Raw genomic sequence first — 57,671 nt, forward strand, 5'->3', positions numbered from 1 at the left:
GCTGGCCGAGTTCGCGGTCAACCTCAACCTGCTGGCGCGTGAGGGCAAGATCGATCCGCTGGTCGGTCGCGCGGACGAGGTCGAGCGCACGATCCAGGTGCTGTGCCGCCGTCGCAAGAACAACCCGCTGTATGTCGGCGAAGCCGGCGTCGGCAAGACCGCGATCGCCGAAGGCCTGGCCAAGCGCATCGTCGATGGCGACGTGCCGGAGGTGCTGCTCGACGCGACCATCTTCGCGCTCGACCTCGGCGCCCTGGTGGCCGGCACCAAGTACCGCGGCGACTTCGAAAAGCGGCTCAAGGCAGTTTTGGCGCAGTTGAAGAAGCTGCCGGAAGCCATTCTTTTCATTGACGAAATCCACACCATCATCGGCGCCGGCTCGGCCAGCGGTGGGACCATGGACGCGTCCAACCTGGTCAAGCCCGCGCTGTCGTCCGGCGAGCTGCGCTGCATCGGCTCGACCACGTTCCAGGAGTACCGCGGCATCTTCGAGAAGGACCGGGCGCTGGCCCGGCGCTTCCAGAAGATCGACATCGTCGAGCCCACCGTCGGCGAGAGCGTCGAGATCCTGCACGGGCTCAAGCCCAAGTACGAGGCGCACCACGGCGTCACCTACGCCGACGAGGCGCTGCAGGCCGCGGTCGACCTGTCGGTCAAGCACATCGGCGACCGGCTGCTGCCGGACAAGGCCATCGACGTGATCGACGAGGCCGGCGCGCGCCAGCGGCTGCTGCCGGAAGGCGAACGCAAGCTGCTGATCGACGTCGAGGAGATCGAGACGATCGTCGCCAAGATGGCGCGCATCCCGGCCAAGCAGGTCAGCGCCTCGGACAAGGACGTGCTGCGCAACCTCGAGCGCAACCTGAAGATGGTGATCTTCGGCCAGGACCCGGCGATCGACACGCTGACGTCCGCGATCAAGCTCGCCCGCTCCGGGCTGGGCAACCCGGACAAGCCGATCGGCAACTTCCTGTTCGCCGGCCCGACCGGCGTCGGCAAGACCGAGGTCACCCGCCAGCTCGCGCTGCAGCTGGGCATCGAACTGGTCCGCTTCGACATGTCCGAGTACATGGAGCCGCACTCGGTCTCGCGCCTGATCGGCGCGCCTCCGGGCTACGTCGGCTTCGACCAGGGCGGCCTGCTGACCGAGAAGATCGTCAAAACGCCGCACTGCGTGCTGCTGCTGGACGAGGTCGAGAAGGCGCACCCGGACATCTTCAACATCCTGCTGCAGGTCATGGATCGGGGCGTGCTGACCGACACCAACGGGCGCGAGGCGAACTTCCGCAACGTGATCCTGGTGATGACCACGAATGCCGGCGCGGCGCAGGCAGCCCGGCGCACGATCGGCTTCACCAAGCAGGACCACAGCACCGACGCGATGGAGGTCATTCGCCGGAGCTTCACGCCGGAGTTCCGCAACCGCCTCGATGCGGTCGTGCAGTTCCAGCCGCTGGGCTTCGAGCACATCCTGCGCGTGGTCGACAAGTTCCTGATCGAGCTCGAGGCGCAGCTGCACGAGAAGCACGTGACCCTGTCGGCGACGCCGGCGGCGCGCGATTGGCTCGCCCAGCACGGTTTCGACCCGCTGATGGGTGCCCGCCCGATGGCGCGGGTGATCCAGGACAAGATCAAGCGCCCGCTGGCCGACGAACTGCTGTTCGGCAAGCTGCTCAACGGCGGCCGGGTCAGCATCGACGTGCGCGACGACGAGCTGGTGGTCGACGCGCAGGCCGAGCCGGAGAAGCTGCTACCGGCCACGGTGTGACCGGTCCTCCAAGCGGACACAGAAAAAGGCGGTCCAGGCCGCCTTTTTCTTTCAATTACTTACCGATACTTCGTGAAGCAGTGCGCGAAAGCGCCGATTACTTCATCCGGTAGGTGATACGGCCCTTCGTCAGGTCGTATGGGGTCATTTCGACCTTGACCTTGTCGCCGGTGAGGATGCGGATGTAGTTCTTGCGCATGCGGCCGGAGATGTGGGCAATGATCTCGTGCCCGTTTTCGAGGCGTACCCGGAACATGGTGTTCGGAAGGGTTTCCGCCACCGTGCCCTCGAATTCGATCACGTCGTCTTTTGCCATGTGGTCCTTGGTAATGCTTGTCGCGGTATGCGGACCGTTCGGGCCCGCGAAGCCGCGCATTCTGCCACGCGCGGGGCACCGAGGGCAAAGGCGATCCCGCCGGGGGTTCAGCCCGACGGGTGGACCGCGGCGGACGCCAGCGCCCGCGCCGCGCGTTCGCCGAAGCGATCGGTCCACGGACCCGGTGGCCCGTCCGCGCAAACCAGGGGGGCGATCGCCTGCTGGAAGCGGCTTCTCGGCCAGAGCTCGACCCCGAGTCGCTGGAGGTGGTCGTTGTCGACCTGGGCGTCGAGCAGCGGCCAGCCCCAGTCGTGGAGCGCCCGAGCCAGGCTGGCCAGCGCGACCTTAGACGCCCCGGATTCGGCACTGAACATGCTTTCGCCGAAGAACATGCGGCCGACGGCCATCCCGTACAGCCCGCCCACCAGCCGCTCACCGTCGTAGACCTCCACCGAATGCGCGTGGCCGAGGCGGTGCATGTCGGCGTACGCCTCGCGCATGTCGCCGGTGATCCAGGTGCCGCGCTGGCCGCGACGAGGGATTGCGGCGCACGCCGCCAGCACCGCGTCGAACGCGGTGTCGGCTCGCACGGTCCAGCCGCAGTCGCGCAGGCTGCGACGGAAGCGCCGCGTCAGGTGGACGCGGTCGGTGCGGAACACGGCACGCGGGTCGGGGCTCCACCACAGGATCGGCTGGCCGCTCGAGTACCACGGGAAAATGCCGCGGCGGTAGGCGTTGAGCAGGCGGGCGGGGGACAGGTCGCCCCCGAAGGCGAGCAGTCCGTCCGGCTCGCGCAGCGCGCCCGCCGGATCGGGAAAGGGCGCGTCAGGATCCGACGGGAGGACGGGCAGGCGAAGCGGCATCGGCCGGATGATCGCCCGCGAGCGCGTCGGCCGTCGACTTGAAGGGTGAGTGCGTTGCCAGCCGATCCCGGTGCCGCCGGACCGCCGCGCGCTCTTCGGCGCACCAGTGGCGCAGGGCGTCACGGAACGCCGGCTCCCCGATCCAGTGCCGGCTGCGCACCGTCGTCGGCAGGAAGCCACGCGCCAGCTTGTGCTCGCCCTGCGCCCCGGGCTCGAAATGCGTGAGGCCCTCGCGCAGGCAGTAGTCGATGCCCTGGTAGTAGCAGGTCTCGAAATGCAGGCCGGGCAGCGTGACGTCGCTGCCCCAGTAGCGCCCGTACAGCGTGTCCCGCCCCCGCAGGCAGAGCGCGCCGGCGATCGGCTCCCCGTCGACCTCGGCCAGCAGGATCACCAGCGCGCGCGGCATCGCCTGCGCCAGGTGCTGCAGGAACGCGAAGGTGATGGCCGGGTGGTTGCCGTACTCGGCGAAGGTCTGCAGGTAGAAGCGGTGCATCGCCGCGAGGTCCGACTCGCTTGCGTCAGTCCCATGGACGGCGCGAAACCGGACGCCGGCGCGCGCGACCCGGGCACGTTCCTGCCGGATGTTCTTGCGGTGCTTGTGGTCCATCGCCGCGAGGAACGCATCGAAGTCGCGCCAGCCGGCCGCGTTGTGCCAGTGGTACTGGATGTCCTCGCGCGCAAGCCATTCGGGCCCGAACGCCGCGTCCTCGTCCGCGCGGTGGAAGTTGACGTGCGCCGAAGACCAGCCGTCGCGGGCGGTCTGCAGCGCCATCGCATCGAGCAGGGCGCGTCGGCCGGCCTCGTCGCGCGCGAGCAGGCGCGGGCCGGTGACCGGGGAATACGGCACCGCGCACAGCCACTTCGGAAAGTAGTCGAGGCCGTGCCGGGCGAAGGCATGCGCCCACGCGTGGTCGAACACGAACTCGCCGTGCGAGTTTTCCTTGGCGTAGCCGGGCGCCGCGGCGACCAGTTCGTCGCCGTTCCACAGCGTCAGGTGACGCGGCGTCCAGCCCCACTGCGCGCGCAGGCACCCGTGCTGCTCCATGCCGGCGAGAAACGCGTGGGCAACGAACGGGTTGGCACCATCGTGCAGCGCATCCCACTGCGCGGGGGTCACTTCGGCGAGGTCCGAAAGCAATCGGACCTCGGGCACGCCCGGTCTCATCCCGACGTCGCGCCCGCGGCCGGCATCAGCCTTCCTTGTCGAGGAACTTCTCGGCGTCGAGCGCGGCCATGCAGCCGAAGCCCGCCGAGGTGATGGCCTGGCGGTAGACCTGGTCGGCCACGTCGCCGGCGGCGAACACGCCCGGCACCGAGGTCTGCGTCGCGTTGCCGTCGAGGCCGGTGTTGATCGTCAGGTAGCCGTTCTTCATCGCCAGCTGGCCTTCGAACAGGCTGGTGTTCGGGGTGTGGCCGATGGCGACGAACAGGCCGTGGATGGCGATGTCGCGGGTCGAGTCGTCCTGCACCGAGCGCACGCGCACGCCGGTCACACCGGCGTCGTTGCCGAGCACCTCGTCGACCTGGTGGTGCCAGACCGGCTCGATCTTGCCGGACTGGATCTTCGCGAACAGCTTGTCCTGCATGATCTTCTCGGCGCGCAGCGTGTCGCGGCGATGCACGAGGTAGACCTTGCGCGCGATGTTAGACAGGTACAGCGCCTCTTCGACCGCGGTGTTGCCGCCGCCGATCACCGCCACGTCCTGGTCCTTGTAGAAGAAGCCGTCGCACGTCGCACACGCCGAGACGCCGCGCCCCTTGAACTGCTCTTCGGACGGCAGGCCGAGGTACTTCGCCGTCGCACCGGTCGAAATCACCAGCGCGTCGCAGGTGTACTCGCCGCTGTCGCCGATCAGCTTGAACGGGCGCTTGGACAGGTCGGCGGTGTGGATGTGGTCGAACACGACCTCGGTGTCGAAGCGCTCGGCATGCGCCTGCATCCGGGCCATCAGGTCCGGACCCATCAGTCCGTGCGCGTCGCCGGGCCAGTTGTCGACCTCGGTCGTCGTCATCAGCTGGCCGCCCATCTGCAGGCCGGTGATGACCGTCGGCTTCAGGTTCGCGCGCGCTGCGTAGACCGCGGCGGTCCAACCGGCCGGACCGGAACCGAGGATGACGAGGCGGGAATGCTTGGACGGGGTCATGGGTATAATCGTGGCCTGAGGGATGCGCCGTCGCGGCGCCAGAACAGACCGCGATGCCTGCGCCACCAGGCGCGTCGCACCGGGGTCCGGCGAGCGTCATAGCTTGGCGGCGGCGTCCCGGCAAAACAAGGCGCGTCGCGGTCGACACTGTTCCGTGCGGCCGCATGCGTCGTGGCCCCCACGCCCACGGCAGTCGAACCAGCTTCATCGAACCAGACCCGCTGCGCCGCTGACGCGGCTTTTTTTTCGGGTCGCTACGGAGAACGGCAATGCGTATCGGTGTACCGAAGGAAACCAAGACCCTCGAGGGGCGCGTCGCGCTCGTTCCCGCCGCCGCTGGCGACCTGGTCAAGCGCGGCCACGAGGTCTGGATCGAGCAGGGCGCCGGACTGAAGTCCGGTTTCAAGGACGAGCAGTACACCCAGCTCGGCGTCAAGATCGCGCCCGACGCCGCCGCGCTGTACGAGAAGGGCGAGCTGATCGTCAAGGTCAAGGAGCCGATCGCCGGCGACCTCCAGCACCTGCGCCGCGACCACCTGCTGTTCTGCTACCTGCACCTGGCCGCCGAGCCGGTGCTGACGAAGCAGCTGCTCGACATCGGCCTGACCGGCGTCGCGTTCGAGACGGTCGAGCTGCCCAACGGCGACCTGCCGCTGCTGGCGCCGATGTCGATCATCGCCGGCAAGATTGGCGTGCAGGTCGGCACCCACCTGCTGCACCAGCCCATGGGCGGCAAGGGCAAGCTGCTTGGCGGCCTGCCGTCGACCGAGCGCGGCAAGGTCGTGGTGTTCGGCGCCGGCCAGGCCGGTGGCGCGTCGGCGGCGCTCGCGGCGTCCGGCGGCTCGAACGTCACCGTGTTCGAGATGCGCCAGGACCGCATGGACCAGATGATGCGGCTCGGCAACAACGTCACCACCTTGTACCCGTACGTCGACGTGGTCGCGCGCGAAGTCGCCTCGGCCGACCTCGTCATCGGCGCGGTGCTCGTGACCGGCGCCCGCGCACCGCACGTGCTGACCCGCGAGATGCTCAAGGGCATGGAGGACGGCAGCGTCGTCGTCGACATCTCGATCGACCAGGGCGGCTGCTTCGAGACCTCGCGTCCGACCACCTGGAAGGAGCCGACCTACGTCGAAGAGGGCGTGACCCACTTCTGCGTGACCAACATGCCCGGCGCCGTGCCGCAGACCTCGTCGCAGGCGATCTGCGCGGCGATCCTGCCGTGGGTGAACAAGCTCGCGTCGGGCGACCAGTGGCGCCAGAACCAAGCGCTGCTGCGCGGCATCAACGTCGAGGGCGGCCAGCTGGTCCACCCGGCGCTGCAGGGCATGGCGCTCTGACGAGCCGGGCCGCGGAAACCCTGTCAGAGGGCAGGGTTTCTGCGTATATTCAACGACTAACAGAAGGTAGCTGAGGCAGAACGTCACAGTGGCGCAAGCGTCGACCGCCCGCAAGAAGGCACCCGCTGCGCCCAAGGCGCCGCCGTCGCCGCGCCGCCAGCGCCTGATGCGCGACATCGCGATGATCGTGATCGCGCCGCTGCTGCTGTACCTGTTCGTCTGCCTCGTCACCTATTCGCCGTCCGACCCGGGCTGGTCGCACTCCGGCAGCGTCACCGCGCCGCTGCGCAACGCCGGCGGCCACGTCGGGGCCTGGCTCGCCGACGTGCTGCTGTACCTGTGCGGCTACGTCGCCTTCGTGCTGCCGCTGATCCTCGGCCTGATCGCTTGGATCGCGCTGTTCGGGCTGGACGCCGATGGCGATGGCGACGCCGACCTCGGGCCGGCACTGCGGCTGGTCGGCATCGTAGGCTTCCTGGTCGCCGCCACGGGGCTCCTGCAGCTGCGTTGGGGCATGGTCGCGGACCTCTCGGCCGGGGCCGGCGGGATCCTCGGCCGGCTGGTCGGCAACTCGCTGCTCACCGGGTTCGGCGCCGTTGGCGGCAACCTGTTCCTGATCGCGCTGCTGCTGATTTCGGTCACGCTGGCCACTGGCCTGTCGTGGCTGACGGTGATGGACCGGATCGGCCAGTGGACTCTGGCGCTCGCGCCGGCCGTCGGCGCGCTGTTCCGCCGCGGCAGCCAGCAGGCCAACGACTGGCAGCAGACCCGGGCCTTCCGCGAGGAGCGCGAGGAAGCACGCAAGGTCGACACCGAACTGCGCGCCAAGCGCGCGCCGGTCAAGATCGAACCGCCGGCCGCGCCGGTCGTCGAGAAGAGCGACCGGGCCAAGCGCGAAACCCAGATCCCGCTGTTCCACACCGGCGACGGCAGCGGCATCCCGCCGCTGGCGCTGCTCGACGACCCCAAGCCGCAGGCCAAGGGCTACAGCGAGGAGACGCTCGAGACGCTGTCGCGGCAGATCGAGTTCAAGCTCAAGGACTTCCGTATCGACGCGCAGGTCGTCGGCGCCTACCCAGGCCCGGTGATCACGCGCTTCGAGATGGAACCGGCGCCCGGCGTAAAGGTCAGCCAGATCAGCACGCTCGACAAGGACATCGCGCGCGGCCTGTCGGTCAAGTCCGTGCGCGTGGTCGACGTAATCCCGGGCAAGTCGGTGATCGGCCTGGAAATCCCGAATACCTCGCGCGAGATGATCTTCCTGTCCGAGCTGCTGCGCTCGAAGGAATACGACAAGTCGACCAGCCCGCTGACGCTGGCGCTGGGCAAGGACATCGCCGGCCGCCCGACCGTGGCGGACCTGGCGCGTATGCCGCACCTGCTGGTCGCCGGCACCACTGGCTCGGGCAAGTCCGTCGCGGTCAACGCGATGGTGCTGAGCCTGCTGTACAAGGCCTCCGCGAAGGACCTGCGGATGCTGATGATCGACCCGAAGATGCTGGAGCTCTCGGTCTACCAGGGCATCCCGCACCTGCTCGCGCCGGTCGTGACCGACATGAAGGAAGCCGCCAACGGCCTGCGCTGGTGCGTGGCGGAGATGGAGCGCCGCTACAAGCTGATGAGCGCGGTCGGGGTGCGCAACCTCGCTGGCTTCAACAAGAAGGTCAAGGACGCGCGCGACGCGGGCCAGCCGCTGATGGACCCGCTGTTCAAGCCGAACGCCGAGCTGGGCGAGGCGCCGCGACCGCTCGAGGAGATGCCGTTCATCGTCATCTTCATCGACGAGTTCGCCGACATGATGATGATCGTCGGCAAGAAGGTCGAAGAGCTCATCGCCCGCCTCGCGCAGAAGGCGCGCGCGGCCGGCATCCACCTGATCCTCGCCACACAGCGGCCGTCGGTCGACGTGATCACCGGCCTGATCAAGGCCAACATCCCGACCCGCGTCGCTTTCCAGGTCAGCTCGAAAATCGATTCGCGCACCATCCTCGACCAGTCCGGCGCCGAGACGCTGCTGGGTCACGGCGACATGCTGTACCTGCCGCCGGGCACCGCGATGCCCGAGCGCATCCACGGCGCGTTCGTGTCCGATGACGAAGTGCACCGCGTGGTCGAGCACCTCAAGCAGGTCGGCGGCACGCCGGACTACATCGAGGGCGTGCTCGACGAGGTGCAGTCGCTCGGCGACGGCGTGGTCATCGGTGCCACCGGGCTTCCGGAGAGCGGCGGCGGGGCAGGGGACGAGTCAGACCCGCTGTACGACGAGGCGGTGCGGATCGTGACCGAGACCCGGCGCGCGTCGATCTCCGGCGTGCAGCGCCGATTGAAGATCGGCTACAACCGCGCGGCGCGCCTGATCGAGGCGATGGAGGCCGCAGGCATCGTGACCCCGCCGGAGCACAACGGCGACCGCAGCGTGCTGGCCCCGCCGCCGCCGAAGTAGCTGAACGCACGAGGCGCGCCGCGGCGATGTCGTCGCCGCATTCAGGCTTGGCCTCGCACACTCTGACCCGTCTTCCGAAGGAGCCTGCGATGCGCGCCCTGATCACTACCGTCGGCCTCGCGGCCGCCCTGTTCGCAAGCTCGGCCACGGCCGGCGCGCGCGACGACCTCAACGCGTTCACCAAGGGGCTGAAGGGGCTCGACGGCCGCTTCAGCCAGCAGGTGTTCGATCCCAAGGGCAAGGTCAAGGAGCGCAGCAGCGGCACCGTGGCGCTTTCGGCCCCGCGCCTGTTCCGCTGGGAGTACGCCAAGCCGTACCCGCAGGTGATCGTGGCCGACGGCAAGCACGTCTGGGTGCACGAACCCGACCTCGGGCAGGTGACCAAGCGTCCGCAGGGCGCGGCCGAGCAGGACAGCCCGCTGTCGGCGCTGATCGACCCCGCCAAGCTCGACAGCCGCTACGTAGTGAAGGAAGAGGCGAGCGCGCAGGGGCTGAACTGGCTCTCGCTCGCGCCCAAGGGCAACGGCGATGCGAGCTTCCGCACCGCGCGTCTGGGCTTCGGCAAGGGCGTGCTGGCGCGGATGGAAGTGGTCGACGCGCTGGGCCAGCGGACCGTGATCGAGTTCAACGGCTGGAAGCGCAACCCGCGGTTCTCGACCGGCACGTTCCGCTTCGTCCCGGCCAAGGGCGTGGACGTCATCGGCGGATAGTCCTCGACGAAACGCGCGATGAACGACGGCGGCCGATCGGCCGCCGTCTTCGTATTCAGCTCTGGAACCGTTCAGTTGCAGGGCCTGCGCGTCACCGGATATCGACGCCTGCCTGTCCATCGTTTGCCCAACGCAGCCAGCCGGCAGCGCGAACGCGGAACCACGACGATGCAACGACTAGCGCTCCTCCTCGGACTCGGGCTCGCCAGCTTCATCGCGACGTCCAACGGCATCGAAGAAGGCTCCGCTCCGCTGATGGTGCAGGCGCGCGCATCCGATCCGACCCCGCAGTCGCGCATCGAAGGCGAGGAGGCGCTGGACGGCGCCGTTGCCGGCGCGGTCATCGGCGCGATCGCGAGCAAGTTCGACGAGCGCGACGTCGAGATCAAGCTCGACCGAGTCGCCATCGAGCCGGCCAGCCCGCGCGACCGGGCCCTGGACGGCGAAGGGCTGGTCCGCTTCGGCGGCGAGCAGGAGTGGATCGCGTTCGAGTTCGACGCGATGTACGACACTGAGCGTGCGGTCGTCAGCTCGCCGCAGCTGCGATTCGGCGGCGGTGACGACAACGGCGTCGAAGTGGCCGACGGCAGCGCCCTGGCCCGCGATCTAAACACCGCGATCTCGTCTGCGCTGCACGAGGAATTCCCGCAGCAGCCGGTGCACTGGCAGGCCGACCGGATCGAATCCGGCGCCGGCAAGGGACGCTTCGTCCGCGTCGAAGCGACCGGTCTGGTCGATTTCGCGCGCGAGGGCAACGCGCTGGCGACCGTCGAGGCGATCTACGACCGCAGCAAGGGCCGCTGGGTCCAGCTGGACTACGAACTGGGCGAGAGCGTGCCGCGCGAGGACGCCGGCTTCGCGGCGCGCTGACCCGGGCCCACGCCCGCGCGGATCGCGCCGGGTGGCTGCGGGAAGATTGGTATCGTGGCGACTCGCTTTGGTAACGATTCCGGCCCGTGGCCCGACGCAGCACTTCCCCTCCGATCGATAGCCCCGTCGACCTGCTGACCGTCGACCGCGACGCCATGCGGCCGCTGGCCGAGCGCATGCGGCCGCGGACGCTCGACGAAATGGTCGGCCAGCGCCGACTGCTGGCGCCGGGGACCGCTTTGCGTCGTGCAGTCGAGTCCGGCCGCGTGCACTCGATGATCCTGTGGGGCCCACCCGGCTGCGGCAAGACCACGCTGGCGCTGCTGCTCGCGCGTTACGCCGACGCAGACTTCCGCGCGATCTCGGCCGTACTCTCGGGCCTGCCCGAAGTGCGCCAGGTGCTCGCCGAGGCGGCGCACCGGTTCGCCGAGGGGCGCCGGACGGTGCTGTTCGTCGACGAGGTGCACCGCTTCAACAAGGGCCAGCAGGATGCGTTCCTGCCGCACATCGAGCGCGGCACCATCCTGTTCGTCGGCGCGACCACCGAGAACCCCTCGTTCGAGTTGAATTCGGCACTGCTGTCGCGGTGCCGCGTGCACGTGATGGAGGCGGTGTCGGTCGATGACATCGCGCAGTCGCTGCGCCGCGCGGTCGACGACGGCGAGCGCGGACTCGGTGCCCTCGGCCTTCGGGTGTCGGACGAGGCGCTGCGCGAGATCGCGACCGCGGCCGACGGCGACGTGCGCCGCGGGCTCACGTTGCTGGAGATCGCCGCCGAGCTTGCCGCCGACGAGGACGGCGAGGTGACCGCCGCCACCCTCGTGCAGGTGCTGGCCGACCGCACGCGCCGCTTCGACAAGGGCGGGGAGCAGTTCTACGACCAGATCTCGGCGTTGCACAAATGCGTGCGCAGCTCGAATCCCGACGCGGCCCTGTACTGGTTCGCGCGGATGATGGACGGCGGCATCGACCCGAAGTACCTCGCGCGGCGCCTGACCCGGATGGCGGTCGAGGACATCGGCCTGGCCGACCCGCGCGCGCTGGCGATGGCGATCGAGGCCTGGGATGCGTTCGAGCGGCTGGGCAGCCCCGAGGGCGACCTCGCGCTGGCGCAGCTGGTGATCTACCTGGCCAGCACCGCCAAGTCGAATGCGGCCTACGCGGCGTACAACGCCGCCCGCGGGGACGTGGGGCAGGGGGGAACCCAGGACGTGCCGCTGCACCTGCGCAACGCACCGACCAAGCTGATGAAGTCGCTCGGCTACGGCCGCGACTACCAGTACGACCACGACGCCGACGGTGGGGTGGCGCTGGACCAGACCGGCTTCCCGGACGCGATGGGCGAACGCGTGTACTACCGGCCGGTTGAGCGGGGCATGGAGATCAAGCTCAAGGAGAAGCTGGACCGGCTCCGCGCGGGGCGGCAGCAGGCGCGCGGCGACGCGCCCGCAGCCGACGACTGACGGCGCTGCTCCCGGGCGGGCAGCTTCGTGGCGCCGGTCGCGCGCCAGGTCCCGCGCGGCAGCTGCCACGGCGAGTTCATTCCCGTCGATGCGCCGCGTCGGGTGATACCGCCCCGGGGGATGTTGCGCGATCGAAACATCGGCCTGCCCCTGGCGGCGCTGCGGTCGGCCCGCCAATTGCGGGGCTTTCAGCGGGCATGCGACGGCGGATCCGTGCCGGCCGCGCGCCGGGCGTTTCGATCGTGCATCGTTCTGGCCCGCCCATCCCCCGATCGGGCGAGGATCGCCCCCCGCGTTGCCGGTTTCCGGGCGATGTTTCCATTCCGAATCAAAGACTTGAGTCTCGGCTCCCGGTGCTTGGCAAGGCTTGTGCGTTCTTCCGTGGTGCGACGTCGTGCGTTGTCCCCCGCAGCGCCCGTCGCACAGGAGAAAAACGTATGCGCATTCGACCCTCAACCATCGCGGCAGCGGTGATCCTCGGACTCGGATTTGCCGGGCAAACGTGGGCGCAGGCTACCAACAACAATTCGGGACTCGGGCTGCAGTTCGCGTTGGACAACGACGCGACCGACAACAGCGTCAACACCGACAACAGTGACAACAGCGACAACAGCGACAATTCGGACAACAGCGACAACAGCGACAACCGCGACTACAGCGGCAGCAACCGCAACAACGACGGACGCGCCCGCGCTAGCGGCTACGGCACCACCGCGGCGAACAACGGATCGGTCGCGACGGCGAACTTCTCCAACTCGTTCAACAGCAACAAGGCGATCGCCTCGACCAACCTCGACGGCTACGTCACCAACATCCAGATCCACGACATCGGCAACGTCGCCAAGAACTGGGGCGACGCCAACGGTGGCGACGGCGGCAAGGGCGGAGCGGGCTACGGCGGCAAGGGCTACGGCGGCGCCGGCTACGGTGGCGACGGTGGCGATGGCGGAGACGGCGGGGACGGCGGCAACGGCGGCTCGGCCAACAACGGCAGCGCGTCCGCGGGCGATGCGAGCAACGGCAGTGCCGAGATCGGCGACGCCTACGCCGGCAACGGCGGCCGCGGTGGCCGGTCGGACAACAACCGCAGCGGTAGTGCGGGCGACGGCGATGCCGACGGTGGCGATGCCGGCGCGGCCAGCCTGGCCGGCGGCGGCGACGCGGGCAACCTGAGCGGCGACGCCGGAGCGGCCACACTGGCCGGCGGCGGCAACGGCTCGGGCAGCAGCGGTCGCGTGCGCGAACGTGGCATCGGCGACGCGACCAGCGGCGACGCCGGCGGAGACGGCGGCGACGGTTCGTCGGGCGACGCGATGGCGCAGGCCGGTGGCAACACCGCGTCCGGCGGCGACGGCACGGCGGGTTCGTCGACGGCGGTCGGCGGAACCGGCATGGCTGTCGGCGGCAACAGCGGCGACCTGGCCAGCGCTGCGGGCGACGGCGGCGACGGCGGCGACGCCAGCAATGGCGACGCGACCAACGGCAGCGCCGATTCCTACGCCTCCAACGGCAGTGCGGACGCCGGTGATGGCGCCGAGGGCGCTGTCGGTGCCGAGGGCGGCTCCGGTGGCGACGGCTACGGCGGCGTCGGCAACGGCGGCGTCGGCAACGGCGCGACCGGCGGAACCGGCGGCAATGGCGGCGCAGTGGCCGTCGATGCCGGCTCGTTCGACATGTCCAACACGATGAGCAACGTCGGACAGGCCGCGGCCGGGATCATGGTGGTTGCGCAGAACAGCGGCTTTGCCTCGCTGATCCAGCAGGGCGTCACCGTGCAGGCCAACCTCAACGTCGGCAACTGAGCGGGCATGCGATGCGCCGCGGCAGGCCCGTGCCCGCCGCGGCGCGTCGTGCACCGGTGCGTTCGACGACATGGAGGTCGTCGCTCGCCTGGTCCGCCGCAGCGCCTGGAGGAACCCCCATGCAATCCGCTCTCTTGCACTGTCGCTACTTGTGCGTTGCGCTCGCGCTGATCGCCGGGCCATCGTGGGCCTCCGACGGCGCCATGCCGTCCGCGGCACCGGCACTGCTGTTCGACCAGTCGCCCGCACTCGCGGCCTCGATCGCCCCGGCGCGTCCCAAGCCCGACGCACCGGCCCGGGTCGACCGCTTCGGCGCGCGCGTACCCGCCGACTCGCTCGCCACGCTGCGCGGCGGCGACGGCTCGATCGACAACCGCAACAACGTCAACGGCCGGGTCACCGACAACGTCGCCGACGGGGTGGTCAGCGGCAACAACACGCTCGGCGACAACGCGTTCTCCGGCGCGAGCGGGATTTCCACGGTGATCCAGAACACCGGATCGAACGTGCTGATCCAGAACGCGATGATCGTGACCGTCAAGTTCGCGGACCCGTCGCCTTGATCGCCCCTGGCACCACGGGCAGCACCCGCAACGCGCGTCCACCGGCGCGCGGATCGTGGCGGCGCGCGGCGCTCGTGCTGCTGCTCGCCGCCGGCCAGGCCGCCGCATCGGACGTGCCGCTGCGCGTGCCCGGCGCCAGCTACGGCATGCGGCTGACCAGCCTGAAAGAGGCGCGCTTCCGCACGACGGTCCCGCAGCGATACGACTTCAGCTGCGGCTCGGCCGCGACCGCGACCCTGCTCACGTACCAGTACGGGCACCCGGTCAGCGAGGCCGACGTGTTCGAGCGCATGTACGCCAGTGGCAACCGCGCCAAGATCCGCGCCGAAGGATTCTCGCTGCTCGACATGCGCCGCTACCTGCGGTCGGTCGGCTACGAGGCCGACGGGTTCGAGCTGCCGCTCGACAAGCTGCTCGAAGAGGGCGTCCCGGCGATCGTGCTGCTGAACGATCGCGGCTACCGCCACTTCGTCGTGGTCAAGGGGCTGCGCGGCCACCGCGTGCTGATCGGCGATCCGGCACGCGGCAACCGCGCGATGTCGCGTCGCCGCTTCGACACGCTGTGGGACAACCGGGTGCTGTTCGTGATCCACAACCGCCGCGAGCGCGCGCGGTTCAACCAGCGCGAGGACTGGGCGACGGTGCCGCCGGCGCCACTCGAGGCCGGCATCCAGCGCGACAGCCTGCGCAACGCGACCGTGCTCAAGCGCGGCCACGGCGACATCTGAGGACTCGACGATGAACGCGAGCGCCACCCGTTCCCTGACCTTCGCAGTCGCCGCCGTGCTGCTCGCTTCAGCCTGCGCGGACGTACACGCCGCCGAGCCGCGCCGCGCGCTGCGCACGATGGGCCCGGGCTGGGTGCCCGTGCCGACGCAGCAGCTCGCCGGCATGCGCGGAGGCTACCAGCTGCCCGGCGGGCTGCAGTTGTCCTTCGGCGTCGCACGCGTGGTGTACGTCAACAACCAGATGGTCGCGAGCACGCGCGTGGTGATACCGGACGTCGCGCGGATGACCGCGTCGCAGGCCACGGCGCTGCGCGAGTTCCAGGACGGCACGGTCGTGCAGGTGGGCGAAGGCAATCGCGTCTCCCCCGGGACCGCCGGCGGACTGGTGGTGCAGAACGCGCTCGACGGGCAGGACATCCGTGCGGTCACCACGCTCGACATCGGCGTCGACACGCTCGGCGTGTTCCAGGCGCTGAACGCCCAGCACGCGCTGCACGACGCGCTGCTGCTGGCACCCGGAACTCCCTGATCCCCCACGCGCAGGCACGGTGCCGCGCAACGCAGGATGGTCGCGATGAACGCAACGGCAAGGACACCGCGCTCGACGGCCAGCCGGCTGATGCTGGCCCAGTGCATCTCGCTGGTGATCGCGGGGCACGCGCACGCACAGTCGGGCGTCGACGACGCGGCCGACGATGCGCGCCTGGACCGGCTCGAGCAGCTGCTGCGCGAGCAGAGCGAGAGCATGGAGCAGCTGCGCGACACGCTCCGCCGCCAGGAGGACGAGATCACCGCGCTGCGGCAGGAACTGGCCGACGAGCAGCTCGACGACCTGCGCGCGCAGGGCGGCGATTCGGACGCGTGGCCTGGCGTGCCGATGCCGACCCAGCAGGGCGGGGGCGTGTCGCTGCCGCCGCTGGCCGGCGCAGCGGCGGCCGCCGTCGCGGCCGCGCAGGCCCAGGCGGGCCAGTCCGAGGCGCCGCGCGTCGAACCGGTCGGGCAGGCGCCGGAAGAGCTGAGCCGTCCGCCGGAAGTCGCGCAGATCTTCCAGCAGCCCGGCGTGCTGACGCCGAAAGGCGGCTTCGTACTGGAGCCGTCGGTGCAGTACGGCTACTCGGCGACCGATCGCGTCGCGCTGGTCGGCTACACGATCATCCCGGCGATCCTGATCGGACTGATCGACGTGCGCCAGGTCAAGACGACCACCGTGGTGACGTCGCTAACCGCGCGCTACGGCCTGACCAACCGGTTCGAGCTGGAGGCCCGCGTGCCGTACGTGAACGTCACCAGCGACACGATCAGCCGCGAGATCTTCACCGGCACCGCAGTCGACAGCGTGTTCAACTCGCGCGGCAGCGGCATCGGCGACGTCGAAGTGACGGCGCGCTACCAGATCAACACGCCCGATCCCGACCGTCCGTTCTACGTCGGCTGGCTGCGCTACAAGAGCCGCACCGGCAAGGACCTGTTCGAGGTCACCACCGACTGCGTGACGCGCTGCGTGGCCAACGCCACCGGCACCGGCCTGCCGTTGGAGCTGCCGACCGGCAGCGGCTTCGAGGCGGTGCAGACCGGCCTGACCTGGCTGCTGCCGTCCGATCCGGTCGTCTTCTTCGGCAGCGTCAGCTACCTGCACAACATGCCGCGCAAGAACGTCTCGCGCACCGTGCTCGGCGGCGAGCGCGAGTTCATCGGCGAGGTCAAGGCCGGCGACATCATCGGCCTCAACGTCGGCATGGGGCTGGCGCTCAACGAGAAGGCGTCGATCAGCATCGGCTACGACCAGAACATCGTCGGCGAGACCAAGCAGAACGGGGTCGATTCGCCCGGCTCGGTGCGCACGACGCTCGGGACGCTGCTGCTCGGCGGCACCTACCGGCTCGGCCCGAAGAGCTACCTGAACCTCGCGCTCGGCGTCGGCGCCACGCGCGACGCGCAGGACTCGAGCCTGACGCTGCGCTACTCGCGGGCGTTCTGACGCGCGCCCGGCACACGCGGCCGGGCGCGACTTGCAGCGCAGCGTGGCATCGGGGATCGTCCACGCACCGGCGCCTGCGCGCTGCCTACGGAACGCGTCGATGTCGCTGTGGTGGCAGCAGTTGCTGTTGGTGATGGCCGGCGGCGCGCTCGGCGCGGCTGGGCGCTTCTGGCTCGGCGGCGCGCTGCTGCGGCAGCTCGGCACCGGCATCCCGTGGGGCACGCTGGCGGCGAACCTGATCGGTTCGTTCGCGGTCGGCCTGCTGGCGGTGCTGCTCGAAGGGCGCGGTCCGGCGGCGCTCTACTGGCGGGCGTTCCTGATCGTCGGCGTGCTGGGTGCGCTGACGACGTACTCGGCGCTGATGCTCGAATGCCTGCTCTATGCGCGCTCGAACCGCACCGGGCTGATGCTCGGCTACCTCGGCGGCACGCTGCTGGCGGGAATGTTGCTGGTGTGGGCCGGCGCGCGGCTCGGCGCGCTGCTGCGCGCGGGCGCCTAGCCCGCGTCAGCGCCTGCGGCCGCGGTCGACCGCCAGCACGACCGCCATCGACGCGAGACTGCCGAGCGTCGCCAGCGCCATGTCGCGCTGCGCGTCCCACGGATCGCCCTGCGTACCGAGGTAGGCGACGCCGAGGTCGCCGCCGAACACCAGCGCCGCGGCCCATTCGACCAGCTCGTACAGCACCGAGTGCGACATCACGAAGGCCACGGGCAGCACGACGCGCCAGGCGCCGCGCGGCTGCGCGCGCTGCACGATGACGTCGCGGGCGGCCGGCGTCACCAGCGCCCCGTAGAGGAAATGCAGCAGGCGGTCGTAGTGGTTGCGCTCGAACCCCAGTGCCGCGTCGACCGAAACGCCCAGCCAGCGCTGCGTCCACGCGTCGTACGGCACCTCGGAGTAGGTGTAATGGGCGCCGATCTCGTGCAGCAACAGGAACACGAACAGCGCCGCGTAGCTGCCCGTCCGCAGCGGCAGCCGCGTCCGCGACGCGACCAGCCAGGCGACCGCGAACACGACCAGCACGTTCTCCAGCAGCCAGTCCTGACGGTAGTGCGGTGCGATGCCCGATGCGATCCACGCGATGGCGAACACAGCCAGCAGCACGGGCGGCAGCCGGTCGCCGGTGCGCGCCGGCACGCTCATCGCACCGCTCCGTCGACCCGCGATCCGCGCCGCAGGGGCCGAAGCGGCGCGATCAGCGCGACGCCCAGCAGCGGCAGGGCCACCGCGATGGCACTGGCGCCCGCCGGCGGCGGTGCGAAGTCGAACCACGCGGCCGGCACGCGCAGCTGGGTGACGGCGAGCGCCAGCGTCGTCGCCACCCCCGAAACGATCCAGAACGCCCGGTTCGGCGCGCGCAGCGCCTGCCACAGCGATTCGCCACTGCGGTTGAGCGCGATCAGGCCGAGGTTGCCGACCACCAGCGACAGGAACGCCATCGCGCCGAGCTGCGGGCGGGGCAGGGCCAGCGCCACGCCGGCAGCGTAGACGGCCACGACCGCGGCGAGCATGACCACCCCCTGCGCCAGCCCGCGCGCCAGCGTCGCGGGCGACAGCAGGCGCTGCGTGCGCGGGCGCGGCGGGCGGCGCATGACGTCGCCACCGGCGCGCTCGCGCTCGAACACGATCGAGCACGACGGGTCGATGATCAGCTCGATGAACACCACGTGCAGCGGCTGCAGCAGCATCGGCGCGCCGAGCAGCAGCGGCAGCAGCGCCAGCCCGGTGATCGGCACGTGCACGGCCAGGATGTAGGTCACCGCGCGGCGGATGTTGTCGTAGATCGCGCGGCCCAGCCCGATCGCGCCGACGACGGTGACGAAGTTGTCGTCGAGCAGCACGATCGACGCGGCCTCGCGCGCGACGTCGGTGCCGCGCCCGCCCATCGCGATGCCGACGTCGGCCGCCATCAGCGCCGGCGCGTCATTGACGCCGTCGCCGGTCATCGCGACTGTCGCGCCGCCGGCCCGCAGCGCCTGCACCAGCCGCAACTTGTGGTCGGGCTTGACCCGCGCGAACACCGACGTGGCGCGCAGTCGGGCCGCGAGCGCGCCGGCATCGAGCGCCTCGATGTCGGCGCCGGTGGTCACCCCGTCGTCGGCGTCGAGCCCGGCCTGCGAGGCGATCGCGGTCGCCGTCGCGGCGTGGTCGCCGGTCAGCATCAGCACGCGCACCCCGGCCGCCTGCGCCTGCGCGACCGCGGCCGGCACGCCGGCGCGCAGCGGGTCGGCCAGCCCGACAAGCCCGAGCCACTGCAGGCCGAACGCGGACGGATCGTCCGGCAGGGTCTCCGGCGCGCCGGGCCACTCGGCGGCGGCGACGCCGAGCACGCGCAGCCCGCGTGCGGCCAGCTCGGCCACCGTGGCCATCACCGCCGCCTGCTGCTCGGCATCGAGCCTGCACAGTGCGGCGACGGCCTCCGGCGCGCCCTTGCAGTGAGCCTGCAATGCCGCGCGGTCGGTCGTGCGCCACACGTGCACCATCGCCAGGCGCGCCGGGGACAGCGGGTACTCGCGAATGCAGGTGCCGTCGCGATGGTCGCCTACGCGGCAGGCCGCGGCGCGGGCGCGGCCGATCGCCTGCTCCATCGGGTCGTGCGGCTGCGCGGCGCTCGCGCGCCATGCCGCTTCGAGCAGCCGAAGCGACGCAGCCGCCGGGTCGGGCGCCGGGCGTGCCGGGCGCAGTTCGGCCACCGCCATGCGGTTCTCGGTGAGGGTGCCGGTCTTGTCGACGCACAGCACGTCGATCGCCCCGAGCGCCTCGATCGCCGGCGGCCGCCGCACCAGCGCGTGGTGCCGCGCCATTCGCCAGCCGCCCAGCGCCAGGAACACCGTGAGCACGACCGGAAACTCCTCCGGGATGTTCGAGATCGCCAGCGTGATGCCGGCCAGCAGCGCGTCGAGCCAGCCGCCGCCGGCGCTGACATACGCGGCGACCACGGCCACGCACGACAGCAGGCCGATCACCGCGAACACCGCGACGGCGCGCCCGATCTCCCGCTGCATCGCGCTCGGCTGCGGCCGCAGCCCGTGCAGGGCCAGCCCGATGCGCCCGACTTCGGTCGCGGCGCCGGTGGCGGTGACCTCGGCCAGCCCGTGGCCGCGCACGACCAGCGTGCTCGCGTGCAGCCGCATGTCTCTGTCGGGGCCCGCGGACGAGCGCGCGACCGGGACCGACTCGCCGGTCAGCATCGACTCGTCGACGTGCAGGTCGGTCGCCGACAGCAGCCGCGCGTCGGCGGGAACACGGTCGCCTTCGGCCACGGCGACGAGGTCGCCGACGACCAGCTCGCGCGCGGCCACGACCGTCAGCGCGCCGTCGCGCAGCACGCGGGCGCGCGGGCTGCTGAGGTCGCGCAGCGCCTGCAGCGCGTGCTCGGACTTGCGCTGCTGGTAGACAGTGAGGCCGATCACGGCCAGCACCGAGGCGCCCAGCGCTGCGGCCTCCTGCGGGTCGCCGAGCAGCACGTAGACGCCCGCCGCACCGAGCAGCAGCAGCACCATCGGCTCGCGCACCACGCTCCAGACCATCGCGGCGAAACGCCGCTGCTCGCCCTGCGGCAGCAGGTTGGGCCCGTCACGCAGCAGCCGCGCCGCCGCCTCGGCCGCGGTTAGGCCGTGCGGGGCAGGGGACGTCGCGTCGAGCAGGTCGGGCATCGAACGGGCATCCCGGCGGGTTGGCGAGGTCGAGTATCCGGCGCGCGACGGCCGCGCGTTTGACCCGCATCAAGCCGGCGCGCGCCTCAGTCGAAATGCACGACGAGCGCGAACGCCAGCACCATCGCGACGATCCCCGGCAGCACGCGCCACGCGTACGCGCGGCCGCCGCGGAGCGCCGCCATCACGCACTTCATCAGCGAGTTGGTCGCCAGCGCGGCGGTAATCGCCAGCAGCGCGAGTTCCTGCTCGACCCGGCCCGCGGCGACCAGCTGCGCCGCCGACGCGGTGGCGGCGTGGACATCGGCCAGGCCCGTCGCGGCGAGCACCCACGGCAGGCTGCGGTCGCCGAGCAGCTGCTGGGCCACGGCGGCCAGCAGCATCGCGCCGGCGACGATCGCGACGAAGGCCAGCGCGTGCCGCGGTTCGAACGGCCGTCGACCGGCCAGGCGATGGCCGTCGAGGCCGCCGCGGAACGCCTGCACGCTCGCCAGCACCGCCGCAGCGACCGCCACCGTGCCGGCGGCGGCCAGTGGGACGGCGGCGTGCCGCAGCAGCGGCGGCGACAGCGCGGCCAGCACCACGGCCAGCTGCACCACCGTGCCGACGTTCGACACCAGCCCGGCGCTCGCGAACGCCGCGGCCAATGGGGGCTCCGCGCGCGCCTTGTCGCCCATCGCGGCGATGGTGGCGGTGCTCGATACGAAGCCCCCGGCCAGCCCCGCGATCGCCAGGCCCCAGCGCGCCCCGAACAGCCGCAGCGCGAGGTAGCCCGCGGTGCTCACGCCCATCACCGCGACCAGCAGCGTCCACAGCCGCCGCGGGTTGATCGCGCCCCACGGGTCGATGGGCCGGTCCGGCAGCAGCGGGAGCACCACGAACGCGGCGGCGACGAGCAGCAGCGCGTCGTGCAGCTCCTGCGGCGTGAGGTGCTCGCGCGAGAAGTGGTGCAGGCGCGACTTGCTGGCCAAGGTGATCGCCACGACCACGCCCAGCGCCGCGGCCAGCCCGGCGCTGCGCATCGCCAGCACGCCGAGCAGGAACGTCGCCAGCATCGCCACTTCGGTGGTCAGGCCCGGGTCGTGGCGGCGCGTGTGCCGGTAGCTGGCCAGGACCGCCGCAACGACGAAGACGCCGGCGATCGCGACGCCGACCGGCCCGACCAGCTCGGCGATCGCGCCGCCGAGCGACAGCAGCAGAAAGGTGCGGACGCCCGCCGCCGCGCGCGACGGGCCGGCCCCTTTCGCCCGCTCGCGCTCGATGCCGACCAGCAGGCCGATGCCGAGCGCGGCCGCCAGCCCGGTCAGCACGTGGGGGGACAGGGCGGTCTCGGTCAGCATGGCCGAAGCTTGCGCGGGCGCGGCCACGGGTGACAACCTCCGCGCGACACGGGAGCTTGATCCGGATCAAGACGCGGGCGCCGGCGCTCGCGTCTGCTGTAGCCATCGCCGCGGCGCATCCACGTGCCGAAGGCCGTCACGCACCCGCCAGGAGGCCACCATGGATCGCTTGAAAGGCAAGACCTGCGTCATCACCGGCGGCGCGCTCGGCATCGGGCGCGCGTGCGCGCTGCGGATGGCGGAGGAGGGCGCGGCGATCGCCGTGTTCGACGTGCTCGATGCGCAGGGGCGTGAGCTGGTCGACGAGCTGCAGGCCGGCGGCGCGCGGGCGCGCTACTGGCACGTGGACGTCGCCAGCGAGGCCTCCGTGCAGGCGGCGATGGACGAGGCCGCCGCGCACTTCGGCGCGCTGCACGTGCTGGTCAACAACGCCGGCATCGCCGGCGCGAACAAGCCCACGCACGAGATCACCGAGGCCGAGTGGGACCGCGTGCAGTCGGTCAACGTCAAGGGCGTGTTCTTCTGCACCAAGCACGCGATCGCACACCTCAAGCGGGCCGGCAGCGGCAGCATCATCAACCTGTCGTCGATCTACGGCCTGGTCGGCGGCCCCGACGTGCCGCCGTACCACGCATCCAAGGGCGCGGTGCGGCTGATGGCCAAGACCGACGCGATGCTGTACGCCGCAGACGCCATCCGGGTCAATTCGATCCACCCGGGCTACATCTGGACGCCGATGGTCGAGAATCACCTGCACGACAGCGGCGCCACCGACCTGGCCGCCGCGCGCGAGCAGGTCGGCCGGATGCATCCGCTCGGCCACGTTGGCGAGCCCGACGACATCGCGTGGGGCGCGGTGTACCTGGCCTCGGACGAGTCGCGCTTCATGACCGGCGCCGAGCTGGTCATCGACGGCGGCTACACGGCGCGCTGAGGCGGGAGGACCGTCATGACCTGGTCGCACCGGTTCGACGCGATCGCCAAGACATCGTCGCGGTTCACCGGGCGCCCGATGGCGTTCGCGCTGGCGGTGGCCCTGATCGTCGGCTGGCTGCTGCTGGGCCCGCTGTTCGGCTTCAGCGACACGTGGCAGCTGGTGATCAACACCGCGACGACGATCGTGACGTTCCTGATGGTCTTCGTGATCCAGAACACGCAGAACCGCGACACCGAGGCGATGCAGATCAAGCTCGACGAGCTGATCCGCGCGACCGAGGCGGCCAACAACGCGATGCTCGACCTCGAAGAACTCGACGAGCGCACGCTCGATGCGATCCGGGCGCGCTACGAGGCCATGGCGCGGCTGTCGCGGGAGCGCAAGCCGGCGGTGAGCGAGGATCCGGGCGGGGATTGAGTCAGGCGGCGTGCTGCCTGAGGGCGCAACGGCCCCGATGACGCGGCGGGTCGCTAGTTGCTTGAGTGCGCATAATGCCTATTATGTAATTACGGGCTGGGCGTTCCCACGGTGGACCGGCCCAGCCGGGACCGCTCGAACCACCACAGCGCACCGCTCGCCAGCAGCCAGGCCAGCCACCACGGCCACCGTGCGCCTGGGCTGCGCGGCGCGGCCGCCGTCGAAGCGGCTATCGGCACGGCGCGTTGCACTACGAGCCGCAGCGTCGCCTCGCGAACGGCGTTGCGGTGCAGCCCCGGTGCCGAGTCCGCAGCGCGCACGTGGAACCACGCCGACTGCGGGCCCGACGCCAGGCGATGCCATCCGGACTCGCGCGGCCAGAACGCGGCACAACGCGCCGAGCCGGTGGCCGGATCCACCAGAACGGGTCGGATCGCGCCGCCCGGCGTCAGGACCCGCGTGCCACCGGCCACGCCGCACAGCGACAGGCGCTGGCCCTGTCGATGCTCGCCGTCGACGGACAGAACCCCGCCGGATCGCGGGCGTGACACGGTGGCGACCGCCTGGCTCCACAGCTCGGCGTGCAGATCGCCGCGACCGCCGAGCACCAGCCGGTAGCTGTCGGTCAGCGCGGTCACCGCGATCCGCCCTCGCCCCTCGGACCGCCACAGCGACAGCGGCTCGCCGGCGCGCCCGCGCAGCATCACGACCGCGTCCGGCGCGGTGGCCCGCACGGTGCGACGCGTCAGCATCGGTGGCTCCGGCAGTGCCGCGTCACGGTCGCGTGGCGCGTCGGGCGTGCCCGGCCCCACGCGCGCGCGCAGGGCGTCGGCGTCCTGGACCGGCAAGTCCAGCCGCACCTCGGCCGCGTCGCCACCGCCTTCCACGCTGAATCCGAGCGCCCGCAACCGCGCGCGCTCGACCGCACCCAGCGGTGCGGTGACGCGCAGCACCACGCCGAGACCGTCGCGCAGCGCGGCGGTCAACGCCTCGCGCTGGGCCGCGCCGAGCGCGGACCACGCGCGCTCATCGAGCACGACGGCGTCGAACCGCCGCAGGCTCACCGCATCCAGTGGGATCGGCGCGTCGCCGAGCTGCAGCCCGCCGCCGGCGTCGATCCGCGTGTGCATCGGCAGACCCGCGTCCCGGGCCCAGCGGCGCAGGAACTTCACCTCGGGGCCCGGCGCGCCGGCGAGAACCAGGATCCGCGGTGGCGGTTCGGCAACGACCTGCAGCGGCACGTCGATGTCCTCGACAGTCTGCTGGCGCGAATCGCGCAGGCGCAGGAGGAAGCCGGCCGCGCCGGCGACGCGCGCGGTGCCGGACAGCCGGAACCGGCCGTCCTGCGCCAGCGCCACGCGGTCGACGCGCTGGCGTCCGGGATCGAGCAGCTCGGCCACGCCGCCGCGCAGTCCGTTCGCGCGGCCGTCGACGTGGAAGACCGCGCCGACCTGCGCCTGCGCCGGCGCATCGAGCTCGACCAGCCCGCGCGGCAGCGGGTCTGGATCGAAGGCGATGTCCAGACCGCGCGCCGCATCGCGGTCGCGCGCCTCGAGGCCGTCGCCGACGATGCGCAGGCGCGCCGTGCCGGGATGGCGCCGAAGCGCGGTCGCCAGGTCCGGGACGCGTTCGATTCCGGGCAGCGCGGGGGCCTCAGGCAGTGCAATCCGTGCATCGCCCCCCTGCCCCGCGCCGATACGCGCGGGCAGCGCGCCCGCCGTCGCGACGACCAGCGTCCGCGCCTCGCCGCGCGTCGTCGGCGGCAGCAGCGCGAAGTACAGCAGCGCCGCGCACAGCGGTTGCGCCAGCAGCAGCGCCGCGATGCGCCACGCGCGCGACCGCTGGTCCGGATCGGCACGCCAGTGGCGGTACAGCACGCGTGCGCTCGCGAGCACCACCGCGGCGCCGAGCAGCACCGCGATCGGCACGCCGACGGAATCGGGTGTCCCGGCGAAGGCCAGCAGCGGCGTCACGGCGCACCGTCCCGACGCAGCGCGTCGAGGTAGCGCTGTCCTGCCGCGTCGGCGGCCTCGCGGCGCGGAACGCCGGCGGTCGGGCGCGGCAGCAGCGGCCACAGCAGCGCACGCAGGTCGCGACGGCAGCGATCGCAGCGCGGGTCGGCGCGCAGCGCTTCGATCGCGGCGACGAAGGCCAGCGGGTCGGCCAGCCGCGCCTGGTGCTCGCGCAGCCAGCGCTCGAGCGTGGCGAAATCCACCGGCGCCGGCGCTTGCCCGCGCGCGACGGGCGCGTCGTCGAGGGCGCGCCACAGCGTCGCGAGCGTCGGATCGGGCGCCGTCGCCGCGACCAGCGCATCGTCGCGGCGCGACAGCCCGGAGCGATCGCCACCAAGCCGGCGGCTGTCGTCGATCGGCGGCAGCTCCGGTCCGACGCGCGCCAGGTAGATGCGGCTGGCCTGCTGCACCTCCTTGATGAAGCCCAGCGCCCGGTACGCGTACGGCAGCGCGAGGTCGGGCCGGCCCTGGCGCAGGTTCAGTTCGGACTGCCACATCTGGTCGAGCGCCGCCTTCAGCGTGATACGCGTTTCCGGATCGAGCAGCGTCGCGGCCTCGGCCTGGTCGTGGGTGTGGCCGTACGCCTCCAGCACCGCGGCCTCCTCGCCGAACACCGGCGCCCTGCCCGGTGCGGCCGGGTCGTCGTCGTGGCCGTGATCGTCCGCGGCCGGCGGTGCTTCCGCTTCGGCCTGCGCGTCGTCCGCGGGGGCGTCGGGCGCATCGTTGGTCGGCAGCTGCGGCGCGCCGTCGGTTTCCTCGCCGAGGAACTGGCCGTAGCGCAGGCGCAGCAACCTTTGGTCGACGCCGATGCCGTCGCTGCGCGCGAGGTAGTCGTCGGCCGCCAGCTGTCGCTTGCGCTTCAGCAGCGCTTCGGCGTCGATGATGATCTGGCGCTGGCTGCGGAAGTACGCCGGCAGCACCTTCTTGACCATGCCGTCCAGCCCGGTGGTCTCGGTGCCGAGGTCGGACGGCCAGCGCAGGATCAGGCTGGCGCTGCGCGCGCTCTGCGGCGAAGGCGCGCGGTTGTCGTTGACGCTGAGCTGCACGATCAGGTCGTCGCCTGCCGCCAGGCCGAGCGCGGCGAGGTCGAGCCGGTGCGCGAAGCGCCGCCGCGTGCGCGGACCGGTGCCGCGCACGACGATGGTCTGCTCGCGGAACGTGATGTTCTCGCCGCTGCCCTGCGCCAGCGTGATGCGCAGGCGCGCGGCCGCGGACACGCCGTGATCGTCCGTCGCTTCGAACGCCACCGACCAGCTGCGCTGGCCCGGCGTGACGAGGCTGAGGCCGCGATCGGGCGCGAGCACGCGCAGCTGTGGCGGGCGGTCCGGAACCACGTCGAGGCGATGGCGCGCGGCAGGAACAAGCCTTGGGGAACGCTCCAGCTCGATGCGGTACAGCGCCGGGCGCACGAGCACCTCGCTGCCCCGCCACGCGTCGCCGTCGCGCACCAGCCGGATGCGGCGGCCGTCATGGAACACCAGCGACGCCGCCGCCGGCTGCGGCACGAACCGCAGCGTCCACTGCAGCCGCGTGCCGTGCGGCACCTTGGCGTCGAGCGTTTGCCGCGTGCGCGCGGGCTGCCCGGTGTAGGCCGGCGGGGCGATGCGCAGCGCCTGCTCGACGATGCGCGTCTGCGTCGGCACCGCCGGACCGGCGCCGATCCGCGCCAGCACGCGCTCGACGGTCACCGGCTCGCGCTCGGGCCACGACACGATCGCGGCGATCGCGAGCGCTCCGACCGCGGCGGACAGCGCGACGGCGCGCATCGACCAGCGCGGGCGCAGGTCCGGCAGCGCGTCGGCCGCAATGCGGTGCTGCAGGCGTGCACGCTGCAGACGTTCCAGCGGCGACAGCGCGGCGTCGGACGCGAACAGCAGGTCGGCGCTGTCCTCGAGGTCGGCGCGCCGGGCGTCCAGTTCGCGCACCAGCCAGCGGCGGTCGAGGCGCCGGGCGCGATCCCACGCGAACGCCGCCAGCGCTCCGGCCACGGCCAGCGCGGTGATCGACGCGGCGCCGCTGCCACCGACACGCCACGCCAGCACCGCAGCGGCGACGGCGATCGGCAGCCCGATCAGGGCCGTATCGAACGCCCGGCGGCGCTGCGCCCGGCGCAGCGTGTCGTCGAGCATCGGGTCGACGCTGGCCGTCATGGCGCCGCCCTCCCCCGCGCGCCGGTCGCGAGCCAGCGCTCGAGCAGGAACACCAGCGCGATCGCCAGCGCCAGCCACGCCTGCAGGTCGCGCGCGGCCGGGATGAAGGTCGGCCCGCCGGTGTCGGGTTCGTGCTGCTGGGCAAGCACCCGCGCCGGCGCAGGCGGGTCGGGCTCGAACAGTCCGCGCAGCCGCCGCGGGAACTCGGCGTCCAGCAGCACCGGCATCTGCCCGGGCACAAGCGATCGGGTCAGCCGCATCAACCGGCCGCGGCCGTAGGCGCCGCCTTCGACCAGCACGCCGCCAGCGTCGTCGCGCCACAGCGGGACGCGCCCCGGCAGATCGTCGACGCGGGCCTGCGCATCGAGCAGCACGTCAGCGCCGCCGCGTGCGTATTCGAGCACCGGCGCGGGCACCGGCCCCGGCACCAGCCACACCAGCGGCCGCGCCGTCGCCGGCAGCGGCGCGCCGGCCGCGGCGAAGTCCAGCGCTACGGGGTCGGCTCCCGCCGTTTGAGGCTGCCAAGCCATCGCGGCCGCACGCAGGTAGCGCAGCGCGGCCTCGCGTTCCGGCGCGTAGCGCACGCTCAACGTCGGCGCCGGGACGGCCGGGATCGCGCGGTCGCGCTCTGGGGCGCCCGGAACGATCCGCCACTCGACGCGCCGGCCCAGCCGCGGCCGCTGCGCATCGACGCCGTCGAGCGTCTCCGGCACGAGCACCGTCAGCGCGACGTCGGGCGGCAGCGTCGCGTCGAGTTCGCGCAGCAGGCTGGTCGACGTCGCGCGGGGTGACGGGGCCATCTCCGGCGCCAGTGCTTCGTCGAGCGCCGGAAACCCGGGAGCAAGCCAGTGCCAGCGTGCATCCGCCGCGCCGCCGAGCGCGCGGGCGCGCTCCACGTCGACGCCGGGCACGACCGCCACCCACGGATCGCGGCTCCACGCACCGGAAAGCACCGGCCGCGCGAGCAGAACGGCCAGCAGCACGACGAGCAGCAGGCGCGCGATCAGCAGCGGCCACTCGTCGAAGCGGACGCGGTGCCTGGGCTTGGGCTTCTGGCGCAGCCACTGCAGCGCCGCGAACACCGTTGGCCGCTGTTCGCTGCGTCGCGCCAGGTGGATCAGCAGCGGCAGCAGCACCGCGGCCAGCGCCGCCAGCGCGGCCGGCAACAGCAGCGCGAGGTTCACGCGTACTCCGCGGCGTCGCGCGCGCCGAACAGCCGCCGCAGCGGCAGGTCCAGCGCCTCGTCGAGCACGTAGGTCGCATGGCGGATGCCGGCCGCGTCCAGCCGCGCGTCGAGCGCGGCGCGCGCCTGCGCGAACCGCGCGAGGAAATCGCTCCGCATCGCTGCGCCGTCGCCGAGCAGTTCGTCGCCGGTCTCGGGGTCGCGGAAGCGGTGCCCGCCCGCGAACGGGAAGTCGCGTTCTTCCGCGGTGAGGATCTGGATCGCGACGACTTCGCGCCGCGCTGCGGCCAGCCGCGTCGCGACCTCGACGCCCCCGTCGTCGAACAGATCGCTCAGCAGCACGACGAGGTCGCCCGCGCCGATCCGCTCCCACAGCGGCCGCAGCGACGCGCTCGGCGGCCACGCGCCTTCGGCATCGAGTGCATGCAGTTCGAGCAGCAGGCGGTCGCGCTGACGCACCGACGACGCGGGCGCGACCAGCCGCACACCGTCGCCGCGCAGCACGATCAGGCCGAACCGGTCGCCCTGCCGCAGCGCGAGCTCGGCCACGCACGCGGCCAGGCCCTTGGCCGCGGACAGCCGCGACCAGCCGGGTCGTGCGGCGTCCTGCTGCGCCATCGACGCGGTGGCGTCGACGACCAGCCACACCGCCAGCGGGCTTTCGCGTTCTGCCTCGCGGACGAAGAACCGGTCCGAGCGCGCGTACAGCTTCCAGTCGACCTGGCGCAGCTCGTCGCCCGGCTCGTACGCGCGGTACTGGGCGAACTCGAGCCCGGCGCCGCGGCTGCGGCTGTGGTGCAGGCCGATGCCCTGCAGCCCGACCGCGCGTCGCGAGGTCAGGCGCAGGTCCTTCAGCCGCGCGCGCACCGCGGGCGGAATGAAGTCGGCGATGGTCGAGCCGTTACCCACGCGTTGGCACGGCTCAGGCGGCGAACGGCACGCTGCGCAGCAGCACCGCGACCACGTCGTCGGCGCTCTTCTGCTCGGCCTCGGCGGCGAACGACAGCAGCAGGCGGTGGCGCATCACCGGCGCGGCGAGCGCGAGGATGTCGTCGCGCGTCGCGGCCAGCCGCCCGTGCAGCAGCGCACGCGCCTTGGCGGCCAGCACCAGGGACTGGCCGGCGCGCGGTCCGGCGCCCCACTTCACCCATTGGCGGATCTCGGCCGGCGCCGATTCGTTCGGGCGGCTGGCGCGCACCAGCCGCGTGATCCACGCCAGCAGGTCCTCGCCCAGGTGCACCTCGCGCACGCGCGCCTGCAGCGCCAGCACCTCGTCGCCGTGCATCACCTGCGGCACCTGCGCCTGCCGGGTGCCGGTGGTCTGCGCGAGGATGTCGTGCTCTTCGCGCTCGCTCGGGTAGTCGACGCGGATGTGCAGCAGGAAGCGGTCCAGCTGCGCCTCCGGCAGCGGGTACGTGCCGGCCTGTTCGAGCGGGTTCTGCGTGGCCAGCACGAAGAATGGCGCCGGCAGCGTGTGGGTCACGCCGGCATAGCTGACGGTGCGCTCCTGCATCGCTTCGAGCAGCGCGGCCTGGGTCTTCGGCGGCGTGCGGTTGAGCTCGTCGGCGAGCAGCAGGTTGGTGAAGACCGGACCGGGCTGGAAACGGAAATGGCGGTGGCCGGTGCCGTGGTCTTCCTCCAAGAGCTCGGTGCCGAGGATGTCGCTGGGCATCAGGTCGGGGGTGAACTGCACCCGGCGGAACTGCAGCTCCAGCGCCTGCCCGAGCGAGCGCACCAGCAGCGTCTTGCCCAGGCCCGGCACGCCCTCGAGCAGGCAGTGGCCGCCGGCGAGCAGGCCGATCAGCAGCTGCTCGACCACCGCCTCCTGTCCGACGATCGCTTCGGCGATCGCGGAGCGCAGCGTGCCCAGCCGCGCGAGCTGCGCCTGGATGTCGGCTTCGGTGGGCGTGTCGTTCATGGCAGGTCCTGTGGAAAGTCGATCAGCTGTTCAATGCGTACATGACGATGTTGACCGCGAACTTGGTGTTGTCCTCGGCCAGGAAGCGCTTGTTGCGCCAGTCGTAGTCCCACTCGCAGCCGTAGTCCTTGTTGCTGTAGAGCAGGCCGAGCCGGCCGTCGATCGTGATGCCCTGCAGGTAGTCGTGGACCAGGTCGTCGCCCCAGCCGTTGAGCTCGAAGCTCGTGGCCGGCGGGCCGTCCTTGAACACGAAGAAGCTGCGGTACAGCGGATGGTTGTTCGGCAGCTTGCGCAGCGCCTTCGCACCGAAGATCGAGGCCATCTGCGCCTCGAACGACTTGGCGAACAACCCGTCGATGTCGTGGTTGCAGTCGTCGACGAACACGAAGCCGCCGTTGCGCACGTAGCGCTCGAAGTTGCGCCGCTCGTCCGGGTTGAACTCGACCAGCTTGTGCCCGGCCAGGTAGCAGAACGGCGCCAGCAGCATCTTCGGATCGGCCAGCGCCAGCACGTGCTCCTTCGGGTCCACGCGCAGGTTGGTGTAGTCGATCAGCGAGGTGATCAGGTTGGCCGGCATGCGCTGGTCGACGTCCCAGTCGCCAGAGTCGTACTTGAGCCGGGTCAGCCAGAAGTCGTACTCCGCGCCGGCCGCGCGCACCGCGGCGGCGGGCAGCAGCGCCCCCGCCGCGCCAGCCAGCATCAGGCGGAGGAACTGCGCGCGGTTCATATCGAGCGCGCGGTGTTGATGATGTTGATCCCGTTGAACCGCGTCGTGCTCGAACCGTGCGACACCGCCGACACCTGGCTCGGCTGGCCCTTGCCGTCGAAGAACGAGCCGCCGAGGCGGAAGTCGCGCTCGTCGCAGATCGCCACGCAGGCGCTCCAGAACTCCGGCGTGCGGATCTGGTACGCGGCGTCCTCGACCAGCCCGGTTACCTGGCCGTTCTTGATCTCGTAGAACAGCTGCCCGCCAAACTGCGCGTTGTAGCGCTGCTGGTCGATCGAGTACGAGCCGCGGCCGTGCACGTACAGGCCGTTCTCGACGTCCTTGACCATGTCGGCGACGCTGAGCCTGGCCTTGCCCGGCAGCAGCGAGACGTTGGCCATGCGCTGGAACTGCACGCTCGACCACGAGTCGGCGTAACTGCAGCCGTGCGATTCTGCGTGGCCGAGGATGTGCGCCTCGTCGCGGGTGGCCTGGTAGTCGACGAGGATGCCGTCGCGCACCAGGTCCCACTGCCGCGTCTTGACGCCCTCGTCGTCGTAGCCGACCGCGGCGAGGCTGCCGGGCCGCGTCTTGTCGGCGACGAAATTGACGATGTCGCTGCCCCATCGGTAGCCCTGCTCGCGCTTGTCGAGCGTGGCGAAGCTGGTGCCGGCGTAGTTGGCTTCGTAGCCGAGCACCCGGTCGAGCTCGAGCGGGTGGCCGACGTTCTCGTGGATCGTCAGGAACAGGTTCGACGGGTCGACGACCAGGTCGTACTTGCCCGGCTTCACCGACGGCGCCTTGAGCTTGGCGCGCGCGTCGCGCGCGGCGGCGGCGGCTTCGGCCATCACGTCGTAGCTGCTGCCGTACGCGGTCACGCCGCCGGGCAGCGCGATGCGGCCGGCGGGGTCGGCGTCGAGGTACTCGTAGCCCATGCCCATCGGCGCCGACAGCCCGTTGCGGGTGCGGAACTTGCCGCTGGCCTTGTCGATCGCCGTGGCCGTGACCGGCAGCCAGATCCGGTGCACGTCCTGGTCGATGTAGCTGCCGTCGGTCGAGGCGAAGTACTTCTGCTCGTTGATCACGAACAGGTTGGAGCTGAAGAAGTCCGCGCCGGCCTTCATGCCGGCCGCGTTGACCGCGAGCAGCAGGTCGACCTTGTCCTTCAGCGGCACGGCCATCGCGTTCTTGCGCACCGGCGTGGCCCAGCGGACCTCGCCGACACCGCGCACCGGCGCCAGCTGCACCGGCCTGGTCTGCGACTTCGCATTGGCGCGCGCGATGCCGGCGGCCAGCCGCGCGGCACCGGCCACGGCGTCGACCGTCTGGACGTTGGTGGCCGCGAAGCCCCACGCGCCGTCGACGAGCACGCGCACGCCGACGCCGGACGACTCCGCGTTGACCACGTTCTCCACGCGCGTCTCGCGCGTGATCACCGACTGGCGCAGGTAGCGGCCGACGCGCACATCGCAATAGGACGCGCCCGCCTCGCGCGCGGCGGCGAGCGCGGCGTCGGCCAGCCGGCGACGCCGCGCGGTGTCGGCCGGCTCGAGCAGGGCCTCGGCGGCGATGCTGCGGCCCCACGGCGTCGCCGCGGGGAGCAGCAGGCCGGTCAGCCCGGCGGCGCCGAGCCCGAGGAACTCACGACGCTGCACGGGCGGTCAGACCGCGTCGGACAGCGAGGTGAACGTGAAGTCGCGCAGCTTCATCGGCGGGATCATCATCACGAACGACGACTCGTCGCCGGCCACGCGCACCGGGCGGCCGAGCTCTTCGATGTTGTTGAGCATGATCACCGGCGACTCGTTGAAGCGGAAGTTCTTCACCGGGTGCTTGATCTGGCCGTTCTCGATGTAGAACGTGCCGTCGCGGGTCAGGCCGGTCAGCAGCACGGTCTGCGGGTCGACCATGCGGATGTACCAGGTGCGCGTGACCAGGATGCCCTTCTGCGTGCCGGCCACCAGCTGCGCGGTCGACTTGTCGCCGCCGGCCATCAGCAGGTTGCCCGGCTGGCCGATCGCGCGCTTGCCCTGCTTCTTCGCCCAGAAGCGCGAGTACTGCAGCGCGGCCACCTTGCCCTTGTCGACGATCATCATCTTTTCGCGCGGCAGGCCCTGGCCGTCCCACGGCATCACCGGTGCGCGCGGGTCCCACGGGTCGGCGCTGATGTTGACGCGCGGGTCGTAGACCTGTTCGCCGAGCTTGTTGCCGCCGCCCTTCTTCGACAGGAAGCTGCGGCCCTCGTCGGCCTGGCGCGCGTCGAAGAAATTCATCATGAAGCTGATCAGGCCGGCGGCCGCGGCCGGCTCGAGGATCACCGTGTACTTGCCCGGCTCCAGCGCCTTGGCTTCGGCCGACTCGGTGGCCTTACGCATCGCGATGCGGATGTCGCTGTCGGCCTTGAAATCGTCGGCGTCCTTGACGTTGCGGCCGACCCAGCCCGAGCCGCGGCCGTCCTCGGTGCGCACCGTGCAGGTGTAGTTGAAGTTGGTGGCGCGCTGGTAGCCGAAGTTGCCGTTGCTGTTGGCGAACGCGACGAAGCTCTGCCCGTCCTCGAGGAAGCCGGCCGCGATCAGCTTCTCGGCCTTGCACGGCCCGATCGAGTCGGCCGCCACCTGGGCGCGGTACTCCGGCGTGATCGCCGCGGTCGACGCGCTGAACGTCGGGCTCGGCGTGTACGACTGCTTCTCGATCGCCGGCATGAATTCCGGGTTCTCCGGCGCCAGCCGGGCGAGGGCCTCGGCGCGGCGCACGACGCGCTCGAGCGCGGCGTCGTCGAACTCGTTGATCGTCGCGGTGCCGACGCGGTTGCCGAACGCGACCTCGACGGCCAGCTCGGTGTTGTCGACGATGCCGCTGGTCGAGATGTTGTTGAGGGCGAAGCGGATGTTGCCGTCGACCGAGCCGGCCAGCTGTGCGGTGCACTGGTCGGCCTTCGACAGCTTGATGACCTTGTCGAGGATCGCCTTGGCCTGCTCTTCGGTAAAGATGCTCATCGTTCAAATCTCCTAGCGCAGGTCAGCCGAGGTTGCGTGCGGTGTTGATGACGTTCATGCCGTTGAAGCGCGCCGTGCTCGACCCGTGCGAGACGGCCGACACCTGGCCCGGCTGGCCCTTGCCGTCGAAGAACGACCCGCCGAGGCGGTAGTCACTGTCGTCGCAGATCGCCACGCACGCGTTCCAGAACTCCGGCGTGCGGATCTGGTAGGCGACGTCCTCGACCTGGCGGGTGATCTGGCCGTTCTTGATCTCGTAGAACAGCTGGCCGCCGAACTGCGCGTTGTAGCGCTGCTGGTCGATCGAGAACGAGCCGTCGCCGATGATGTAGATGCCGTTCTCGACGTCCTTGATCATGTCGGCGACGCTGAGCTTCTGCTTGCCCGGCGCCAGCGACACGTTGGCCATGCGCTGGAACTGCACGCTCGACCACGAATCGGCGTAGCAGCAGCCGTCGGACTCGGTCTTGCCGAGGATGTGGGCCTGGTCGCGGATGGTCTGGTAGTCGACGAGCTTGCCGTCGCTGACCAGGTTCCAGCGCTTGGTCTTGACGCCCTCGTCGTCGTAGCCGACCGCGCCGAGGCTTCCCCGCTGCGTCTTGTCGGCGAACAGGTTGACGATGCTGCTGCCGTACTGGAAGCGCGACTCGCGCTTGTCCAACGTGGCGAAGCTGGTGCCGGCGTAGTTGGCTTCGTAGCCGAGCACGCGGTCGAGCTCGAGCGGGTGGCCGACGTTCTCGTGGATCGTCAGCCAGGTGTGCGACGGGTCGAGCACCAGGTCATACTTGCCCGGCTTGACCGACGGCGCGGTCAGCTTGGCCTTGGCCTGCTGCGCCGCGGCGATGGCGTCCTCGGTCATGTCGTACGACAGGCCGTAGTTCACCACCCCGTTGGGCGAGACGAACTTCTGCGACTTGTCGCCGTCGAGGTACTCGAAGCCCATGCCGACCGGCGACGACAGGCCCTCGCGGGTGCGGAACTTGCCGCTGGCCTTGTCGATCGCGGTGACGGTCAGCGGCGCCCACAGGCGGTGCACGTCCTGGTCGATGTAGCTGCCGTCGGTGGACGCGAAGTACTTCTGCTCGTTGACGACGAACAGCATCGAATTGACGAAGCTGCCGCCGGCATTGATCGCCGCGGCGTTGACGCCGAGGAGCAGGTCGACCTTGTCCTTCAGCGGCACTTCCATCGCGTTCTCCTTGATCGGCGTCTTCCACGACACCTCGCCGAAGCCCGGCGCCTTGGCCAGCTGCACCGGCGACGTCTGCATCTTCGCGTTGGCCTTGGCGATCGCCGCCGCCTGCTGCGCGGCGCGGACCACGCCCTGGGTGCCGAGCTCGTTGGTGGCGGCGAAGCCCCACGCACCGTTGACCAGCACGCGGATGCCCACGCCGGTCGACTCGGTGTTGACGACGTTCTGGACCTTGTCCTCGCGCGTGATCACGAACTGGCGCAGGTAGCGGCCGATGCGTACGTCGCAGTACGACGCGCCGGCGGCGGTGGCCGCGGCCAGCGCGGCATCCGCGAGGGCCTTCTTCTTGGCCACGTCGATCGGCACGAGCAGCGCCTCGGCGGCGATGGCGCGGCCAAAGGGCATCAGCAGCCCCGCGACCCCGATGCCCGACATGGTCAGGAAAGAACGTCTATCCATTGTGTTACCCCCGGGTGGGCCCGCGTGGCATCGCATCGATGCGCCGGGCGGAAAGAAGGCGAAGCCCCCCGACTGTGCGTAGCGCGATCGACGCGCGTCAAGTGACGTTCGGGCTAGACGCCGCCCGTCGATGGGGCGAAACCGCGACGGCATCACGCGCCGCCCCGCCCCGCTTCACCACCGCGCTGCGGCGGGCCCGGCGTCGACGTCACCGCGCATGCCCACGCCCGTATCGCGCGCGCGCCGCGCTGGCGAATGGAAACGAAAGGCGGCGTCTATCGATATGCCCGGCGACGACCGTTGAGCGCGTTGCGGGCGCCCGCCGGCACCCGCACGCCCGCGCCGTCCGCGGACGCGGTGCACACGCATGGGTCGTCGTCGCGCCGGTCAGCGATCGGCGATCTTGACCCGGTTCGGCGTCCGGTCCGGCCAGCCGCCGGCCGTAGCGCGGTACACCCCGACCGCCGCAACGACGCTGCGCGTGCGCGCGTCGGCGAACGCGTCCTCGGCCTGCAGGCGCGTGCGTTCGGCGTCGAGGACCTCGAGCAGGTCGGCCGCGCCGGCGTCGAAGCGCAGCCGCGCGAGCCGGGCCGCGTTTGCGCTGTCGGCGGCCGCACGCTCCAGGTGGCCGTCCTCGGTGCGCGCCCGGGCATAGCGGATCAGTGCGTTCTCGGTTTCCTCCAGCGCGACCAGCACCGCCTGCTGATAGCGGGCGAGCTCGCCCTCGGCATCGGCATCGGCCGCCGCGATGCGCGCGCGGACCCGGCCGACGTCGAGGAACGACCAGTCGACGCCGAGTGCGACGAAGCCAGTCTCGCTGTCGCGCTCGAACAGTGAGCCGGCGTCGATCGCCTGCGAGCCGACGAGGCCGGACAGGGTGAACTTCGGGAACAGGTCGGCCGTGGCGACCCCAATTCGCGCGGTCGCCGCCTGCAGCCGGTGCTCGGCGGCGGCGACGTCGGGGCGACGGCGCAGCACGGTGCCCGGGGCATCGGCATCGAGCCGGTCGGGCAGCGTCGGCAGCGGCCGCGGCGCGTCCAGTTGGGCGATCAGCGCCGCAGGCGGGCGTCCGCTGAGCACGGCCAGCCGGTGCATGGCCACGGCGACCGACGACTCCAGCGCCGGCACGCGCGCGAGCGTGGCCTCGAGTTGGGCGCGGGCCCGCGAGGTGTCGAACTCGGTGCCGCGGCCGGCGTCGAACAGGGCCTGGACCAGGCGCAGCGTCTCGCGCTGGTTGTCGGCGTTGCCGCGCGCGACGCGCAGCCGCTCCTGCTGGCCGCGCAGGTCGGCGTACGTGCGGACGACCTCGCTGACGACCGCGATCTGCATCGCGTCGAGGTCCGATGCGCTGGCCCACGCCTCCGCGCGCCGCGCCTCGACGCCGCGGCGCACGCGCCCGAACAGGTCGAGCTCCCAGCTCAGCGCGGCGCCGGCCTCGTAGCGCTCGTACTCGCGGTCGTCGCGTGCGAGCCCGGGCGCCTGGTCGGCACTGGATCGTCCGTCCACGCCGCTGGCCTGCGCGGTGACCGTCGGAAAGCGATCCAGGCGAGCACCGCGCAGCAGCGCATTGGCGCTGTCGTAGCGCGACAGCGCGATGCGCAGGTCGTGGTTGGCGCGCAGCGATTCGTCGACCAGCGCGGTCAGCACCGGATCGTCGAAGCCGAGCCAGAACTCCGCGTCGGCGCTGACCCGCGCCACCCCGCCCTGCTCGACCGCCGCGGGCGCATCGCCGGCCTGCTGGCGCGCGAACTCCGCCGGCACCGGCAGGTCCGGACGCACGTAGTCAGGGCCGACGGTGCAGGCGGCCAGCAGCGCGGCCGCCAGCGCGAGCGTGAACGATCGGATCACCATGGCAGCGCGTCCTCGAAGTAGAAGAAGCCGCCGTTCGGGCCGTCCGCGCCGACCTGGGCCAGCCGCACGCTGGTGCGGGCGCCATCGGCGATCTCGAGTTCGCCTTCGCCGGCGTTCATGTCCGTCTTGACGTAGCCCGGGTGCACGGCGTTGACCTTGATGTTCGTGTCGCGCAGCTCGTGCGCCAGCTGCACGGTCCACGCGTTCACTGCGGTTTTGGACACGTTGTAGGCCGGCACCTTGAAGTCGTAGATCGGCGACGCCGGGTCTGCGTGCAGCGCGATCGAGCCGAGGATGCTCGACACGTTGACGATCCGCCCCGCCGCGGACTTGTGCAGCAGCGGCAGGAACGCGGTGGTGACGGCGACGACGGCGAACAGGTTGGTCTCGAAGGTGTCGCGCCACGCCGCCAGCGACTGCTCCGAGGGCTTGCGGCCCATCTCGTCGCGCAGGATGCCGGCGTTGTTGACGAGGATGTCGAGGCGGCCGTGCCGCTCGGCGACGTCCTTGGCCGTCGCGGCGATGCTCGCCTCGTCGGTGACGTCGAGCGCGATCGCCTCGACCGGCAGCCCTTCGCCCTGCAGCGCCTGCGCGGCGGCGGCGGCCTTGGCGTGGTCGCGGCCGGCCAGCAGCACGTGGACGCCGGAGGCGGCGAGCTGGCGGACGGTTTCGAGGCCGATGCCTCGGGTCGCGCCGGTGACAAGGGCGATCTTGGATGCGTTGTTCGTGGCCATGGTGGGTCTCCGTGGGGTGCGGTCGGTGGGCGGTCAGGCAGCGGCGCTGCCGTGGGCGATGGCGGATGTTCCGGCGGCGGCGCGGCGCGTGACCAGCGTGCGCAGCGCGACGTAGAACACCGGGGTCAGGAACAGGCCGAACAGGGTCACGCCGAGCATGCCAGCGAAGACGGTGATGCCGGTAACCGAGCGGACCTCGGCGCCGGCGCCGCTGGCCAGCACCAGCGGCACCGTGCCGGCGATGAACGCGATCGAGGTCATGACGATCGGGCGCAGGCGCAGGCGGCAGGCCTCGAGCGCGGCCTCGACGATGCCCTTGCCCTGCAGCTCCAGCTCGCGGGCGAACTCGACGATCAGGATCGCGTTCTTGCACGCCAGCCCCATCAGCACCACGAGGCCGACCTGCACGAACACGTTGTTGTCGCCGGTCATCCACACGCCCAGCAGCGCCGACAGCATCGTCATCGGCACGATCAGGATCACCGCCAGCGGCAGCGTCCAGCTCTCGTACAGCGCGGCGAGCACCAGGAACGCGAGCAGCACCGCCAGCGGGAACACGACCAGCGCCGCCTTGCCCTGCGTGGCCTGCTGGTAGCTCAGGTCGGTCCACTCGATCGCCATGCCGTTCGGCAGTACCTGCGCGGCGAGTTCCTCCAGCTTGTCCATCGCCTGCGCCGACGACAGCAGCCGCGGGTCGGCCTCGCCGAGGATGTCGGCGGCCGGGTAGCCGTTGTAGCGGATCACCGGGTCGGGGCCGAAGGTTTCCTTGACGGTCACCATGCTGCCGATCGGCACCATCTCGCCGCGGTCGTTGCGGGTGCGCAGGCTGGCGATGTCCTCGACGCCGTCGCGGTATGGGCCGTCGGCCTGGGCGATGACCTGCCAGGTGCGGCCGAACATGTTGAAGTCGTTGACGTAGGCCGAACCGAGGTAGATCTGCAGCGTGTCGAACAGCTCGGTCAGCGGCACGCCCTGCGCCTTGGCCTTGACCCGGTCGACTTCGGCGTCGAGCTGCGGCACGTTGGCCTGGTAGCTGCTGTTCGGGTAGCCGAGCCCAGGCGTCTGCGCGCCGGCGCCCTGCAGCGCCTGCACCGCGCTCTGCAGCGCGCCGTAGCCAAGGTTGGTCCGGTCCTCGATGTAAAACGAATAGCCCGAGCCGTTGCCGAGTCCCTGGATAGGCGGCGGCAGCAGCGAGAACGCGAACCCGTCCTGCACGCCGGCGATCTTCGCGCTGAGCTCGGCGTTGATCTCCTCCGCGCTGCGGCTGCGCTCGCCGAACGGCTTGAGGTTGATGAAGGTCACGCCGTAGTTGGGGGTATTGCTGAACTGCAGCGGGTTCAGGCCCGGGAACGCCACGTCGTTCTGTACGCCGTCGATCGCCATCGCGATCTGGCCGATCTTCTTCAGCGCCGCGTCGGTCCGCTCGATCGATGCGCCCTCCGGCAGCTTCACGCCGGCGATTAGATAGCCCTTGTCCTGCACCGGGATGAAACCCTTCGGCACGACCTGGAACATCACCCCGGTTGCCACCAGCAGGCCGGCGTAGACCAGGAACACCGCGCCGCGGCGGCCGAGCGACTTCGCCACGCCGCGCTCGTAGCGCTGCGCGCTGGTGTTGAAGAAGCGGTTGAACGGGCGGAACACCCAGCCGAACAGCCGCTCGATCAACCGCGACAGGCCGTCCTTCGGCGCGCCGTGCGGCTGCAGCAGGCGCGCAGCCAGCGCCGGCGACAGGGTCAGCGAGTTGATCGCCGAGATCACCGTCGAAATCGCGATCGTCACCGCGAACTGCTTGTAGAACTGGCCGGTGACGCCCGACAGGAACGCCATCGGCACGAACACCGCGCACAGCACCAGCGCGATCGCGATGATCGGGCCGGACACCTCCTTCATCGCCAGGTGCGCGGCCTCGAGCGGCGTGGCGCCGTGCTCGATGTGGCGCTCGACGTTCTCGACCACGACGATCGCGTCGTCGACCACGATGCCGATCGCCAGCACCAGCCCGAACAGGGTCAGCGTATTGATCGAGAAGCCCAGCACGTACAGCGCGGCGAACGTACCGATCACCGAGACCGGCACGGCGATCAGCGGGATGATCGACGCGCGCCAGGTCTGCAGGAACAGGATCACCACCAGCACCACCAGCAGCGTCGCCTCGAGCAGCGTGGTGACGACCGAGTGGATCGAGTCGCGCACGAACACGGTGGTGTCGTAGATGGACTTGTACTCGACGCCCGGCGGGAAGCCCTTGGACAGCTCGTCCATCTGCGCGATCACCTCGTCGCGGATCTGCAGCGCGTTCGCGCCCGGCGCCTGGAAGATGCCGATCGCCGCGGCGTTCTGGCCGTCCAGTCGCGCGCGCATCGTGTAGTCGCCGGCGTCGAGCTCGATCCGTGCGACGTCGGACAGCCGCACCAGCTCGCCGTCGGTGCCGCCCTTGAGCACGATGTTGCCGAACTCCTCGGGCGTTTCGAGCCGGCCCTTGGCGTTGATCAGGGTCAGGAACTCGCTGCCGTTGGCGATGGGCTCGGCGCCGAGCTGGCCGGCGGACACCTGGATGTTCTGCTCGCGCACGGCGCGCAGCACGTCGCCGGCGGTCAGGCCGCGCGAGGCGATCTTGTCCGGGTCCAGCCACAGGCGCATCGCGTAGTCGCCGCCGCCGAACGGCTGCGCGTCGCCGACGCCCGGGATCGACGCGATCCGGTCCTTGACGTGCAGCCGCATGTAGTTGCGCAGGTACAGCGTGTCGTACTTGCCGTCCGGCGAGACCAGGTGCACGACCATCAGGAACACCGGCGACTGCTTCTGGGTCGTGACGCCCTGCCGGCGCACGTCCTCCGGCAGCCGCGCCAGCGCCTGGGCGACGCGGTTCTGCACGCGCACGGCCGCCTCGTCGGCGTCGACCTCCGGGTTGAAGGTCACCGTCGTCTGCAGCACGCCGTCGGAGCTGGCCACCGACTTGATGTACATCATTCCTTCGACGCCGCGGATCGCTTCCTCCAGTGGCGTGGCGACGGTCTCGGCGATCACCTTGGGATTGGCGCCGGGGTACACGGTGCGCACCACGACCGAGGGCGGCACGACCTCCGGGTACTCGCCGATCGGCAGCAGCGGGATCGAGATCAGGCCGGCGGCAAAAATCACGATCGACAGCACGGCGGCGAAGATCGGCCGGTCGATGAAGAATCTGGAGAAGTCCATGGCAGGCATCCCGGGTGGACGACGGCGCGCGTGGCGCGACGCCGCGTGTGTCGCCGTGCACGGCGGCATCGGCGACGGAGTGGTCGGAGCCCCCGACCCTCCCCGCGTCGAGGGGGAGGGAGAGCGCGGAGAGGGTCGGTGGTCCGGTTACGGATCAGGCGGACGCGACGCGCGCGGCCGCCGCGGAATCACGGCGCTCCGGCGGTGGCCGTCGGCGGCACCGGCGGCGGCGCGCCCATCGCGATCTGCTTCGGCGCGACCGGCATGCCGGGGAAGAACACCTTCTGCACGCCGTGGACGATGACCCGGTCCTGCGGGCCGAGGCCCGACTCGACCACCCGCAGGCCGTCGACGACCGGACCGAGCACGACGTCCTTGCGCATCGCGGCGTTCTTCGGGCCGACCACGTACACGTACTTGCGGTCCTGGTCGGTCATCACCGCCTTGTCGTCGATCAGCATCGCCTTGAACTGGCCGCTGCCCTCGAGCTGCACGCGGGCGAACAGGCCGGGCGTGAACACGCGCGCCTTGTTGTCGAGCACCGCGCGGGCGCGGATCGTGCCGGTGCGCGGGTCGACCTGGTTGTCGATGAAGTCGACGGTGCCGGCGTGCGGGTGGCCGGCGTCGGTGGCCAGTCCGACCCGGACCGGATTCTTCGTGCCGGCGCGCTCGCCCTTGCGGGCCAGCTCGCTGTAACGCAGGAAGGTCTGCTCGTCGGTCTCGAAGTACACGTGCACCGGGTCGACCGAGACGACGGTCGTCAGCAGCGTCGCGTCGGCCTGCGCCAGATTGCCCTCGGTGACGATCGCCCGGCCCGCTCGCCCGTCGATCGGCGAGCGCACCTGGGTGAACTGCAGGTCCAGGCGCGCGGCCGCGACCGCGGCCTCGGCCGCGCGCACGCCCGCCCCGCCCTGCGCGGTCGCGGCGCTGCGCGCCTCGAACTCCTCGCGCGAAATGGCCTTGGCGTCGATCAGCGTCTGCGCGCGACGGGACTGCGCCTGCGCCAGCCGGGCCTCGCTGCGCGCGCGGTCGAGGTCGGCGAGCGCCTGGTCGAGCGCCGCGCGGTAGCGGCGCTGGTCGATCACGAACAGCAGGTCGCCCTTCCGGACCTCCTGCCCTTCCTGGTACGCGACGCGCTCGACGTAGCCGCTGACCCGCGGGCGAAGCTCGACCGTTTCGACCGCGCTGACGCGGCCGTTGAACTCGTCCCACTGGCGGATGGTCTTGCTGACGACGGTGGCGACGCTGACCTCGGGCGGAGGCGGCATGCCGGCATTCGGCGCGGCCTGCGAGCCGCACGCGGCGACCGCGACGGCGATCAGCACGGCCGCAGCGAGCGGCAGGACGGGTAAACCGGTGCTCGACCGGACAAGGCGACGGCGGGGGCTCATGGGGGAGAGACCTTGTTGGAGGGGGAAGGCAGCAGTGCCTGCAGCAGGGTGCGGGCGTCATCGAGGGAGCGTTGCGTACCGGCGTCCGCGCCGATATCCGGAAGCTGCGCGTTTGCAGCGGCAGCGACACCGGGACGACGAAACAGCGATGGCGGTTTCGACATCGCCCCGACCCGTTCGCCGAACGTGACCACCGCGCGGGTCGCGTCGGTGCAGCGATCGCACAGCACCAGCTGCAGGGCGCGTTCGCCGACCGCCCGCGCGGTGGGCCGGTCCGCGCAGGCCAGCAGCGCGCCTTCGTCACGGATCGGCGTCTCGACCGACAGCAGCTGCACGCGCTGGGACGTCGCGCGCGCTTCGTCGTGCAGGACCTGCGCCAGCATGCGCAGCGCCGCCGCCGCGACCGAGTGGCGGCCATAGCCGGCCCATGCGCAGCGGCTCGCCGGCCCGCCGACGATCAGGTACCCGCCGCCCCGGTTCGCGGCCGCCATCAGCGGCAGCAGGTGGCGCGCGGCCACGGCGTGCGGCAGCAGGTCGCCGGCCAGCGTCGCCTCGAGCGCCTGCGCCGGCGTGTCGAGCAGCCGCGCCCGCACCGGCGCGCCGGCGATCGCGACCACCACGGCGGCGATTGGGCGCCGCAGCGCGCGCAGCCCATCGACCAGTCGTTCGGCGTCCGCATCGGTGGACAGCGAGCCGGCCACGACAGTCAGGTCCGTCCCGGCGTGCGCTTCGCGCAGCGCCTGCAGGCGGGCCGCGTCGCGGGCCACCGCGATCACCGCGCGGCCGGCCGCCAGCGCCGCCGCGACCACGCCGCGGCCGACCGTGCCGGTGGCGCCGACGACAAGGACCGGGGCCAGGATTGTTCCGCTCACGGGATGTTTCCGCCCGCATTCGGGACGATCGAGCCGTCCCGGCGGCGCCAGCGCAGCGCGCCGAGCACCGGGAGCAGCAGCATCGCGGTCGGCAGCGCCACGACGAACGCCAGCACCCATGCCGTCAGCCACGCCTCGCCGCGACCGCTCTCCAGCGCGAGGCGGAACACGATCAGCGCAAGCCAGACCAGGCCGGCCATGGCGGACAGCATGATCGGCAGGTAGGCGAGACGGGCTCGGCGGGACGACAGCATGGCGGCGCTACTCGGGGGAGATGGCGCACAATCTAGGCCTGCCGCCGGCACTTGATTAGCCGGAGATTCAGGGAATAATTGTCCCGACATCGGGCCAATCGTCCGATCCTCACCGGGAGCCCCCCATGGCCCGCGATCTCAACGACACCCTGATCTTCGTCAAGGTGGTCGAGCACGGCAGCTTCATCTCCGCCGCCCGCGCCCTGCGCCTGCCCAAGACCACCGTGAGCCGCAAGGTGCAGGACCTCGAAACGCGGCTGGGCGCGCAGCTGCTGCACCGGACCACGCGCAAGCTCGGCCTCACCGAGGCCGGCAACATCTACTACGACATGTGCCAGCGCATTGCGCGCGAGCTCGACGAGGCGGAAAGCGCCGTCGGCCAGCTGCAGGGCGGCCCGCGCGGGTGGCTCCGGTTTACCGCGCCGTACTCGCTCGGCGTCACGTGGATCGCGCCGCTGCTCGGCGAATTCCATGCGCGCTACCCCGAGGTGCGCATCGACATGGTGCTCAACAACGAATCGCTCGACCTGATCGACAAGGAGATCGACGTCGCCCTGCGCGTCGGCCACCTGCCCGACTCGAACCTGGTCGCGCGGCGCCTGGCCGTGTTCCGCACCCAGGTCTACGCCAGCCCGGGCTACCTCGCCCGCCACGGCGAGCCGCTGCATCCGGACGACCTGCAGCACCACCGCGCGCTGGCGATGTCGAAGCAGCGCCGCAACGGCCAGTACGTGTGGACGCTGTCGGACGGGCAGCGCGACGTCGACTACCGCATCGACCCGGTGCTGGTCGCCAACGACCCGGCCGCGGTCAAGGGCGCGCTGCTGTGCGGCGAAGGCCTGCTGCTGGCCAGCGACATCATGATGAAGGCCTACGCCGAGCAGAACCTGGTGCAGCGCGTGCTGGCCGGCTGGACCGGCCCGGAGTTCGACTTCAATGCGGTGTTCCCGCGCGGCCAGATGCAGTCGCCGAAGGTGCGCGCGTTCGTCGATTTCCTCGTCGAGCGCCTCAACTTCGACGCCGACTACATGCAGGAGCTGTGCGAGGACTCGCCGATCCGCTGCCCGCAGATGCTGGCCGCCCTCGACGCGCGCGCCGCGGCCTCGCATCCGCCGGCGACCCTCGCGCGCGAGCCGACCCCGGCCGCGATCGACGTGCTCGCCGAGCCGGCCTGAACGCCACCGGCTTGCATCGGCGACCGCCGACACCCACCCTGTGACCATGCGCCTGGCCCCGCTCCTGATGAACGTGCTGATGCTGCTGGCGATCGTGCTCAACACGATCCCGCTGCACGCGCACGCGCTCGAGCACGCCGGGGAACCGGCCGACGGCACGCATGCCCAAGCCACCGTTGCGGCGTCGCCCGCCGACGCCGCGACGCCGTGCCACGACGCCGGCGCGCCCCCGAGCGACGCGCCGACCGCCCCTCCGCCGGCCGACGACGCGGATGCGGCCCTGCCCTGCTGCGACGACTCGGCCGGGGCCTGCGACTGCGCGTGCCTGCTGCAGGCCGCCGCGCTTGCGTCGGCCGTCCCTCGGCTGCCGCCGTCCGCGCCGCGCGCTGCGCCGCTCGGCATCCAGCCCCCGGCCGCCGAGCCGCCCGTTCTGGCCTCGCTGATACGCCCTCCGATCGCGTGAGCGCGCGGCGCCCTGCGCCGCACCGAACCGTCGCCGCCAACGGCTGTGCGACGACTCCTCACCCGCATTGAGCCGGCGCGCGCGCCGGCCGAGGTTGCACCGATGAATTCCCCGTTTTCTCCGCGCGACGCGTCGCGTCGCCGCTTCATGACCGGCCTGGCCGCCGGCGGTGTCGTCACCGGCCTGGGCCTGTGGCGCGCGCCGGCGTGGGCGCTGACCAGTCCCGGCCAGCCCACCGTGCTGCGCGGCGCCACGCACGAACTGACGATCGGCGAGCAGATCGCCAACTTCACCGGCCGCAACACGCGCGCCGTCACCGTCAACGGCTCGCTGCCGGCCCCGGTGCTGCGCTTCCGCGAGGGCGACACCGTCCACCTGCGCGTGCGCAACACCCTGCGCGAGGACACCTCGATCCACTGGCACGGCATCATCCTGCCGGCCAACATGGACGGCGTGCCCGGCCTGAGCTTCGCCGGCATCAAGCCCGGCGAGGCCTACGACTACCGCTTCACGCTGAACCAGTCCGGCACCTACTGGTACCACAGCCATTCCGGCTTCCAGGAGCAGATCGGCCTGTACGGCGCGCTCGTCGTCGAAGCGCGCGAACCCGAGCCGTACGCCTACGACCGCGACTTCGTCGTGCTGCTCAGCGACTGGACCGACGAGGATCCGCACCGGATCTACTCGCGCCTGAAGAAGCACGCCGACTACTACAACTGGAGCAAGCGCACGGTCGGCGACTTCCTGCGCGACGCGCGCCGCGACGGGCTCGACGCCACGCTGGCCGACCGCAAGGCCTGGGGCGAAATGAGGATGAGCCCGACCGACCTGGCTGACGTCGGCGGCGGCGCCTACACCTACCTGCTCAACGGCAGCACGCCGTCGGGCAACTGGACGGGGCTGTTCCGTCCCGGCGAGAAGGTGCGCCTGCGCCTGATCAACGGCTCGGCGATGAGCTTTTTCGACGTGCGCATCCCCGGCCTGAAGCTCACGGTAGTCGCCGCGGACGGCATGAACGTGCACCCGGTCACCGTGGACGAGCTGCGCATCGGCGTGGCCGAGACCTATGACGTGATCGTCGAGCCCAGCGGGCAGGACGCCTACACGATCTTCGCCCAGTCGCAGGACCGCAGCGGCTACGCGCGCGGCACGCTGGCGGTGCGCGAAGGGCTGGAAGCGCCGGTGCCCTCCCCCGACCCGCGCGTGATCCTGACGATGGCCGACATGGGCCACGGCGGTCATGGCGGCGGCCACGACATGAAGGGCATGGAAGGCGGCTGCGGCGCCTCGATGAAAGGCATGGAGGGCGGCTGCGGCGCGTCGATGGGTCACGGCGAAGCCAAGCCCGGCCCCGCCGCGCCGGCCACCGGCCATGCGGGCATGGACCACGCGCAGATGGACCACTCGATGCACGGGGCCGGCATGGCCGGCATGCAGTCCCACCCGGCGAGCGAAGCCGGCAACCCGGGCATCGACATGCAGACGATGGCGCCCGAACCGCGCCTCGACGATCCCGGCATCGGCCTGCGCGGCAACGGCCGGCGCGTGCTGACCTACGCCGACCTGCGCAGCCTGTTCTCCGATCCGGACGGGCGCGATCCCGGACGGGAGGTCGAGCTGCACCTGACCGGCCACATGGAGCGCTACCAGTGGTCGTTCAACGGCCAGAAGTTCTCCGACGCTCAGCCACTGCGTCTCAACTACGGCGAGCGCATGCGCATCGTCCTGGTCAACGACACGATGATGGAGCACCCGATCCACCTGCACGGGCTGTGGAGCGACCTCGAGGACGCCGACGGCAACTTCCAGGTGCGCAAGCACACGGTCAACATGCCGCCCGGCACGCGGCGCAGCTACCGCGTGACCGCAGACGCGCTGGGACGGTGGGCCTACCACTGCCACCTGCTCTACCACATGGAAGCGGGCATGTTCCGCGAAGTGGTGGTGGACGCATGAGCGCGCGCACCCCGCTGTTCCTCGCCCTGCTGATCGCCGCCGCACCGGTTGCGGCACAGCACCAGGGCCATGCGCAGCCCACGACGACGCCGCCGGCGGCGGCGACGGAGCAGCAGAGCGAGTCCGTCGACCATTCGAAGATGGATCACTCGACGATGGACCATTCGAAGGTGGATCACTCGACGATGGACCATTCGAAGGTGGATCACTCGACGATGGACCATTCGAAGATGGATCACGGCGCGAGCCAACCGTCGGCGCCGGGCCCATCGATCCCGCCAATCACGCCAGAGATGCGTGCAGCCGCGTTTCCCGATCTGGGCGGCATGCATCACATGGACGGGCACATGGACGACAACCCGTTCAACGTCTACGTCGGGCTCGACCAGATCGAGTGGCAGGACAGTGACGACGGCGCCGTCTTTGCGTGGGATGCCAAGGCGTGGCTGGGCCGCGACACCGGCAAGCTCTGGCTGCGTGCCGAAGGCGAGCGCAGCGACGGGCGGACGGAGCACGCCAACGCCCACGTCCTGTGGGGCAAACCGCTCGCGCCGTGGTGGGACCTTGTCGCGGGCGTCCGCCACGACTTCGCACCCGGCGACGGCCAGACCTGGGCCGCGATCGGCGTGCAGGGTCTGGCGCCATACAAGTTCGAGGTCGAGGCCACCGGCTACGTCGGCGAAGGCGGGCGCACCGCCGCGACGATCGAGGCCGAGTACGAACTGCTGCTGACCAACCGGTTGATCCTGCAGCCGCAGGTTGAAGCAGAACTGTCCGGCAAGGACGACCCGGAGCGGCATGTCGGGTCTGGGCTGTCCGAGGTCACGGCCGGCGTCCGGCTGCGCTACGAGGTCCGCCGCGAGTTCGCGCCGTACGTCGGGGTCGAGTGGAGCCGAAAGTTCGGCGCGACCGCCGACTACGCGCGCGACGACGGTGAGGGTGTCGAGGACACGCGGCTCGTCGCCGGCGTCAGGATCTGGTTCTAGCCGATGCCCGGCGCGGCGGGGGATCCCGTCGCGCCGGGCGTGGTCGTTCCCCCGCCCGCGGACTTGGGAAGATCGGCGATCGACGCCGCTGAAGCCACCTGCCCTTCATTCGCCGTCGCCAAACGCGCAAAAAAAAACAGGGCCCCGTTTCCGGAGCCCTGCTTCGCTTACTTGGCGTCCCCACGGGGATTCGAACCCCGGTCGCTACCGTGAAAGGGTAATGTCCTAGGCCTCTAGACGATGGGGACTTGAACGTTCCAGTCGAACCTTGCGGCTGCAACCGGTCCAGCAATGTCGCTTCGAAACATCAGAAACGTGGTGGAGCCAGCCGGGATCGAACCGGCGACCTCCTGCATGCCATGCAGGCGCTCTCCCAGCTGAGCTATGGCCCCACGGGCTGGAAAGTCGACAAGCTTAAGGACCGTTTTCGGGATCGTCAAGCCGTCCTGCGAACTTCTTCAGTCGTGTCGTCGCAGCGCTTCAGCGTCGCGACGCCGTGGCCGCGCTCGGCCAGATACTGCAGCCACTTCCCAAGGAACGTGTTCATGCGCAGGCGGTGGCCGACGACTTCCGCGGGCGGCGGAAACATGCCGATCACGTCCTGCCAGCGCCGGCCGATGTAGCAGTGCGTCGCCTCGAGCTGGCGGGTGTCGTGGTACAGGCGCAGATAGGCAGACGGGTCCGGCTCCCCGGTCACCGGGTCGCGCATCGCGTAGCTCAATCGAAGCTCGGTCGTGTAGCGGTGCTGCTCGATCACGTCCAGGAACAGCGGCAGCCCATCGGCGATTTCCGACACGTACGCACCGGCCGCCAGATCGGCCGGCTCGAACAGCCGCGTCATGCGCGCATGGTTCTCGGTGTACAGCGCCATCAGCCAGCCGAAACGGGTCAGCCGGGGAATTCGGGCGGTGCGTTGGGCGAGCGAGGACATGCCCCGATCCTACACGCCGATCCTGTACGGCGGCAGCGTTGACGGCGCGACGTCCCGGGCCTAACGTGAGCGTTCACCGCCGCGGCGCAATGCCGCTCAGTACATCTCGCGGTGGATGCCGAGCGTCGTCATCACCTTGCTCGAGATTTCCTCGATCGAGGTGTGCGTCGTGCTCAGCGTCGGGATCCGCTCGGCGCGGAACATGGCCTCGGCGGCGAGCACCTCCCGGCGGCAGGTTTCGAGCTTCGCGTAGCGCGAGTCCGGGCGCCGCTCCTGGCGGATCTGCTGCAGCCGGACCGGGTCGATCGTCAGCCCGAACAGCTTGCTGCGGTGCGCGCGCAGCCGCGGCGGCAGGCGGTCGTGCTCGAGGTCTTCCTCGGTCAGCGGGTAGTTCGCCGCGCGTACGCCGTGATGCAGGGCCAGGTACACGCAGGTCGGCGTCTTGCCCGCGCGCGACACCGCGACCAGGATCAGGTCGGCCTCGTCGTAGTTGATGCTCTGGCCGTCGTCGTGGGTCAGCGCGAAGTTCATCGCGTTGATGCGGCGATGGTAGGTGTCGAAGTCCACCAGGCCGTGCGCTTGGCCCATGCGTCGCTGGCGGGCCTGCCCGAGCTCCCGCTCCAGCGGCTCGATGAACGGTGCGAACACGTCCAGCATCAGCGCGCCGCTTTCGGCCAGCGCATTGACCACGTCGGCATCGACGCAGGAATTGACCACGATCGGCCGCACCCCGTGCGCCTCGCCGGCGGCGCGGATCTTCTCGGCCACTTCGGTCGCGCGCTCCACCGTGTCCACGAACGCGAGCCGGTCGCTGACGAACCGCGTGTCGGCGAACTGGGTAAGCAGGCTGTGGCCGATCGTTTCGGCGGTGATGCCGGTGCCGTCGGAGACATAGAAAACCGGACGAACCTCGGACATCGATCGCTCCTGCGACACGCACTGCGCCCATACCAGAAAGCCCGCCGGATCAACCTTGTATGCATCCGACGCAGGGGCGATCATATCCGCTTGCGCGCGCCGCCCGCGCCCGCCAGACCGCCCTGCCCGCCCCCCGGAGCCCGCCTTGAACGAGAACATCCTGTGGTTGCACGAGCTGCGCCTGTCCGACCTGGGCCGCGTCGGCGGCAAGAATTCGTCGCTCGGCGAGATGATCGGCAACCTGGCGGGCCTGGGCGTGTCGGTGCCCGGCGGCTTCGCGACGACGGCCGATGCGTTCAAGGCATTCATCGCGCACAACCACCTGCATGAGCGTATCTACGACAAGCTGGCAAGCCTCGACGTCGAGGACGTGCGGGCGCTGACGGCCGCCGGCGCGGAGATACGCGGCTGGGTCATCGACGCCCCGCTGCAGGACGACCTCGACCGCGACATCCGCACGGCCTATGCGCGCCTGTGCGCCGAGAACGGCGGCGGCGACGTCGCCGTCGCGGTGCGCTCTTCGGCGACCGCCGAGGACCTGCCGGATGCGTCGTTCGCGGGCCAGCAGGAGACGTTCCTCAACGTCACCGGCGCCGACGACGTCGTGCACAAGGTCAAGGAAGTGTTCGCGTCGCTCTACAACGACCGCGCCATCGCCTACCGCGTGCACCACGGCTTCAAGCACGAGGACGTGTTCCTGTCGGCCGGCGTGCAGCTGATGGTGCGCTCCAACGTCGGCTCGTCCGGCGTGCTGTTCACCCTAGACACCGAGTCGGGATTCCGCGACGTCGTATTCATCACCTCGAGCTACGGGCTCGGCGAGATGGTCGTGCAGGGCGCGGTCAATCCGGACGAGTTCTTCGTCTACAAGCCGACGCTGCAGCAGGGCCGCCCGGCGATCCTGCGCCGCTCGATCGGCGCCAAGCAGCTGCGGATGGTCTATTCCGACCAGCCCGGCGAGCGCGTGCGCACCGAGCCGACGCCGCCCGAACTGCGGTCGGCGTTCTCGATCTCCGACGCCGACGTGCACGAACTGGCCAAGCAGTCGCTGGTCATCGAGCAGCACTACGGACGCCCGATGGACATCGAGTGGGCGAAGGACGGCGTGAGCGGCAAGCTGTTCATCGTGCAGGCTCGCCCGGAGACGGTGAAGTCGCGCGCGCACGCGACGCAGATCGAGCGCTACCAGCTGTCGCAGCGCGGCCCGGTGGTGTGCGAAGGCCGGGCGATCGGCCAGAAGATCGGCAGCGGCACCGCGCGCGTCGTGCGTTCGCTCGACGACATGGACCGGGTCCAGCCCGGCGACGTGCTGGTCGCCGACATGACCGACCCCGACTGGGAGCCGGTGATGAAGCGCTCGGCCGCGATCGTGACCAACCGCGGCGGCCGCACCTGCCACGCGGCGATCATCGCGCGCGAACTCGGCGTGCCCGCCGTAGTCGGCACCGGCAACGCGCTGGACACGATCCAGGACGGCCAGACCGTCACGATCAGCTGCGCCGAGGGCGACACCGGCTTCATCTACGACGGCGCGCTGCCGTTCGAGCGCCACGTCGCCGACCTCGACAAGATGCCCGAGGCGCCGCTCAAGGTGATGATGAATGTCGCCAACCCGGAGCGCGCGTTCGACTTCGCGATGCTGCCCAACGCCGGCGTGGGCCTTGCGCGTTTGGAGATGATCATCGCCAGCCACATCGGCATCCACCCGAAGGCGCTGCTCGAGTATGCGCAGCAGGACGCGGCGACGAAGAAGAAGATCGACGAGAAGATCGCCGGCTACGGCGCGCCCGTCGGTTTCTACGTGGACCGTCTGGCCGAGGGCATTGCGACGATCACCGCGTCGTTCGCGCCGAATCCGGTCATCGTGCGCCTGTCCGACTTCAAGTCGAACGAGTACGCGAACCTGATCGGCGGCAGCCGCTACGAGCCGCACGAAGAGAACCCGATGATCGGCTTCCGCGGCGCCAGCCGGTACGTCGACCCGAGCTTCGCCGACTGCTTCGCGCTCGAGTGCCGGGCGGTCAAGAAGGTGCGCGAGCAGATGGGCCTGACCAACTGCTGGATCATGATCCCGTTCGTGCGCACGCTGGACGAGGGCCGCAAGGTCATCGACGTGCTCGAGGCCAATGGCCTCAAGCGTGGCGAAGGCGGCCTCAAGGTCATCATGATGTGCGAGGTGCCGTCGAACGCGCTGCTGGCCGACGAATTCCTCGACATCTTCGACGGATTCTCGATCGGCTCGAACGACCTCACCCAGCTGACGCTCGGGCTGGATCGCGACTCGGGAATCGTCGCCAAGCTGTTCGACGAGCGCGATCCCGCCGTCAAGAAGCTGCTGGCGATGGCGATCTCCGCCGCTCGCGCAAAGGGCAAGTACATCGGCATCTGCGGCCAGGGCCCGAGCGACCACCCGGACCTGGCCCAGTGGCTGATGGAACAGGGCATCGAATCGGTGTCGCTGAACCCCGACACGGTCGTCGACACCTGGCTGAAGCTGGCCAAGGCGAAGGCGGCGCAGGGCTGAGCCCGGCATGAGTGCCGCCGCGGCCGCCGTCGCCACCGCGAAGCCTGCGATCGCCGCCACGTCGGCGGCCCCGCTGCTGGACGTGCGCGCGTTCGACTGGGCCGCGGCGCTGGCCAACTGGGGCCTGGCCCTGCTGATCCTGCTGGTCGGCATCTGGGTCGCCCGCTGGATCAGCCGTGCGATCGAGCGCGCGCTCGGACGTGCGGGCGTCGAAGGCACGCTGTCGGGCTTCCTGCGCAACGTCAGCTACGCGGCGATGGTGGTGATCGTCGTGATCGCCGCGCTGCAGAAGGGCGGCGTGCCGACGACCTCGGTCCTGGCCGTGCTCGGCGCGGCGGGTCTGGCCATCGGTCTGGCGCTGAAGGACTCGCTGTCGAACATCGCCTCGGGGGTGATGCTGATCGTGCTGCGCCCGTTCCGCGATGGCGACCACGTGCAGGCCGCCGGGCTCGAGGGCATCGTCGAGGAAATCCGTATCTTCCAGACGCGCATGCGCACGTTCGACAACCGCCTGATCGTGCTGCCGAACAGCATGATCACGACCGCGCCGATCATCAACTTCACCGCCAAGCCGCAGCGCCGCATCGAGATCCTCGTCGGCGTCGGTTACGACGACGACCTGCGCACCGCGCGCGAAGTGCTGCTGGCGATCGCCGCGGAAAACGCGCTCATCCTGAAAAAGCCCGAGCCGTTCGTGCAGGTGACGCGGCTGAGCGAGAGCAGCGTCGACCTGACCCTGTTCGCCTGGACCAAGACCAAGGATTTCGGCGAGGCCCGCAGCGAGCTGACCGAAGCGGTCCGCACGCGGATCCTCGACGCCGGCCTGTCGATCCCCTACCCGCAGCGCAACCTGCACGTGTACCACCACGATGCCGACGGCCGGCCGCTGCACGAGCTGCTGATGCGCTCGGTGGGCGACGACGGCGACGCGTCTGCGCCTCCTGCCCCGGTCGCGCCCCGGGCGTGATCGCCTCCGACCGGTAGAGGGCCGCGCGGCTCAGTCCGCCGCGTTCCCGCCGAGCGCGCCCATGAACCTGCGGTAGTGGCGCAGCTCGTCGATCGAATCGTGCACGTCGCTCAACGCCGTGTGCTTGGATTCCTTCGCGACCCCCGCGAGCACCTCCGGCGACCAGCGGCGCGCCAGCTCCTTGACCGTGCTGACGTCGAGGTTGCGGTAGTGGAAGTACTGCTCCAGCGTCGGCATCTGCCGGTGCAGGAAGCGGCGGTCCTGGCAGATGGAGTTGCCGCACATCGGCGAAGCCTTCGGCGCCACCCACTGCTTGAGGAACTCGAGCGTACGCCGCTCGGCCTCGGCCATGCCGACACCATCGTCGATCACACGCTGCCACAGCCCGGACTTGCGGTGCTGGGTGCGGTTCCAGTCGTCCATCGCCTCGAGCCGCTCGAGCGGATGCGCGATCGCGAGTTCGGGACCTTCGGCGAGCACCTCCAGATTGGCATCGGTGACCACCGTGGCGATCTCGAGGATCGAGTCGTGGTCGGTGTCCAGTCCGGTCATCTCGAGGTCGATCCAGATCAACCGGTGGTCGGCGCCGTTCTTGGCCATCGTGTGCTCGCGGGCGGATGCGGGTGACGGCATGATAGCCGACGGGCCGCGCGCCCTTTCCCACTGCACAGTGAGCCTGCGATGACCTCGCCCGATACCCTCGGCCACTACGCCATCCTGACTTCGATGCTGGCGCCGGCGTTCTTCCTGACCGCGACCGCATCGCTGCTGATGTCCGCGAACGCGCGGCTGGCGCGCGTCATCGATCGCGCCCGCGTGCTGCTGCGCGAACTCGGCGAGGCCGAGGACGACGACGAGCGCGAGCTGCTCGAACGCCGCATCGCAATGCAGAAGCGGCGCAGCCAGATCATCCTGCGCGGCAGCCAACTGCTCTACATCGCCATCAGCTTCTTCGTCGGGACCAGCCTGACCGTCGCCGGCGATGCGGTGCTCGGCTACCGCTTCGGCGTGCTGCCCACCGCGCTCGCGGCGCTGGGCGTGCTGGCGATGTTCGCCGCCAGCCTGCTGCTGGCCCGCGAATCGTCGATGGCGGTGCTGGCGATCAACGAGGAGATGGACCACGGCCACGTGCGCGCGCGCAAGCGTCGGCCGGCGTCCCGCTGAGCCCGGGTTCGGGACGCCGGGACGTCCCGGCGCCTCCGGTCAGGCCGGTTTGCCGCGCTTGCGGCGGAAGTACGCCGTCAGCCGCGCGCCGGCGTCGTCCCCGAGCACGCCGCCGACGACGTCCACGCGGTGGTTGTGCCGCGGGTCGGCGAGCAGGTCGAAGACGCTCCCCGCCGCACCGGTCTTCGGATCGCGCGCACCGAACACCACCCGCGCGACGCGTGCATGGATCATCGCCATCGCGCACATCGCGCACGGCTCCAGCGTCACGTACAGCGTGGTGCCGAGCAGGCGGTGGTTGCCGATTGCGGCGCCGGCGCGTCGCAGCGCGACGATCTCCGCGTGCGCGCTCGGGTCGCACTCGCTGATGTTGCGGTTCCACCCCTCGCCGAGCACCTTGCCCTCGGCGGACACGAGCACCGCGCCCACCGGGATCTCGTCGTCCTCGCGCTCGGCACGATCGGCCAAGGCGAGCGCATGCCGCATCCAGCGGACGTCGATGTCCGCGGCGGATTCGCCCGGGGTGGCGTGCGGAAGCGGCAGGGGGTCGGACAACGCGGGCGCTCGGTACGGACTGGCGACAGGATAGCGGCGCGTGGCGATCGCGGCGCCTCCGGCGCCCGCAACCTCAAGGGCCGGAGGCGCGGGTGAGGTAGGCGATGACGTCGGCCCGATCGCGCGGGTCGGCGAGGCCGACGAACGCCATCGAGGTCCCCGGCAGCGCCTGCTCGGGATCGGCCAGGAAACGGTCGAGCTCCCGCGCGCTCCACGCCAGGTCGCGCTCACTCACCGCGGCCCGCAGCGCAGGCGAGTAGTCGAACCCGGCCTCAACGCCGGCAGCGCGCCCGACGACGCCGAACAGGTTGGGCCCGCTGAGCCCGGCTTCTCCGGCCACCACCGAGTGGCAGGCATAGCACTGCTGGAACACGACCGCGCCGCGACTCGGGTCGCCGCCGCGCACGCTGATGCGCACGGCGGGGCGTGCCGGGCCGCCCTGCCCGCTGGCGCTCTGGCCGGCGAGCGCCTGGGTCGCCGCTGGAGCGGCGCCCAGCGCCAAGGCGGCCAGCAGACCGCCCGCAAACGCGGCGCGGACGTTCACTTCGACTCGGCGTCCGTACGGAACACCACGAGGCGGTCCGTGCCGGACTCCGGCGCCCACACTTCGCCCTTGCGCCCGAGCATCTGGCGTACGTTCGCACCGGGCTGGTCGCTCGGGAACGACTCGAACCGCTCGGTGGCCGGATCGAAGCGCAGGACCGCGTTGGCGGCGAAATCGGTGATCCAGACCTTGTCGGTTTCGTCGACGTAGACCGAGTAGGTCTTCGGCTTGTCGCCGGGCGGCATCCACGCCTTCCACTCCCCGGTGGACGGCCGGTAGCGGCTGAGCTGGCCCGAGTTCCACTCGCTGACCCACAGGTCGCCCTTGCTGTCGGACCACACGCGGCGCGCGCCCTGCCCCGGCGTCGGCGGCTCGATCACCGTGGCCTTGCCGCTGTCGAGGTCGATCCGGGCCAGGTGGTTGCCGGCCAGCGAGACGTAGTAGACGTCGCCCGACGGCGTGGTCGCGATCCCGTAAGGCCCGCGTCCGCGCGGCGCGTCCCAGACCTCGACCTGCCCCTTCCTCGGGTCCAGACGGCCGTAGACGCCGTTCTGGCCGGTGAACCAGAGCACGCCGCGACCGTCGAAGGTCGCCGTGTTGAGGTTGGTGTAGCCGCGCTCGGCGGGCACCGGGAAGCGCGTGACGGCCTCGGTCTTGGGGTCGACGCGGACGATCGCGTTGAGGCCGCTGTCGGTGATCCATGGCGCGCCGTCGGGGCCGACGATCACGCCGTGCGGCGCGGAGCCCTCGCCCAGCGGGATCTGCCGGACCTGGCCGGTGGCGGGATCGAGACGGCCAAGCGCGCCCTGCCGCTGCGCGGTGTACCAGACCGGGCCGCCGGGGGCCGGATCGGCGGCGACATCGTGGACGCGCGCGCCCTTCGGGAGTTCGTAGACCTGCTGGCGGACGCCGCTGGCGGCTGCCGGGGCAGCGAACGGGGACGCGATCAGCAGCGTGACGAGGGCCAGCGCGACCAGGCGCGGCGAGCACGGGGTCAACAGACGCATGAAAGGCACCTTGGCGACCGGGGTGGAAGGCCGAGTCTGCCACCGCAGTCCCAGGCCGGCATCCGCGACGGCGCGACGCACCGTGCCGTCGTCAGGGCCGGTCAAAAAGACAGAAGGCCTACTCCCATTCGATCGTCGCCGGCGGCTTGCCGCTGATGTCGTACACCACGCGCGATACGCCGCGCAGCTCGTTGATGATCCGGTTCGACACCCGGCCGAGGAA

At 71.0% G+C, this 57,671-nt stretch carries 49 protein-coding genes, 2 tRNA genes and 1 pseudogene (2 of these 52 running past the window's edge); 21 read left to right on the forward strand and 31 right to left on the reverse strand.

Going from position 1 to position 57,671, the window contains the following annotated elements; translation table 11 throughout:
* A protein-coding gene (clpA, locus tag D3A60_RS08135) for an ATP-dependent Clp protease ATP-binding subunit ClpA (RefSeq protein ID WP_119718196.1) crosses the window boundary here: on the forward strand, nt 1-1,768 show its 3' portion. Its footprint begins 512 nt before the window's first position; only the last 1,768 of its 2,280 coding nucleotides appear in the window; the start codon falls outside the window, past its left edge; its stop codon occupies nt 1,766-1,768.
* A 97-nt stretch (nt 1,769-1,865) separates the two neighbouring features.
* On the opposite strand, the gene infA is transcribed toward clpA, so the two are convergent.
* The 4 genes and pseudogenes from infA to trxB form a co-directional block, all read right to left on the reverse strand.
* Nucleotides 1,866-2,084: a translation initiation factor IF-1 gene (gene infA, locus D3A60_RS08140; protein WP_031372296.1), complete on the reverse strand. Its 219-nt coding sequence runs from the start codon at nt 2,082-2,084 to the stop codon at nt 1,866-1,868.
* Nucleotides 2,085-2,191: 107 nt separating this feature from the next.
* Complete coding sequence (gene aat, locus D3A60_RS08145; RefSeq protein WP_119718197.1) at nt 2,192-2,947, reverse strand: leucyl/phenylalanyl-tRNA--protein transferase; 756 nt, start codon at nt 2,945-2,947, stop codon at nt 2,192-2,194.
* Nucleotides 2,948-2,984: 37 nt separating this feature from the next.
* A pseudogene (locus tag D3A60_RS08150) lies at nt 2,985-4,100 on the reverse strand (GNAT family N-acetyltransferase); the annotation flags it as partial.
* A gap of 37 nt (nt 4,101-4,137) precedes the next feature.
* Complete coding sequence (trxB, locus tag D3A60_RS08155; protein WP_119718199.1) at nt 4,138-5,091, reverse strand: thioredoxin-disulfide reductase; 954 nt, start codon at nt 5,089-5,091, stop codon at nt 4,138-4,140.
* A 269-nt stretch (nt 5,092-5,360) separates the two neighbouring features.
* Here trxB and ald point away from each other — a divergent pair, with 269 nt between their 5' ends.
* The 11 genes from ald (at nt 5,361) to crcB (ending at nt 17,487) form a co-directional block, all read left to right on the forward strand.
* On the forward strand, nt 5,361-6,431 hold the full coding sequence (ald, locus tag D3A60_RS08160; RefSeq protein WP_119718200.1) for an alanine dehydrogenase: 1,071 nt from the start codon (nt 5,361-5,363) through the stop codon (nt 6,429-6,431).
* A gap of 88 nt (nt 6,432-6,519) precedes the next feature.
* Nucleotides 6,520-8,874, forward strand: a complete 2,355-nt coding sequence (locus tag D3A60_RS08165; protein ID WP_231120442.1) for a DNA translocase FtsK — start codon at nt 6,520-6,522, stop codon at nt 8,872-8,874.
* An 89-nt stretch (nt 8,875-8,963) separates the two neighbouring features.
* Complete coding sequence (gene lolA, locus D3A60_RS08170) at nt 8,964-9,584, forward strand: outer membrane lipoprotein periplasmic chaperone LolA (protein ID WP_119718201.1); 621 nt, start codon at nt 8,964-8,966, stop codon at nt 9,582-9,584.
* A gap of 168 nt (nt 9,585-9,752) precedes the next feature.
* Nucleotides 9,753-10,454 carry a hypothetical protein gene (locus tag D3A60_RS08175; protein WP_119718202.1) on the forward strand — a complete coding sequence of 234 codons (702 nt, stop codon included), beginning with the start codon at nt 9,753-9,755 and terminating at the stop codon, nt 10,452-10,454.
* Between the two features lie 86 nt (nt 10,455-10,540).
* Complete coding sequence (locus tag D3A60_RS08180) at nt 10,541-11,917, forward strand: replication-associated recombination protein A (RefSeq protein ID WP_269203663.1); 1,377 nt, start codon at nt 10,541-10,543, stop codon at nt 11,915-11,917.
* A gap of 437 nt (nt 11,918-12,354) precedes the next feature.
* Nucleotides 12,355-13,719 (forward strand): hypothetical protein, encoded by a 1,365-nt coding sequence (locus D3A60_RS08185; RefSeq protein WP_196778690.1) that lies wholly within the window; start codon nt 12,355-12,357, stop codon nt 13,717-13,719.
* 203 nt (nt 13,720-13,922) lie between these two features.
* A complete protein-coding gene (locus tag D3A60_RS14715; RefSeq protein WP_231120443.1) occupies nt 13,923-14,282 on the forward strand; it encodes a hypothetical protein in 360 nt (119 codons plus the stop codon).
* Entirely contained in the window at nt 14,279-15,010 is a 732-nt protein-coding gene (locus D3A60_RS08195) for a C39 family peptidase (protein WP_231120444.1), read from the forward strand. The genes D3A60_RS14715 and D3A60_RS08195 overlap by 4 nt, the downstream gene beginning before the upstream one ends.
* Before the next feature lie 10 nt (nt 15,011-15,020).
* The gene (locus D3A60_RS08200) at nt 15,021-15,539 is read left to right on the forward strand and encodes a hypothetical protein (RefSeq protein WP_119718203.1); all 519 of its coding nucleotides are present in this window, start codon (nt 15,021-15,023) and stop codon (nt 15,537-15,539) included.
* Between the two features lie 45 nt (nt 15,540-15,584).
* Complete coding sequence (locus D3A60_RS08205) at nt 15,585-16,988, forward strand: acetate kinase (protein WP_119718204.1); 1,404 nt, start codon at nt 15,585-15,587, stop codon at nt 16,986-16,988.
* 100 nt (nt 16,989-17,088) lie between these two features.
* Nucleotides 17,089-17,487 (forward strand): fluoride efflux transporter CrcB, encoded by a 399-nt coding sequence (crcB, locus tag D3A60_RS08210; RefSeq protein WP_119718205.1) that lies wholly within the window; start codon nt 17,089-17,091, stop codon nt 17,485-17,487.
* Between the two features lie 6 nt (nt 17,488-17,493).
* Here the strand turns inward: crcB and D3A60_RS08215 are convergent, their stop codons facing one another.
* The 3 genes from D3A60_RS08215 to D3A60_RS08225 form a co-directional block, all read right to left on the reverse strand.
* Nucleotides 17,494-18,132, reverse strand: a complete 639-nt coding sequence (locus D3A60_RS08215; protein WP_119718206.1) for a DUF2238 domain-containing protein — start codon at nt 18,130-18,132, stop codon at nt 17,494-17,496.
* The gene (locus D3A60_RS08220; RefSeq protein WP_119718207.1) at nt 18,129-20,645 is read right to left on the reverse strand and encodes a cation-translocating P-type ATPase; all 2,517 of its coding nucleotides are present in this window, start codon (nt 20,643-20,645) and stop codon (nt 18,129-18,131) included. The genes D3A60_RS08215 and D3A60_RS08220 overlap by 4 nt, the downstream gene beginning before the upstream one ends.
* Nucleotides 20,646-20,731: 86 nt before the next feature.
* Entirely contained in the window at nt 20,732-21,985 is a 1,254-nt protein-coding gene (locus D3A60_RS08225; protein ID WP_119718208.1) for an MgtC/SapB family protein, read from the reverse strand.
* 160 nt (nt 21,986-22,145) lie between these two features.
* Here D3A60_RS08225 and D3A60_RS08230 point away from each other — a divergent pair, with 160 nt between their 5' ends.
* Both D3A60_RS08230 and D3A60_RS08235 read left to right on the forward strand, forming a co-directional pair.
* On the forward strand, nt 22,146-22,919 hold the full coding sequence (locus D3A60_RS08230; protein WP_119718209.1) for an SDR family NAD(P)-dependent oxidoreductase: 774 nt from the start codon (nt 22,146-22,148) through the stop codon (nt 22,917-22,919).
* A 15-nt stretch (nt 22,920-22,934) separates the two neighbouring features.
* Nucleotides 22,935-23,339, forward strand: a complete 405-nt coding sequence (locus tag D3A60_RS08235; protein ID WP_119718210.1) for a low affinity iron permease family protein — start codon at nt 22,935-22,937, stop codon at nt 23,337-23,339.
* Between the two features lie 89 nt (nt 23,340-23,428).
* Here D3A60_RS08235 and D3A60_RS08240 read toward each other — a convergent pair whose 3' ends face one another.
* From D3A60_RS08240 to D3A60_RS14720, 15 genes are all read right to left on the reverse strand, one after another.
* Nucleotides 23,429-25,312, reverse strand: a complete 1,884-nt coding sequence (locus D3A60_RS08240; RefSeq protein ID WP_119718211.1) for a carboxypeptidase regulatory-like domain-containing protein — start codon at nt 25,310-25,312, stop codon at nt 23,429-23,431.
* Entirely contained in the window at nt 25,309-27,501 is a 2,193-nt protein-coding gene (locus D3A60_RS08245) for a DUF4175 domain-containing protein (protein WP_231120445.1), read from the reverse strand. The genes D3A60_RS08240 and D3A60_RS08245 overlap by 4 nt, the downstream gene beginning before the upstream one ends.
* Nucleotides 27,498-28,685 carry a BatA domain-containing protein gene (locus D3A60_RS08250; protein WP_119718212.1) on the reverse strand — a complete coding sequence of 396 codons (1,188 nt, stop codon included), beginning with the start codon at nt 28,683-28,685 and terminating at the stop codon, nt 27,498-27,500. The genes D3A60_RS08245 and D3A60_RS08250 overlap by 4 nt, the downstream gene beginning before the upstream one ends.
* Nucleotides 28,682-29,593, reverse strand: a complete 912-nt coding sequence (locus D3A60_RS08255; protein ID WP_196778691.1) for a DUF58 domain-containing protein — start codon at nt 29,591-29,593, stop codon at nt 28,682-28,684. The genes D3A60_RS08250 and D3A60_RS08255 overlap by 4 nt, the downstream gene beginning before the upstream one ends.
* 13 nt (nt 29,594-29,606) lie before the next feature.
* Nucleotides 29,607-30,602: an AAA family ATPase gene (locus tag D3A60_RS08260; protein ID WP_119718213.1), complete on the reverse strand. Its 996-nt coding sequence runs from the start codon at nt 30,600-30,602 to the stop codon at nt 29,607-29,609.
* 22 nt (nt 30,603-30,624) lie between these two features.
* Entirely contained in the window at nt 30,625-31,329 is a 705-nt protein-coding gene (locus D3A60_RS08265) for a DUF4159 domain-containing protein (protein WP_119718214.1), read from the reverse strand.
* Nucleotides 31,326-32,963 (reverse strand): TldD/PmbA family protein, encoded by a 1,638-nt coding sequence (locus D3A60_RS08270; protein WP_119718215.1) that lies wholly within the window; start codon nt 32,961-32,963, stop codon nt 31,326-31,328. The genes D3A60_RS08265 and D3A60_RS08270 overlap by 4 nt, the downstream gene beginning before the upstream one ends.
* Nucleotides 32,964-32,969: 6 nt before the next feature.
* Nucleotides 32,970-34,304: a TldD/PmbA family protein gene (locus D3A60_RS08275; RefSeq protein WP_119718216.1), complete on the reverse strand. Its 1,335-nt coding sequence runs from the start codon at nt 34,302-34,304 to the stop codon at nt 32,970-32,972.
* A 22-nt stretch (nt 34,305-34,326) separates the two neighbouring features.
* A complete protein-coding gene (locus D3A60_RS08280) occupies nt 34,327-35,955 on the reverse strand; it encodes a TldD/PmbA family protein (RefSeq protein ID WP_119718217.1) in 1,629 nt (542 codons plus the stop codon).
* A gap of 387 nt (nt 35,956-36,342) precedes the next feature.
* Nucleotides 36,343-37,806: an efflux transporter outer membrane subunit gene (locus tag D3A60_RS08285; protein WP_119718218.1), complete on the reverse strand. Its 1,464-nt coding sequence runs from the start codon at nt 37,804-37,806 to the stop codon at nt 36,343-36,345.
* Nucleotides 37,800-38,540: an SDR family oxidoreductase gene (locus tag D3A60_RS08290; RefSeq protein ID WP_119718219.1), complete on the reverse strand. Its 741-nt coding sequence runs from the start codon at nt 38,538-38,540 to the stop codon at nt 37,800-37,802. Before D3A60_RS08290 ends, D3A60_RS08285 begins: the two co-directional genes overlap by 7 nt.
* A 33-nt stretch (nt 38,541-38,573) precedes the next feature.
* A complete protein-coding gene (locus D3A60_RS08295; RefSeq protein WP_119718220.1) occupies nt 38,574-41,741 on the reverse strand; it encodes an efflux RND transporter permease subunit in 3,168 nt (1,055 codons plus the stop codon).
* Between the two features lie 188 nt (nt 41,742-41,929).
* Nucleotides 41,930-43,132 carry an efflux RND transporter periplasmic adaptor subunit gene (locus D3A60_RS08300; RefSeq protein WP_119718221.1) on the reverse strand — a complete coding sequence of 401 codons (1,203 nt, stop codon included), beginning with the start codon at nt 43,130-43,132 and terminating at the stop codon, nt 41,930-41,932.
* A complete protein-coding gene (locus D3A60_RS08305) occupies nt 43,129-44,004 on the reverse strand; it encodes an SDR family NAD(P)-dependent oxidoreductase (RefSeq protein WP_157981433.1) in 876 nt (291 codons plus the stop codon). Before D3A60_RS08305 ends, D3A60_RS08300 begins: the two co-directional genes overlap by 4 nt.
* Complete coding sequence (locus tag D3A60_RS14720) at nt 44,001-44,258, reverse strand: DUF2798 domain-containing protein (protein ID WP_157981434.1); 258 nt, start codon at nt 44,256-44,258, stop codon at nt 44,001-44,003. The genes D3A60_RS08305 and D3A60_RS14720 overlap by 4 nt, the downstream gene beginning before the upstream one ends.
* 125 nt (nt 44,259-44,383) lie before the next feature.
* Between D3A60_RS14720 and D3A60_RS08310 the strand changes: the two genes are divergently transcribed.
* The 4 genes from D3A60_RS08310 (at nt 44,384) to D3A60_RS08325 (ending at nt 48,838) form a co-directional block, all read left to right on the forward strand.
* Entirely contained in the window at nt 44,384-45,433 is a 1,050-nt protein-coding gene (locus D3A60_RS08310; protein ID WP_119718223.1) for a LysR family transcriptional regulator, read from the forward strand.
* A gap of 46 nt (nt 45,434-45,479) precedes the next feature.
* Nucleotides 45,480-45,896 (forward strand): CopL family metal-binding regulatory protein, encoded by a 417-nt coding sequence (locus D3A60_RS08315; RefSeq protein ID WP_119718224.1) that lies wholly within the window; start codon nt 45,480-45,482, stop codon nt 45,894-45,896.
* 102 nt (nt 45,897-45,998) lie between these two features.
* Nucleotides 45,999-47,852, forward strand: a complete 1,854-nt coding sequence (locus D3A60_RS08320) for a copper resistance system multicopper oxidase (protein ID WP_119718225.1) — start codon at nt 45,999-46,001, stop codon at nt 47,850-47,852.
* Nucleotides 47,849-48,838 carry a copper resistance protein B gene (locus D3A60_RS08325; protein WP_119718226.1) on the forward strand — a complete coding sequence of 330 codons (990 nt, stop codon included), beginning with the start codon at nt 47,849-47,851 and terminating at the stop codon, nt 48,836-48,838. Before D3A60_RS08320 ends, D3A60_RS08325 begins: the two co-directional genes overlap by 4 nt.
* A gap of 172 nt (nt 48,839-49,010) precedes the next feature.
* On the opposite strand, the gene D3A60_RS08330 is transcribed toward D3A60_RS08325, so the two are convergent.
* The 4 genes from D3A60_RS08330 to ppsR form a co-directional block, all read right to left on the reverse strand.
* A tRNA-Glu gene (locus D3A60_RS08330) sits at nt 49,011-49,086 on the reverse strand.
* Nucleotides 49,087-49,154: 68 nt separating this feature from the next.
* Nucleotides 49,155-49,230: transfer RNA gene (locus D3A60_RS08335), tRNA-Ala, on the reverse strand.
* 44 nt (nt 49,231-49,274) lie between these two features.
* On the reverse strand, nt 49,275-49,769 hold the full coding sequence (locus D3A60_RS08340; RefSeq protein WP_119718227.1) for a DUF1249 domain-containing protein: 495 nt from the start codon (nt 49,767-49,769) through the stop codon (nt 49,275-49,277).
* Between the two features lie 96 nt (nt 49,770-49,865).
* Nucleotides 49,866-50,687 (reverse strand): posphoenolpyruvate synthetase regulatory kinase/phosphorylase PpsR, encoded by an 822-nt coding sequence (ppsR, locus tag D3A60_RS08345; protein WP_119719043.1) that lies wholly within the window; start codon nt 50,685-50,687, stop codon nt 49,866-49,868.
* Nucleotides 50,688-50,832: 145 nt separating this feature from the next.
* Between ppsR and ppsA the strand changes: the two genes are divergently transcribed.
* Together ppsA and D3A60_RS08355 are read left to right on the forward strand one after the other, a co-directional pair.
* Nucleotides 50,833-53,211, forward strand: coding sequence for a phosphoenolpyruvate synthase (gene ppsA, locus D3A60_RS08350; protein ID WP_119718228.1), 2,379 nt, complete (start codon nt 50,833-50,835; stop codon nt 53,209-53,211).
* A 7-nt stretch (nt 53,212-53,218) separates the two neighbouring features.
* Nucleotides 53,219-54,178, forward strand: coding sequence for a mechanosensitive ion channel family protein (locus D3A60_RS08355; RefSeq protein ID WP_119718229.1), 960 nt, complete (start codon nt 53,219-53,221; stop codon nt 54,176-54,178).
* Between the two features lie 30 nt (nt 54,179-54,208).
* Here the strand turns inward: D3A60_RS08355 and orn are convergent, their stop codons facing one another.
* A complete protein-coding gene (gene orn, locus D3A60_RS08360) occupies nt 54,209-54,778 on the reverse strand; it encodes an oligoribonuclease (RefSeq protein WP_119718230.1) in 570 nt (189 codons plus the stop codon).
* Between the two features lie 81 nt (nt 54,779-54,859).
* On the opposite strand from orn, the gene D3A60_RS08365 reads away from it, so the two are divergent.
* Nucleotides 54,860-55,342, forward strand: a complete 483-nt coding sequence (locus tag D3A60_RS08365) for a DUF2721 domain-containing protein (RefSeq protein WP_119718231.1) — start codon at nt 54,860-54,862, stop codon at nt 55,340-55,342.
* Between the two features lie 39 nt (nt 55,343-55,381).
* On the opposite strand, the gene tadA is transcribed toward D3A60_RS08365, so the two are convergent.
* From tadA to guaA, 4 genes are all read right to left on the reverse strand, one after another.
* Nucleotides 55,382-55,828 (reverse strand): tRNA adenosine(34) deaminase TadA, encoded by a 447-nt coding sequence (gene tadA / locus D3A60_RS08370; protein WP_119719044.1) that lies wholly within the window; start codon nt 55,826-55,828, stop codon nt 55,382-55,384.
* Nucleotides 55,829-55,970: 142 nt separating this feature from the next.
* Complete coding sequence (locus D3A60_RS08375) at nt 55,971-56,441, reverse strand: c-type cytochrome (protein WP_196778692.1); 471 nt, start codon at nt 56,439-56,441, stop codon at nt 55,971-55,973.
* Nucleotides 56,438-57,448, reverse strand: coding sequence for a Vgb family protein (locus tag D3A60_RS08380; RefSeq protein WP_119718232.1), 1,011 nt, complete (start codon nt 57,446-57,448; stop codon nt 56,438-56,440). The genes D3A60_RS08375 and D3A60_RS08380 overlap by 4 nt, the downstream gene beginning before the upstream one ends.
* 118 nt (nt 57,449-57,566) lie before the next feature.
* Nucleotides 57,567-57,671, reverse strand: the end of a protein-coding gene (guaA, locus tag D3A60_RS08385) for a glutamine-hydrolyzing GMP synthase (RefSeq protein ID WP_119718233.1). Its footprint extends 1,461 nt past the window's final position; the window shows 105 of its 1,566 coding nt (coding positions 1,462-1,566); its start codon lies beyond the right edge, outside the window; the stop codon is at nt 57,567-57,569.

It is taken from the genome of Cognatilysobacter tabacisoli (assembly GCF_003586305.1).
Taxonomy (GTDB): domain Bacteria; phylum Pseudomonadota; class Gammaproteobacteria; order Xanthomonadales; family Xanthomonadaceae; genus Cognatilysobacter_A; species Cognatilysobacter_A tabacisoli.

Bases quoted from the DNA above. Each gene is read 5' to 3' on its own strand.
- ald (WP_119718200.1), top strand. From the start codon at position 5,361: ATGCGTATCGGTGTACCGAAGGAAACCAAGACCCTCGAGGGGCGCGTC.
- D3A60_RS14715 (WP_231120443.1), top strand. From the start codon at position 13,923: ATGCCGTCCGCGGCACCGGCACTGCTGTTCGACCAGTCGCCCGCACTC.
- D3A60_RS08380 (WP_119718232.1), bottom strand. From the start codon at position 57,448: ATGCGTCTGTTGACCCCGTGCTCGCCGCGCCTGGTCGCGCTGGCCCTC.
- lolA (WP_119718201.1), top strand. From the start codon at position 8,964: ATGCGCGCCCTGATCACTACCGTCGGCCTCGCGGCCGCCCTGTTCGCA.
- D3A60_RS08200 (WP_119718203.1), top strand. From the start codon at position 15,021: ATGAACGCGAGCGCCACCCGTTCCCTGACCTTCGCAGTCGCCGCCGTG.
- D3A60_RS08320 (WP_119718225.1), top strand. From the start codon at position 45,999: ATGAATTCCCCGTTTTCTCCGCGCGACGCGTCGCGTCGCCGCTTCATG.
- infA (WP_031372296.1), bottom strand. From the start codon at position 2,084: ATGGCAAAAGACGACGTGATCGAATTCGAGGGCACGGTGGCGGAAACC.
- D3A60_RS08315 (WP_119718224.1), top strand. From the start codon at position 45,480: ATGCGCCTGGCCCCGCTCCTGATGAACGTGCTGATGCTGCTGGCGATC.
- D3A60_RS08185 (WP_196778690.1), top strand. From the start codon at position 12,355: ATGCGCATTCGACCCTCAACCATCGCGGCAGCGGTGATCCTCGGACTC.
- D3A60_RS08235 (WP_119718210.1), top strand. From the start codon at position 22,935: ATGACCTGGTCGCACCGGTTCGACGCGATCGCCAAGACATCGTCGCGG.
- D3A60_RS08220 (WP_119718207.1), bottom strand. From the start codon at position 20,645: ATGCCCGACCTGCTCGACGCGACGTCCCCTGCCCCGCACGGCCTAACC.
- D3A60_RS08245 (WP_231120445.1), bottom strand. From the start codon at position 27,501: ATGACGGCCAGCGTCGACCCGATGCTCGACGACACGCTGCGCCGGGCG.
- D3A60_RS08280 (WP_119718217.1), bottom strand. From the start codon at position 35,955: ATGGATAGACGTTCTTTCCTGACCATGTCGGGCATCGGGGTCGCGGGG.
- ppsR (WP_119719043.1), bottom strand. From the start codon at position 50,687: ATGTCCGAGGTTCGTCCGGTTTTCTATGTCTCCGACGGCACCGGCATC.
- crcB (WP_119718205.1), top strand. From the start codon at position 17,089: ATGTCGCTGTGGTGGCAGCAGTTGCTGTTGGTGATGGCCGGCGGCGCG.
- D3A60_RS08215 (WP_119718206.1), bottom strand. From the start codon at position 18,132: ATGAGCGTGCCGGCGCGCACCGGCGACCGGCTGCCGCCCGTGCTGCTG.
- D3A60_RS08230 (WP_119718209.1), top strand. From the start codon at position 22,146: ATGGATCGCTTGAAAGGCAAGACCTGCGTCATCACCGGCGGCGCGCTC.
- D3A60_RS08355 (WP_119718229.1), top strand. From the start codon at position 53,219: ATGAGTGCCGCCGCGGCCGCCGTCGCCACCGCGAAGCCTGCGATCGCC.
- D3A60_RS08340 (WP_119718227.1), bottom strand. From the start codon at position 49,769: ATGTCCTCGCTCGCCCAACGCACCGCCCGAATTCCCCGGCTGACCCGT.
- D3A60_RS08260 (WP_119718213.1), bottom strand. From the start codon at position 30,602: ATGAACGACACGCCCACCGAAGCCGACATCCAGGCGCAGCTCGCGCGG.
- D3A60_RS08365 (WP_119718231.1), top strand. From the start codon at position 54,860: ATGACCTCGCCCGATACCCTCGGCCACTACGCCATCCTGACTTCGATG.
- tadA (WP_119719044.1), bottom strand. From the start codon at position 55,828: ATGCGGCATGCGCTCGCCTTGGCCGATCGTGCCGAGCGCGAGGACGAC.
- trxB (WP_119718199.1), bottom strand. From the start codon at position 5,091: ATGACCCCGTCCAAGCATTCCCGCCTCGTCATCCTCGGTTCCGGTCCG.
- D3A60_RS08285 (WP_119718218.1), bottom strand. From the start codon at position 37,806: ATGGTGATCCGATCGTTCACGCTCGCGCTGGCGGCCGCGCTGCTGGCC.
- D3A60_RS08300 (WP_119718221.1), bottom strand. From the start codon at position 43,132: ATGAGCCCCCGCCGTCGCCTTGTCCGGTCGAGCACCGGTTTACCCGTC.
- D3A60_RS14720 (WP_157981434.1), bottom strand. From the start codon at position 44,258: ATGCTGTCGTCCCGCCGAGCCCGTCTCGCCTACCTGCCGATCATGCTG.
- D3A60_RS08290 (WP_119718219.1), bottom strand. From the start codon at position 38,540: ATGGCCACGAACAACGCATCCAAGATCGCCCTTGTCACCGGCGCGACC.
- aat (WP_119718197.1), bottom strand. From the start codon at position 2,947: ATGCCGCTTCGCCTGCCCGTCCTCCCGTCGGATCCTGACGCGCCCTTT.
- D3A60_RS08310 (WP_119718223.1), top strand. From the start codon at position 44,384: ATGGCCCGCGATCTCAACGACACCCTGATCTTCGTCAAGGTGGTCGAG.
- D3A60_RS08175 (WP_119718202.1), top strand. From the start codon at position 9,753: ATGCAACGACTAGCGCTCCTCCTCGGACTCGGGCTCGCCAGCTTCATC.
- D3A60_RS08225 (WP_119718208.1), bottom strand. From the start codon at position 21,985: ATGCTGACCGAGACCGCCCTGTCCCCCCACGTGCTGACCGGGCTGGCG.
- D3A60_RS08205 (WP_119718204.1), top strand. From the start codon at position 15,585: ATGAACGCAACGGCAAGGACACCGCGCTCGACGGCCAGCCGGCTGATG.
- D3A60_RS08325 (WP_119718226.1), top strand. From the start codon at position 47,849: ATGAGCGCGCGCACCCCGCTGTTCCTCGCCCTGCTGATCGCCGCCGCA.
- D3A60_RS08275 (WP_119718216.1), bottom strand. From the start codon at position 34,304: ATGAGCATCTTTACCGAAGAGCAGGCCAAGGCGATCCTCGACAAGGTC.
- D3A60_RS08295 (WP_119718220.1), bottom strand. From the start codon at position 41,741: ATGGACTTCTCCAGATTCTTCATCGACCGGCCGATCTTCGCCGCCGTG.
- D3A60_RS08265 (WP_119718214.1), bottom strand. From the start codon at position 31,329: ATGAACCGCGCGCAGTTCCTCCGCCTGATGCTGGCTGGCGCGGCGGGG.
- orn (WP_119718230.1), bottom strand. From the start codon at position 54,778: ATGGCCAAGAACGGCGCCGACCACCGGTTGATCTGGATCGACCTCGAG.